The organism is Limnohabitans sp. G3-2, assembly GCF_002778275.1.
GTDB lineage: Bacteria > Pseudomonadota > Gammaproteobacteria > Burkholderiales > Burkholderiaceae_C > Limnohabitans_A.
In genome coordinates this window covers 339495-397165 of sequence record NZ_NESG01000004.1, presented here as the reverse complement: position 1 = coordinate 397165, position 57671 = coordinate 339495, and the positions used below count along the sequence as shown (strand labels likewise).

Here is a 57671-nt window from a genome sequence, read left to right as displayed (position 1 = left end):
GCTTATTTATTTGAAGAAATCTTACATAGCATGTAAGATTATTTATCTTTTTATCCTTTAAATCACGATAAATATCTCTTATCGTCGGTAAATTTACAGCAAGGAGCAGGGCGATGCAAGTTAAAAGTCCAAGGGGTGTTCAGCAAACCGATGTCAACGGCGCAGCCGACGAATTGCTCAGTGAGCAACTCAAACCGACCATCGAACGTGTTCGCATGAAATTGGGCCGTGGATCGCCCAACACCGTGGGCCCGATGCTGGAGGTCTGGTTTTCCTCATTGGGAGAGCGTTTGAGAGGACCAACGGGTGAATCCGATAAAACAAGCGAATTGCCAGCTACTGTGCAAGTAGCCATGAAAAGCTTCTGGAAAAGCGCTTTGCATGAGGCACACAGTGTCTTCGAGGCGACTAAAGCAGATTTCGCGAACGCAGCAAGTCAGCAAGAACAGCAAATGACGAAAGTGCTTGCTGAAATTGAAACTGAGCGTGGAGCGTTCGCGCACCAGGCATCTGAACTCAAGCAAGCCCTTGATGCTCTACATATCAGGCTGGCCGAATCTCAAGATCAGGCGAACAAGCTTCAAATGCTTGTGAACAAAAAAGATGAGGAACTCACATCATCGCGGCTGGCGCTTCAGCAGCACGTTTCAGAAAGCAATGTGGAGCGTCGCCGTCACGATGAGCAGTTTCGGGCTCACAGTGCAGAAATCCAAGCGCTACAGACACAGTTTGCGACTTCAGAACGAAGACTGATGACTGAAATGGATCGCGAGCGCCAACAGGTTAAAAAATTACAGACAGAGCTGGAGCTTGAAAGAAAGAAGCAGACACAACAAAAAAATGAGGCTTGGCAGCTGGCGGAAAATCTGAACAAGCAACTGCACGAGCTCAACATTCAAAACACACTGCTATCTGAGCGTGCATCTGGCTATCTTGCGCGCCTCAACGATGCGCTGCCGAAAAAATCCAAATCGGTGACAAAGAGGAGTATTGCTCCTCTGAGGATTGCAAAAAAATGACTCTCGTTCCCAGCAGCAAGAAGATAAGTTTTCTGTATCAGATTTACTTTTAATTGGTGAGTAGCATCAGATTTACCTTCAAATTCGTATCAAATTTACCTTTGTGACCGGATGAGTTGCGTTTTTTTGATAAAACCTTTGCACTATGAAATGCATACGATATATATTATGTAAAGTAATGTGGCGCAATAAATTGATGAAAATGAGAGGAAATATGTGGAAGCCTCTTCGGTTGCGTGGCAAAATCTCGCCGTTCTATTCATTTGGAGAAAAATCTTGAACAAAGCAGAACTCATCGAAGCATTGGCCAAAGAAACAGACATGTCCAAAGCAGCTGCAGGCGAAACAGACATGTCCAAAGCAGCTGCAGGCCGTGCCGTCAGCGCCTTGGTGGACATCATCACCAAAACAGTTGCCAAAAAACAAGACGTGCAACTGATTGGCTTTGGCACTTTCAAAGCTGCCAAGCGTGCAGCCCGCGTTGGCAAGAACCCACGCACCGGTGAGAAGCTGAAAATTGCAGCCGCCACAGTGCCCCGCTTTACCGCTGGCGCCGCTTTCAAAGCCGCTGTGAACAAGAAGAAGTAATCTTCTCTCGCTTCAGCCAAAAGGCAGTCGGGTGTTTTACCCCGCTGCCTTTTTTCATGCCTGCATGGATGCTGGTGGGTGCGAAAGTGAAGTGAAGGACAATAGGTTTTTTTTGACCTTCGGTTGACGACAGCTTTATGGCGATTCAATGGTTCCCAGGACACATGCACCTCACGCGCAAAGCGATTGGGGAACGAATCAAAGAGATTGACGTCGTCATTGAAATGCTGGACGCCCGATTGCCCGGCTCGAGCGCCAACCCGATGCTGGCCGAATTGATCAAAGGCAAGCCCGCGCTCAAAATCTTGAGCAAACAAGACCTGGCAGACCCCGACCGAACTGCCCTCTGGCTGGGCCATTACAACGCCCTGCCCGGCGTCAGCGCCATGGGCTTGGACACCAGCATGTCGCAACCGGCCAAAGCGCTGATCGATGCGTGCAGAAAACTCGCGCCCCTTCGCGGCGGCATGGTCAAACCCATGCGCGTGCTCATTTGCGGCATCCCCAACGTGGGCAAATCCACCTTGATCAACACACTCAAAGGAAAACGCGCCGCGAAAACGGGCGATGAAGCGGGTGTGACCAAACAGGAAGCGCGCATTGCCTTGGACGATGACTTCTATCTGTACGACACACCTGGCGTGCTGTGGCCACGCATCATCGTCGAACAAAGCGGCTACAACTTGGCCGCCAGCGGGGCGATCGGTGTGAACGCATTTGACGAGGAAGTGGTGGCGCTGGAGTTGCTCCATTACCTGATTCACCACTACCCACAGGCCTTGCGTGAGCGCTACAAAATCAACGATGTGGCCAGCCACACGGACGAAACATTGCTTGAAGCGATTGGCCGTCTTCGCGGGGCCATGCAAAGCGGCGGACGCGTCAACACCACCAAAGCCGCACACATCGTGATCCATGACTTCCGTTCTGGCGCACTCGGGCGCGTGACCATCGAAACGCCCGTCCAATTTGCGGCGTGGCTGGCCGAAGGCAAACAGGCTGACGCCGAACGTGCCCTGCGCAAGGAAGCCACCGAGAAGACCCAAAAGCCTCCACGCCACAAGCCCCACACGTGACACCCCGCGTCAGGCAGCTCCACTAGCATGCCCACAGCAGATGCCCTGCTCAGGAGATAAACCGTGAAAGCTTTGATCCAATGGTGTGTCGCAGGACTGGTCTTTTCAATGGGCGCTGCGCACGCGGCCTACCCTGATAAGCCCATCAAAATCGTGGTGGCATTCCCGCCGGGAAGTTCCACCGACATCGTCGCCCGTGCATTGGGGCAGCCTCTGTCCGAAGCCATGGGCCAGCCTGTCGTGATCGAAAACCGTCCCGGCGCAGGCGGCAATATTGGCACGCAGGCTGTGGCGCGCTCTGCCCCGGATGGCTACACCTTCCTCATGCACAGCGTGGCCTACGCGGTCAACCCATCGCTTTACAGCAAGGCCGGCTACGACGTCGGCAAAGAACTGACGGGGGTGGCCATGGCCGCGGTGTCGCCCAACATCCTGTACGTGCACCCCTCGGTCAAGGCCAACACCCTCAAAGAATTGCTGATGCTGGCCCCGTCCGAAAAACTCAGCTACGCCTCCTCGGGCAACGGCACAACCACGCACCTGGGGGCTGAATTGTTGTTCCGCAATTTGGCCAAAGTGGACATCTTGCACATCCCGCACGCCCCGGCATCGGCAGCCAACGCCGTGGTCAGCGGACAAGTGCCTGTCGGATCCACCTCCATACCGCCTGTGGTGCAACTGGCCAAAGCGGGCAAAGTGCGCGCACTGGCCGTGACCAGCAGCAAACGCAGCGGCGCCCTCCCCGATGTGCCCACCGTGGCCGAACTGGGCTACCCCGGCTTTGAAGCCAACACCTGGTTCGCCATGCTGGCCCCGGCGGGTACACCCAAAGAAGTGTTGGACCGCGTCAACGCCGAAATCAACAAGATCCTGCAAAACAAGGCTTTGAACGAAGGCTTTGCCGCGCAGTCGCTGGAAACCGTGCGCATGGACCGCCCGACGCTCGACGCCTACATCGCCAGCGAAGCCAAAAAGTGGGGGCAGGTCGTGCAGCAAACGGGCGCCAAAGTCGATTGATGAGCCACACCCAAACCCTCACCCCAGGCCCTGCGCCAGAGGTTCTGACCCAACTGCGCCAATGGGGCGGTCATGCCCCCATGCCTGAGGTCAAAGCTTTTTACGGTCCGCGTACCGCGTCTCAGGAAACGGCCGGCATCGGGCTGGCCGCCGACATCCCCTACGGTGAAAAACCTCGCCAGGTGATGGACGTTTATTTTCCGGACGACACCAGCCAACAACGGCCCGTGTTGCTGTTCCTGCATGGTGGCGGCTTTATCCGAGGGGACAAATCAGACCGGGCCCATCTGGGTTGGTGGGGTGCACGGCAAGGCTTTGTGACGGTGCTGGCCAATTACCGGCTCGCTCCCGCGGCGCAATGGCCCTCAGGCGCAGAGGATGTTGTGGCCGCTTGCCAGCGCTTGCGCGCGCTGTGCGGCCGTTTCGGTGGCCACCCTCATGCCCTGGTTCTGATGGGCGAGTCAGCCGGTGCAGCGCATGTTGCGGCTGCGGCCCTGATCCGTGCATTTCAACCGCCTGATTGGCAGATTGCCGGAGCGTTCTTGCTTTCTGGGCCCTACGACGCACAGCTCGAACGTTTGGCGCGCGGCCCCTTAGGGATTGCGAGCCCTGACCCGCGCAACGACGCGTATTTTGGGGCTGAACGATCGGATTGGGCCCAAGCCAGCATTTTGGAGCGCATGGACGCAGCGCCCTTCCCCATCGTGGTGGCCACTGCGCAACATGACTTGCCGCAAATGCAGGTGCAGGCAGGCGCCCTGTTCTCCAAACTCGTGACACGGCATGGCTTTCAACCGCAGTGGCTGGTACTGCCGGAGCACAACCATTTTTCAGGCGCTGCGGCGCTGGGCACTGAAGATCAGAGTCTGGCAAGACCGCTGGTGCAGTTCGTCCAATTCTGCGCAAACAGGCCTGTCATTGATACCGCTTGAGAAGGTCGCTCAGATGGTCCGCAGCGGGTGTCAAGGGCAAGTCGGCCCGGCGTATGAACACGATGGGTGGCGCTGAGAGTTTTTCACGCACCGGGATGACCTGCAAAGCATGCTGAGTCAGCGCAAATTCAGCCCACTGGCGAGGCAACATGGTCAGCAAATCCGAGTGCGCCAAGGCCACCAACAGGGACATGGCCGAATTGGCCTGCAAGCGAATGGGAGGCGGCCCCAGTTTGAATCGAGAAAACACCGCGTGCAGGTCCTCTGTGGCATTGACATCCAATGACGGCGTCGCCCAGTCCGCTTGGCAAAGGTCTTTCAGCGAGCGCACAGCGCCAAGAGGGTGGCCTTTGCGGCCCACCACGATGCGTGTGTTTTCCAAAAGCGTCTCACTGACCAGGCCCGGTGCGGGATCGTCTTGCGACGCTGCGCCCAGATAAAAATCAATGCTCCCGTTGCGCAGGCCCGGCTCAATCGCGGGGTACAGGCCCTCAATGACCTTGAGCGTCACGCCTGGATAGCGCCTGCGAAATGGCCCCAAAGCCCCAGGCAGCATGCCCAGGTGGGGCATGATGGACAGGCCCGCCACCACCGTCCCCTGAACGCCGCCCTGTGCCTGAGACATTTCTTCATCGGCGCGTCGGAGTTCGTTCATGGCGGAACTGGCACGTTGGTAAAAAACCCTGCCCATGGGGGTGAGCTGCATGCCCCGCGCCTCGCGCTCAAACATGGGATGCCCCAGTTCTCGCTCCAAGCTTCTGATGCTGCGCGTTAGCCCGGACTGGGCGACGTCCAGGTGACGGGCTGCCCCGCGCAGGCTGCCACGCTCGACGATGGTCACCAGATCGCGCAATTGGTTGAGTTTCATTTGGGTGTTCTCATTTTGTGAACGGCAAACCTATTTTGCCCTCTCTTTGCGAACGCCGCGACACCCTAGACTCACACCCCTGATCGCTTGATTCAAGCGAATCCCCTACGATGGAGACAACTATGAACATTCGCCAACACCACCGTTTGAGCCGACGCTTACTGGGTGTCGCAGCCCTTGCGGCATTGACCTTGTTGAACGCCACCGCTGTGGCTCAAACTTGGCCCAACAAGGCCGTCAAGATGATTGTGCCGGCGGGTGCTGGCGCCGCTCCAGATGTGATTGCCAGACTCTTGGGTGAACGCCTGGGGCAAGCTTGGGGACAAGGTGTGGTGGTGGAAAACCGTCCTGGCGCTGGCGGTATTCCGGGCATGTCGGCTTTGGCGCGCTCAGCAAACGACGGTTATACCCTGGGTTTTGTCCCGGCCGCCATGGGAACCATCACCCCGCTGGTTTATAAAAATCCCCAATTCAACCCGGATACAGACCTCAGCTCAGTGGCCACCATCGGCACCAGCCCATTGGTGTTGGTTGCCAATGCCACTTCAGGCATCCAGTCCTTGCAAGATTTGGCGCGTTTCGCACGGGCCAACCCAGGCAAGGCCAACTTTGCCGCGCCGCAGCCCAATTCACTCCCTCACTTGGCTGGGGAAATGGTGAACAAAGCCGGCAACATGGGCATGACCACGGTGCCCTACCCGGCGCCCCCTGCCGCACTGGCGGGCCTGTTGGGCGGTGATGTGCTGATGACCACAGACGGCATTCCAGGACTCATCAACCAGATCAAAAGCGGACGACTCAAGGCCCTGGCCGTCACTTCGGCCCAACGCCTCCCGGGCTTGGACATTCCCACCGTCGCCGAGACTTACCCTGGCTATGAGGCCATCGGCTGGTTTCAGATCATTGTTCCAGCAGGAACGCCCAACGCCGTCATTGAAAAAATCAATGCCGACGTGAACCGCATCATCAACTCCCCTGAAATGGTGACACGCCTGAACGACATGGGCGTCTACCCAAGAAGCGATACACCAGCGCTCGCACGTGATTTCTTTGCCTCGCAACAACGGGCCATGAAAAAACTCGTCAGCGACCTGGGTATCCAGCCGCAGTAAATTCGGACTTTAATTGCTCAACTTTTGCCATGAAACTCATCAGCTACACACAAGACCACGAGACACGCTACGGCGTTTTGAAAGACCAAGGCGTGGTCGACATGCGCCTGTGCATGGACAAGGCCCCTGCCAGCATCAACGACTTTTTTGCCCAGGCCAGTGGCAACGCGGCGCTCATGGCCACCATCGGCCAGCGTGCGGCCAGTCTCGCGGCCACACCGCTGGACCAGATCAGCCTCTTGCCCTGCGTGCCCCGCCCCAGCAAGATCATCTGCTTGGGTGTGAATTACCACGACCACGCCGCTGAAGGCGGCAACAAGGTGGCGGACTACCCCACCATCTTCTTCCGCGGCCCATCGTCTTTGCTGGCGCACGGCGGCACCATCCCGATCCCACCGATTTCCACATCGCTGGACTACGAGGCCGAGCTGGCATTGGTGATCGGCAAAACCACGCGCAATGTGAGCGAAGAACAGGCGCTCGAATCGGTGTTTGCCTACGCCTGCTTCAACGACGCCACCTTCCGCGACTACCAACGCAAAACCACCCAATGGACGGTGGGCAAGAATTTTGACCAGACGGGCGGCTTTGGCCCCTGCCTCGTCACTGCCGACGAGTTGCCCCCCGGCTGCGTGGGCCTGCACATCGAATCGCGCCTGAATGGCCAGGTCATGCAAAGCGCCAGCACCACCGACATGGTGTTCCATGTGGCCCCGACGATCGCCATGATGTCGGCCTGTATGACGCTGGAGCCCGGTGATGTGATCGTCATGGGCACCCCTGCAGGCGTGGGCTATGCCCGCAAGCCACCGGTGTGGATGCAGCCCGGCGACACCATCGAGATTGACATCGAGGGTATTGGCATTTTGCGCAATGCCATCGGCCTGTTGGCCACATGAACCTTGGCCACCATGAAAAACATCACCCGTGACAACCTGACCGACACCGTCAAAAGCAGTTTTGCGAACATGGACGGTGAGCGCCAACGCCACTTGGTCAACCGCTTGGTGCACCACCTGCACGCTTTTGCCAGCGAGACCCAGCTGACCCACGAGGAGTGGCGCGACGGCATCGGTTTTTTGCACCGCATGGCCGAAATCAGCAGCCCCTCGCGCAGCGAGTTCACCCTGCTGTCCGATGTGCTGGGCCTGTCCTCGCTGGTGGATTTGCTGGCCGCCAGGCCCGGGGCCACCGAAGGCAGTGTGCTCGGCCCATTCCACACCCGGGGATCACCCTGGGTGGACAACGGCAGCAACCTGATCAACGCCAACGACGGTGAGGCCGTGCTGATCCAGGGTCGCGTGACCGACACCGATGGACAGCCGCTGGCCAACGCCAGCATCGACTTCTGGCAAAACGCCGACAACGGCATGTACTGGCAAATGGACGACAGCCAGCCCCAAGACAACCTGCGCTGCCAGCTCAAGGTGCAGGCCGACGGCGGCTTTGAGCTGGCCACCATCCGCCCTCGCCCCTACCTGGTGCCCACCGACGGCCCGGTGGGCGAGCTCCTGCGCGTGTCGCACCGCGACGCTTGGCGCCCAGCGCATTTCCACATCATTGTCGAAGCGCCCGGCTACCGCAGCTTGATCACCGAGGTCTTTGACGAGGCCGACCCCTGGGTCGACAAAGACGCTGTCTTTGGTGTGCGCGCCTCCCTGGTTCGCCCTTTTCAGCCCGCTGCCGATGCCGCAACGGCTGCACGCATGGGTCTACCCGCCCAATACCTGAGTGTCGAGCTGCCGATTCGTCTGGCACGCGAAGACTGAAACCACAGCGACCCCTCCACGGAGCAGATGCATTCATGCCCAACACCATGACAGTGGACGTCCTCATTGCGGGCGGCGGCCCTTGCGGTCTCATGCTCGCCAACGAGCTGGGACGTCGCCACATCCGCTGCCTGCTGGTGGACGCCAAACCCGGCACCGCTTTCAACCCGCAGGCCAATGCCACCCAGGCGCGGACCATGGAACATTTCCGGCGTCTGGGCTTTGCGCATGAGATTCGCAGTATGGGATTGCCGCCCGACCACCCGACCGACATCGCTTACCTCACCCGCTTTGCGGGCACCGAACTGGCGCGTTTGCGCCTGCCCACCGCCGCCGCAGCGCCACAGGCCATCAAAAACATGTCCGGCTCGTGGAGCGCCGCCGAGCTGCCCCACCGGGTGTCCCAAAAATACGTCGAGGTCTGCCTGCACCGCCATGCGCAGCAGCAAGCCAGCGTCGAGATGCGCTACGGCTGGCAGTTGCAGCAATTCACCGACACCGGCCGCGGCATCGAAGCCGTGGTCGCCTCGGTCAACGAGGGGCAGACCCAGAACGTCCAAGCCGCCTACTTGGTGGGCGCCGACGGGGCGCGCAGCATGGTGCGTCACCAGCTCGGCATCGCTTGGGGCGGGGCCACCGGTTTCAAGCGCAAGTTCATGGGCGGAAAAATGCTGGCGGTCTACCTCAAGGCCCCCGACTTTTATGCCCGCAACCCCAACGACCGCTCGTGGATGTACGTGGTGGTCAACCCCGAGCTGCGCGCCTTCATCATGTCGGTAGACGGCGTGAGCGAGTTCGCCTTCCACATCCAAATGGGCGACGACGCGGCCACCGAAGCCTTGACCGAAGCCGATGCACGGCGCTTGTTTGCCCTGGCGTTTGGTCAGCCCATCGACATCGAGATCCTCTCGATGGCCACCTGGATGGCCGGCCACGCCTTGGTGGCCGAATCCTTCCAGCAAGGCCGGGTGTTTTTGGGCGGCGATGCGGCGCACCTCTTCACCCCCACCGGGGGCCTGGGCTACAACACCGCGGTCGAAGATGCCGTCAACCTCAGCTGGAAGCTCGCCAGCGTGCTCAAAGGCCAAGCGCCAGCCGCCTTGCTGGACAGCTACCAGCTCGAACGCCATCCCTTGGCCGTGCGCAACACCGGCTATGCGCGCCAGTTTGCCGACTCGATCGGCCTGTTTGACGCCGCGCCCGAACTCGAGGACCTCAGCCCGCAAGGCGAAGCCGCCCGCGGCCTGGCGTCGGACTACCTCAATGGCCATGTGCGGCGTGAATTCAACATCCCGGGCGTCACATTTGGCGGGCGCTACGACGGCAGCCCCATCATCGTGAGCGACGGCACCACCGCCCCGCCCGATGCGGCCAACAGCTACACGCCCTGCGCCACCCCGGGCGGCAGGCCACCCCACGCCTGGTTGCCCGATGGTCGCTCGCTTTTTGACACTTTCCACGCCGAATGGACCTTGCTGGTGATGGGCCCAGAGCGGCTTGACACTTCCGATTTCGAAAACGCCGCAGCGGCCATGGGTTTGGATTTGGGGGTCGTGCACCAGCCCAGCGCCGAGATTTTGGCCCTCTACGAAGCGCCCTTGGCCTTGATCCGCCCGGACCAAATCGTGGCCTGGCGTGGACACGATGCCAAGCAAGCCGCGGCTGTGCTGGCGCAAGTGCTCGGGGGAGGCGCTACAGTTCGTGCCTGACACCACGAATGCCCCGCCATGAATGCACCCCTGCCCACGCCCGACAAAGACGCCATCGCCCTCCTCCCGCCCTTTGAGCGTTTGGACTTGGACAGAATCACTTGGGTTTGTACGGGCGAGCAGGCCAGGCGTGCCCAAGCGCAACTGATGCAAGCCCCGGCTTGGGGCTTTGACACCGAGTCCAAACCCACCTTCAAGGTGGGTGAACAGTCCGATGGGCCCCATGTGCTGCAACTGTCAACGCCCGAGCGGGCCTGGGTTTTTCAGCTGCACGACCTCGATTGCCGCGCCGTGGCCGCTGCGCTTTTGGCGCATCCGGGGATCGTCAAAGCCGGCTTTGGTCTGGGCGACGACCGCAAACGCATCATCCATAAGCTGGGCATCGAGCCCCAAGGGATTTTGGAACTCAACACCGTGTTCCATGAACGCGGCTACCGCAAAGACATGGGCGTCAAAGGCGCGGTGGCGGTGCTGTTCAACCAGCGCTTCATCAAATCCAAAAAAGCGGCCACCAGCAACTGGGCCAATGCCCGCTTGAGCGAGGCGCAACTCATTTATGCGGCCAACGATGCTTATGCAGCCGTGCGGGTTTGGCAAGCGCTGGCTCTGGCCTGAGCCCTCGCGGTGCCAAGCCCTAAAATCGCCCCCCATGCCCTTCGCTGTCCGCAGCCATACCGTCCACGCCATCCTTTCCATGTCTGATCTCACGGGCCACAGTGCCGCCACGCCCTCTGTCACATCCGGCTCGGTGCTGGAATTTGCCAACTGCCAGTGGCGCGTGCGCAGACCCAAGCCCTTTGTGTTGGTGATGGAGGGCGAAGTCGGAAATGAGGACGCAGGCCCCACCGACTACCTGCACGACAAACTCCTCTTGCCCGAATGGCGCGAGGCTTTTTACCAGCTGGTCGATGCCACGGGCTTGGTGGTTTGCCTGAATTCGCACACCCAACACCCCAGCTACCGCGACGTGCGTGGGCGCTCCAGCAAAGGGCGTCTGAGCCAAGGCGAGTACTACCACCACGACGGCTGCACCGGCCCGGTCAAACCGCGTTTTGTGGAAATCCGCTGCCCCATTCAACCGCAGACACGCGGTGTGGCCACCGCTGTGGCGCCGCACCGCGATGTGGTCCAAGCCATGGTGCAGGTGCTGCCCGCCGAGCTGAGCACCCACGCGGCCCTCGCGGGGCAGGACATGCGCCTCGAAACGCTGGAGCAGATGGACAACGCTGCGCTCGACCACCTGCAAGGCCTCATCACCCGCACCGTGCGCAAAAAACTCAACGCCGAAGGCGCGCGCAGCTACTTCCGCCAGGTGGATGCCGCGGCCAACGCCTACTTTGAACCTTGGGCCTTGGGCGAGAGCCGCTTCATTGCCAACGCCAACCGCGGTGTCACCATGCAACACCGCCGCGCCTACCAAACCGCCCACACCGGCGGCGTGGCCAATGGCCACTTGGTCAAGCGCTGGACGAACGAAGAACTGCTGCTGCCCGGTCAGGTGGTGGACCACGCCTTGATTGCCGCGCTGTGCAGCGAAGAAGGCGATGAGGTTGAGCGGGTTGAGGGGTGCTACCTCGGGGCGCATTGACTCAGAAAGTCACCCCTTGCCTTTCGGTCACGAGGGTGCGCTGTGGCAATGTCGCGAAGTGGGTCGAGCGAAATTCGAAGGTCACCTTGCCACACACGTGACAGTTCTGCCGGCCCCGCGTGCATAGAGTGCGGGGACCTTCACCCATTGAGAAAACAGCCATGGCACCTCACACCGCCTCAGCACAAGCCACCGTGCCAAACCTAGACGACCCCATTTGGCAAGCCAAGGTGCACTTGGCCGCCGCTTTGCGTTTGGCGGTGTTGCACGATTTTGACGAAGGCATCGACAACCATTTCACCGTGGCTGTTCCGGGCCGTGAAGACCAATACCTGATCTCACCCTTTGGCGTGCACTGGTCCGAAGCCCGCGCCAGCACCATGATGGTGTTCAACGAAGCCGGCGAAACCCTGGAGGGGGAAGGCGTGGTGGAACTGTCAGCGCAGTCGATCCACGCCCCGGTGCACCGCCTGACAGGGGCCAAAGTGGTGCTGCACACCCACCAGCCCTGGGCGCTGGCCTTGAACATGCTCAAAGCCAACCGTTTGCTGCCCGCCACCCAAACGGCGGCATTCTTTGATGGCGCCATCGCCTACGACGACCATTACACAGGTTTGGCGGCCGAGTTGTCGGAGGGAGAACGCCTGTCACAACTCATGAGTGGTGGCAAAACCGTGCTCTTCATGAAAAACCATGGCGTGATGACGGTTGGCGATACCGTGGCGCAAGCCTACCGCCGGCTCTACAAACTCGAAAAAGCCTGCCGCACCCAAGTCCTGGCCATGGGCACGGGCCAGCCCCTGAACGTGCTGACCGAATCCGTGATCCAGCGCATCCAAAACCCCAGCCCTCTCGACCGCCACCCCCGAAGCGAACGCGAGCGCCTGTTTTTTGAAGCCATGATGCGGGTGGTCGACCGGCTCAATCCGGGATATGCCGACTGAACCGGGAACCTGCCACTGACCGACCCTTCCCTGCTTTGGAAGGCTGACGATAAAAAGCCCGAACTGTGGCCAGTTCGGGCTTTATGGCGACCCGCGGGGTGGTGGGGTTTACTTACGCGCTGGCGGCACGTCCGTGCACGAGCCGTGCGCCACTTCCGCCGCCATGCCGATGCTCTCGCCCAGCGTGGGGTGGGGGTGGATGGTTTTGCCAATGTCCACCGCGTCTGCGCCCATCTCGATGGCCAAAGCGATCTCGCCAATCATGTCGCCCGCGTGCGTGCCCACCATGCCGCCACCGAGAATCTTGCCGTGGCCGTGGGCCTCGGGTGAATCGTCAAACAGCAGTTTGGTCACGCCTTCGTCGCGGCCGTTGGCAATGGCGCGGCCAGAAGCCGACCAAGGGAACAAGCCCTTTTTGACCTTGATGCCTTGGGCTTTGGCTTCGGTCTCGGTCAAGCCCACCCAGGCCACTTCGGGGTCGGTGTAGGCCACGCTCGGAATCACGCGTGCGTTGAACGCAGCCGCTGCCAGCTCTTTGTTGCCTTGCAGTTCGCCCGCAATCACTTCGGCCGCCACGTGGGCTTCGTGCACCGCTTTGTGCGCCAGCATGGGCTGGCCCACGATGTCGCCAATGGCGAAGATGTGCGGCACGTTGGTGCGCATTTGAATGTCGACGTTGATGAAGCCGCGATCGGTCACCGCCACACCGGCTTTTTCAGCAGCGAGTTTTTTGCCATTGGGCGTGCGGCCCACGGCTTGCAACACCAAGTCGTACACCTGTGGCGCGGGGGCTGTGCCGCCAGGCTCAGCGCTCTCGAAGGTGACTTCAATGCCTTCGGGCAAAGCGCGTGCGGACACGGTCTTGGTCTTGAGCATGATGTTGTCAAAGCGCTTGGCGTTCATCTTCTGCCAGATCTTCACCAGGTCGCGGTCCGCGCCTTGCATCAGGCCGTCCATCATTTCCACCACATCGAGGCGTGCGCCCAAGGTGCTGTAAACCGTGCCCATTTCCAGGCCAATGATGCCGCCGCCCAGAATCAGCATGCGTTTGGGCACTTCTTTGAGTTCCAAAGCGCCCGTGCTGTCGACCACGCGTGGGTCGTTGGGCATGAAAGGCAAACGCACGGCTTGAGAACCTGCCGCGATGATGGCCTTCTTGAAGGCGATCACTTTTTTGCTGCCGTTTTGTTCTTGTGCGGTGCCGGTGGTTTCCGACACTTCGAGGTGGTGGGCTCCCACGAATTGGCCCAAGCCGCGCACGGTGGTGACTTTGCGCATCTTGGCCATGGCGGCCAGGCCGCCCGTGAGTTTGCCAATGACTTTTTCTTTGTGGCCGCGCAGCTTGTCGATGTTGACGGCGGGCGCGCCGAAGTCCACACCCAGGTCCGCCATGTGGGCCACTTCGTCCATCACGGCTGCCACGTGCAGCAGGGCTTTGGAAGGGATGCAACCCACGTTCAAACACACACCGCCCAGGGTGGCGTAGCGCTCCACGATGACCACGTTCAAGCCGAGGTCAGCGGCACGGAATGCGGCCGAATAACCGCCAGGGCCACCGCCCAAGACGAGCAGATCGCAGTCGATGTCGGCAGAGCCGCCGAAGGATGAGGCTGTGGTTGCGGCCGCTGCTGCTGGGGCAGCGGGTGCTGCGGGCGTGGCAGCCGCTGGAGCTGGCGCGGCAGCCGGGGCTGCTGCAGCGCCCTCGCCGTCCAGCACCAAGACCACCGAGCCTTGCTTGACCTTGTCGCCGAGCTGGATTTTGAGTTCTTTCACCACACCCGCGTGGGAGGATGGGATTTCCATCGAGGCCTTGTCGGACTCGACCGTGATGAGCGATTGCTCGGCCTTGACGGTGTCGCCGGGTTTGACCATCAACTCGATCACGGTGACTTCGTCGAAGTCGCCAATGTCGGGGACTTGAATATCAATCAGTGCCATAGTCTTCTCAATGTGTTGGGGTCCGAGCAAAGCTGCGCTTTGGTCCGCCCCCAAAGTTCAAAGTAATACGCGACGGAAGTCGCTGAGGATTTGACCCAGGAACGCGTTGAAGCGTGCCGCTGCGGCGCCGTCGATGACGCGGTGGTCCCATGTCAAAGACAGCGGCAGCATCAGGCGGGGCACAAACTGCTTGCCGTCCCAGACGGGCTCCATGGTGCTCTTGCACACACCGAGGATGGCCACTTCGGGCGCGTTGATGATGGGCGTGAAGTACTTGCCACCGATGCCGCCCAAGCTGGAGATGGTGAAAGTTGCGCCGGTCATTTCTGCGGGACCCAGTTTGCCATCGCGGGCTTTCTTGGCCAATTCGCCCATTTCCTGGCTGATTTGCAGCACGCCTTTTTTGTCGCAATCGCGGATGACCGGGACCATCAAACCGTTGGGTGTGTCAGCGGCAAAGCCGATGTGCCAGTAGTTTTTGTAGACCAGTGCATCGCCGTCGAGCGAACTGTTGAACTCGGGGTATTTCTTGAGCGCGGCCACACACGCCTTGATCAAGAACGCCAGCATGGTGACTTTGACACCCGACTTCTCGTTCTCTTTATTGGTCGAGACACGGAAGGCTTCGAGCTCGGTGATGTCGGCGTCGTCGTGGTTGGTGACCGCCGGAATCATGATGGCGTTGCGCAGCAAGTTGGCACCGCTGATCTTCTTGATGCGGCCCATTTCTTTGCGCTCGATGGGGCCGAACTTGGCAAAGTCCACCTTGGGCCAAGGGATCAGGCCCAGGGCTGCGCCGTCGCTACCCGAAGACGCCGGGGCTTTGGCCGCTTGCGCCTTGGTTTGGGCAGCACCCGACATGACGGCCTTGGTGAAGGCTTGCACGTCGTCCGCCGTGATGCGGCCTTTGGGTCCGGATCCTTTGACTTCGTCCAGCGGCACGCCCAACTCGCGCGCGAACTTGCGCACCGATGGGGAGGCATGGGGCAAGCCCACGTTGTGACCGCCAGGCGCATGGGCAGGAGCGGCCACCGCAGCGGCAGCGGCCGCGACGGGCGTTTGCGCAGCGGCCGGGGCTGAAACCACAGCGACATGCGCCGCAACAGCCGCAGCCAGGGCGGGCACGGGGGCTGCAACAGTGGCCACACCCTCCAGCACGGCCAGCAGGTCGCCGATGTTGACGGTGTCACCCACCTTGACTTTGAGTTCTTTGAGCACGCCCGCAGCCGAGGACGGAATTTCCATCGATGCTTTGTCGGACTCGACCGTGATCAGCGATTGTTCGACTTTGATGGTGTCGCCGGGCTTGACCATGACTTCGATGACGGCCACGTCTTTGAAGTCACCGATATCAGGGACAAAGACTTGCACGGGGCCCGATGCAGCAGCAGCCACCACGGGCGCTGCGGCGGGTGCGGCTGCAACTGGCGCAGCGGCGGTTGCAGCAGCGGACGAAGCAGCCGGTGCCGCAAGCGCAGCCGAAGCGCCTGCACCAGCGGCTTCGACCACCAACACGATGGAGCCTTGCTTGACCTTGTCGCCCAAAGCCACGCGCATGTCCTTGACAACGCCCGCCGTGCTGGACGGGATCTCCATCGAGGCCTTGTCGGACTCGACCGTGATCAGAGATTGCTCGGCTTTGACGGTGTCGCCCACTTTGACCATCAACTCAATGACAGTCACTTCATCGAAATCCCCGATGTCCGGGACTTGTACTTCTACCAATGCCATGTTTGTCTCACTTTCATACTGAGTGAATCTTGTCGCTTCAACATCCCATCGCTGCGCGATATGGGTCTCCGCTGAAAAATGAATCCCGTTTTCCGCTTAGGCGTAAAGAGGATTCACTTTTTCGGTGTTGATGCCGTACTTTTTGATCGCTTCAGCCACTTGCGATGCGGGCACAGCACCGTCTTCACTCAAGGCTTTGAGTGCGGCGACCACGATGTAGTGGCGGTTGACCTCGAAGTGTTCGCGCAGCTTGCTGCGGAAGTCGGAGCGGCCAAAACCGTCGGTGCCCAGCACTTTGTAGGTGCGGCCTTTCGGGATGAAGGGGCGGATCTGCTCGGCATAGGCCTTCATGTAATCGGTCGAAGCGACCACGGGGCCGTTGTGCTTGGCCAATTGTTGGCCGACAAAAGACACCCGAGGTGTTTCCATCGGATGCAAGAGGTTGAAGCGCTCGGCGTCCTGACCGTCACGGGTCAGCTCGTTGAAGCTGGGGCAGCTCCACACGTCAGCCTGGATGCCCCAGTCAGTCGCCAGCAAAGTTTGCGCCGCAATGGATTCGCGCAAGATGGTGCCCGAGCCCAGCAGTTGAACGCGCTTGTCGCCCGCGGCACCCGGCTTGCACAAGTACATGCCTTTGATGATCTGCTCTTCCGTGCCGGGTGTGAGGCCGGGCATGGCGTAGTTTTCATTCAGCAAGGTCAGGTAATAGAAGACGTTGTCTTGCTTTTCCACCATGCGCTTCAAGCCGTGGTGCAGGATGACGCCGACTTCGTGCGCGAAGGTGGGGTCATAGGACACGCAGTTGGGGATGGTGTTGGCCATGATGTGGCTGTGACCGTCTTCGTGCTGCAAGCCTTCGCCGTTGAGCGTGGTGCGACCCGATGTGCCGCCCAGCAAGAAACCGCGCGCTTGCATGTCGCCGGCCGCCCAGGCCAGGTCGCCAATGCGTTGGAAGCCGAACATGGAGTAGTACACGTAGAACGGCACCATGATGCGGTTGCTGGTCGAGTAGCTGGTGGCTGCTGCAATCCAGCTGGACATGCCGCCGGCTTCGTTGATGCCTTCCTGCAAGATCTGGCCGGCTTTGTCTTCCTTGTAGTACATGACCTGGTCTTTGTCGACCGGGGTGTACTGCTGACCTGCAGGGTTGTAAATGCCGATCTGGCGGAACAGGCCTTCCATACCAAAGGTGCGGGCTTCGTCCACCAAAATGGGCACCACGCGTGGGCCCAGGGCTTGGTCACGCAAGAGCTGGGTGAGAAAGCGCACATAGGCTTGGGTGGTGGAGATTTCACGGCCTTCGGCTGTGGGCTCCATCACCGATTTGAAAGCGTCCAAAGACGGCACGGTGAAGCTTTCTTCAGCTTTTGTGCGGCGGTGAGGCAAGTACCCGCCCAAAGCCTTGCGGCGCTCGTGCAGGTAACGCATTTCAGGGGTGTCATCTGCAGGCTTGTAAAAAGGCACATTGGCCAATTCGCTGTCTGGCACGGGGATGTTGAAGCGGTCGCGCATGTAGCGGATGTCTTCGTCCGTGAGTTTCTTGGTTTGGTGAACGTTGTTCTTGCCCTCGCCGGCCTTGCCCATGCCAAAACCTTTGACGGTTTTGATCAGCAGCACCGTCGGTTGGTCTTTGTGGTTCACGGCCTCGTGGTAGGCGGCGTACACTTTTTGGGGATCGTGGCCGCCGCGCTTCAAGGCCCAAATTTCGTCATCGCTCATGTGCGCGACCATCTCGAGGGTGCGAGGATCACGACCGAAGAAGTGCTTGCGCACATAAGCGCCGTCGTTGGCTTTGAAGGCTTGGAAGTCGCCGTCCAAGGTGTCCATCATGATCTTGCGCAGAGCGCCATCTTTGTCGCGGGCCAAAAGCTTGTCCCACTCGCTGCCCCACAGCAGCTTGATGACGTTCCAGCCGGAGCCACGGAATTCACCTTCGAGTTCTTGCACGATCTTGCCGTTGCCGCGCACGGGGCCGTCCAGGCGTTGCAGGTTGCAGTTGACCACGAAGATCAAGTTGTCGAGTTTTTCACGGGCGGCCAGACCAATGGCGCCCAAGGACTCGACTTCGTCCATCTCTCCGTCGCCGCAGAACACCCAGACCTTGCGGTTTTCGGTGTTGGCAATGCCCCGCGCGTGCAGGTACTTCAAGAAGCGCGCTTGGTAGATGGCCATCAATGGGCCAAGGCCCATCGACACGGTGGGGAACTGCCAGAACTCGGGCATGAGTTTGGGGTGTGGGTAGCTGGACAAACCTTTGCCATCCACTTCTTGGCGGAAGTTGAGCAATTGCTCCTCGGTCAAACGGCCTTCAAGGTAGGCGCGGGCGTAAACGCCAGGGGATACGTGACCTTGGATGTACAAGCAGTCGCCACCGTGGTTCTCGTTTTCTGCGTGCCAGAAGTGGTTGAAGCCCGCACCGAACATGTGGGCCAATGAGGCGAATGAGCCAATGTGACCGCCGAGGTCGCCACCGTCTGCAGGGTTGTGGCGGTTGGCTTTGACCACCATGGCCATGGCGTTCCAGCGCATGTAGGCGCGCAGGCGTTCCTCAATTTCGATGTTGCCCGGGCAATGGGCTTCTTGGTCAGGCTCGATGCTGTTCACGTAACCGGTATTGGCCGAGAACGGCATGTCAATGCTGTGCTGACGCGCCTCTTCCAGAAGTTCTTCCAGCAAAAAGTGAGCGCGTTCAGGGCCCGCTTTTTCAATCACCGCGGACAGAGCGTCCATCCATTCGCGGGTTTCTTGCGTGTCTGTGTCTCGGCCCGGTTGCTGAGGTGTTGACGCTGTCATGTTTGTCTCCATTTGATGTTTTGGCTCAATGATGCGCGAATTTTCACATAAATTTTTGTTTATTTCAAATTATGCGCAGTGATTTTGTATTGTGAAATATTCAGAAATATCCGCTGTTTGGGAGATGAGGAATCAAGCAGGGATCGACTCCCCTAAACTCTCGACATGGAATTGAACAAAGCAGCATCGGTCGTGACGCAGGTCGGGCCATGGGCATGGTGGCGCTCATGGTGGCGCCGCCAGTCGCCCAACAGACAAGACCGCTACGCCAACTTGGCACCGGTGGCCGCCGTGGTGCTTTTTTTGGCGGCCATCGCAACCGCATTTTGGTATCTGCGCGTGGAGGAGTTGGAGCGCGAACAGGAAGCCATCAAACGGGATGTGGAATACGCCCAACAAAGACTGCGCCTGCGCTTGCTGGAGCGCCAAGAGCAAGTCATGCGTTTGGGCCGCGATGTGTCCAACAAGGAAATCCGCTCCGATCAATTCATGTTGCGTGCCGAAGGCTTGGTGCAGCAGTACCCGGAGTTTTTGTCCCTGACTTGGATCGATGACCGCCGACGCATCATCGCCAGCCAAAATACATCGAGCCTGTCATCCAACCCCCCGATGAAAGCGGGAAGTGTCCTCAAGGTGGGTGAGACCGAAGCCCATTTCAGCCTGGCCAGAGACCTGATGCAGCCGATCTACGGCCAGATTTATGTGGAATCGGACAGGGACGCACAGCTGTCCGTGCTTCAGTTGCACATTCCGCTGAGCAATGACCAGGGCCGGTTCAACGGTGTGATCTTGGCCGAGTACACCATGGAAGGCTTGCTGCGCTACGGCGTTCCGACCGAGGTGCTGGCGAAATATGCGGTGGCACTGCAAGACGGCAGCGGTCAGCTTTTGGCGGGCCAAACCATCCCAGAGCGCATTGCTTTGTGGCGCATGTTGCCTGGCAGCGACAAGCCCAACAACGACTACGAGGTGCCTGTATCACCCGTCGGCAATGATTTGATATTGCGCGCGCAAGCTTGGCGAACGTCTCAGGGCTTGGTCGGCAGTGGTTTGTTTTGGCTGGTCAGTGTGCTGAGCGTGATGACCGCTTGGATGCTGATTGGCAATTGGCGCCATACCCGCAGGCGCATTCAGGCGCAAAAAGCCCTCGTCGCCGAAACCAATTTTCGCCGTGCCATGGAAAACTCGATGCTCACCGGCATGCGGGCACTGGATTTGCGCGGACGAATCACCTATGTCAATCCGGCCTTCTGTCAAATGACGGGCTGGAGCGAGTCGGATTTGGTCGGCGCTGTCGCCCCCTTTCCTTATTGGCCAGACCAGGACCGTGAACTGTTGATGCGGCGCCTAGAAGAAGAAATCAGTGGCCAACATTCGGCGGGGGGGTTTCAGGTTCGGGTGAAGCGCAAAAACGGACAGTTGTTCGACGCCCGGATGTACGTGTCACCGCTGATCGATGCCTCAGGCAAGCAAACCGGCTGGATGACCTCGATGACCGACATCACCGAGCCCAACCGCATCCGTGAGCAATTGGCCGGCTCGCACGAACGCTTCACCATCGTTTTGGAGGCCCTCGATGCCTCGGTGTCGGTCGCGCCCTTGGGCAGCAAAGAGCTTTTGTTCGCCAACAAGTTGTACCGTTTGTGGTTTGGGCAAGACACCGAGGGGCATCTTCGTTTGGTTCAGCAGGCTGGCGCGAGCGACAACGCTGAAAAGTCAACCGCTTTGGACGATGTCGATGAGATGGCGGGTTTGCCCATCGACAGCATCACGGTTGCGCGGTCCGAAAACTCTGAAATCTTCATCACCGAGCTGGGCAAATGGTTGGAAGTGCGCTCGCGCTACATCAATTGGGCAGACGGTCGTTTGGCCCAAATGGTCATCGCCAGCGACATCACGCCGCGCAGGCAGGCCGAAGAGCTCTCCGCCCAACAAGCCGAACGTGCTCAAAACGCCAGCCGCCTGATCACCATGGGCGAAATGGCCTCCAGTGTGGCGCACGAACTTAACCAGCCCTTGACGGCCATCAGCAACTACTGCAGCGGCATGATCACGCGCATCCAATCGAAACAGGTCAGCGAGGAAGATTTGCTCTCGGCACTGGACAAAACAGCGCGCCAAGCGCAAAGAGCCGGTCAAATCATTTTGCGGATCCGCAGCTTCGTCAAACGCAGCGAGCCCAACCGCACCCCGTCCGATGTGTCTTCCATGGTCAGCGAAGCGTTGGAATTGGCCGAAATCGAAATGCGCCGCCGTCAGGTGCGTTTAACGCACCACATCGCGGCCCGACTTCCCCCCTTGTTGGTGGACCCCATCTTGATTGAACAGGTCCTGATCAACTTGATGAAAAATGCCGCCGAGTCGATCGACAACGCCAACCGTCCACCGGAGCAACGCCAAGTCGAGCTGCGCATCGTGCCCAAAACCATCGACAACCAATCGGTCGTGGAGTTTTCCGTCTCCGACACCGGATCCGGCCTAGCCCCCGAGGCCATCGAACGGGTCTACGAAGCGTTTTTCTCCACCAAGGTCGAAGGTATGGGGATTGGCCTGAATTTGTGCCGCAGCATCATCGAATCGCACCAAGGCCGTATCGTTTCTGAGAACCTCTACAATGCCGGCGAGGTGACCGGTTGCAGGTTCTCCTTCTGGATTCCGGTCGAAGCCACTTTGACCACATAACAACCCACGGGGTAAATGAATGAGCTTGATTCCCAAAAAAGGCACTGTCTATGTCGTGGACGACGACGAAGCGGTGCGCGACTCCCTGCAGTGGTTGCTCGAAGGCAAAGATTACCGGGTGCGTTGCTTTGACAGCGCTGAATCCTTCATCAGCCGATACGACCCCCGCGAAGTCGCCTGCCTGATCGCCGACATCCGCATGGGTGGGATGACGGGCTTGGAATTGCAGGACCGCCTGATTGAGCGCAAATCACCATTGCCCATCGTCTTCATCACGGGCCACGGCGATGTGCCCATGGCCGTGAACACCATGAAAAAAGGTGCGATGGATTTCATCCAAAAGCCCTTCAAGGAAGAAGAGCTGTTGGGTCTGGTCGAGCGCATGCTGGACGAAGCCCGTGATGCATTCGCCGAATACCAAAGTGCCGCCAGCCGCGACGCCCTGCTGTCCAAACTGACGGGCCGTGAAGCCCAGGTGCTCGAGCGCATCGTGGCGGGCCGCCTGAACAAACAAATCGCGGACGATTTGGGCATCAGCATCAAGACGGTCGAAGCGCACCGCGCCAACATCATGGAAAAGCTCAACGCCAACACCGTGGCCGACCTGCTCAAGATCGCTCTGGGGCAAAACTCGCCCAAGGCCTGATTCCGAGCCCTCACACCCCAAACGCCCGCACCTGTCGGGCGTTTTGCATTGATTCACTGAATTTTTGAGTTCACACACATGACCGCACACACCATCGACGGCAACCAACTCTCCAAACAACTGCGCACCGAGGTCAGCGCCCGAGCACAAGCGCTCAAGGCCCAAGGGGTCACCCCGGGTCTGGCCGTGGTGCTGGTGGGCGACAACCCGGCCAGCCAGGTCTATGTGCGCAACAAGGTCAAAGCCTGCGAAGACAGCGGCTTGTACTCGGTGCTTGAAAAATACGAAGCCACCATGACCGAAGCCGATCTGCTGGCCCGAGTCGAATCACTCAACCAAGACCCGGCCATCCACGGCATCTTGGTGCAGCTGCCTCTGCCCGCACACATCGATGCACAAAAGGTCATCGAGGCCATCAGCCCAGCCAAGGATGTGGACGGCTTTCACATCGCCAGCGCGGGCGCGCTCATGACCGGCATGCCCGGATTTTGGCCCTGCACACCCTATGGCTGCATGAAGATGCTCGAAAGCATCGGCTACGACCTGCGCGGCAAACATGCCGTGGTGATCGGCCGCAGCAACATTGTGGGCAAGCCCATGGCGCTGATGCTGCTGCAAAAAGACGCCACGGTGACGGTGGCGCACTCGCGCACCCAAAACCTCAAGGCTTTGACGCTCCAAGCCGATGTGATCGTGGCCGCCGTGGGCCAACGCAACGTGCTCACAGCCGACATGGTCAAACCGGGCGCCGTGGTGCTGGACGTGGGCATGAACCGCAACGACGAAGGCAAGCTGTGCGGGGACGTGGACTTTGAAGGCGTGAAACACCTTGCCAGCCACATCACCCCTGTGCCCGGTGGCGTTGGCCCCATGACCATCACCATGCTGCTGGTCAATACCCTTGAAGCGGCCGAACGCGCCGTCAAGTGATACAAAGAGACAAGCCCCTCAACATTCAGACGTGCCATGAACAACCCTTTGCTCGAAACCTCCGGCCTGCCCCTGTTTGACCGCATTGCCCCCGAGCATGTGGCCTCGGCCATGGACGAACTGCTGGCCGCCGCCGACCAAGCCCTTGAACACGTCACGGCCGACAGTTTTCCTGCCGACTGGAAAGCCATCGCCCGCCATCTGGACGTCAGCACCGAGCGCCTGGGTCTGGCCTGGGGCGCCGTCTCACACCTCAACAGCGTGGCCGATACGCCCGAGCTGCGCGCCGCCTACAACGCCGCCCTGCCCCGCGTGACCGAGTTCTGGACCCGTTTGGGCAGCGACGAACGCTTGTATGCGAAATACAAGGCCATTGACGCCGCCAGCCTGAATGCCGAGCAAACCCAAGCCCACAAAAACGCACTGCGTGGCTTTGTGCTAGGCGGTGCTGAGTTGCAGGGCGCGGCCAAGGAACGTTATGCCGCGATCCAGGAACGCTTGGCAGAAATCACGCAAAAGTTCAGCGAGAACACCCTGGACGCGACCGACAAATTTGTGTTGTATGTGAGCGAAGAACAGCTCCAAGGTGTCCCTGATGATGTGGTGCAAGCCACCCGCGACGCGGCCCAAAAGGACGGCCAAGAAGGTCACCGCCTGTCGCTCAAGATGCCGGTTTACCTGCCTGTCATGCAATTTGCCGACAGTGGCGCTTTGCGCGAGCAACTCTACAAAGCCTATGTCACGCGGGCCTCAGACCAGGCGGCGCCAGAAGCCCAGCAATACGACAACACCGACTTGATGAAAGAAATTTTGGCCTTGCGCCAAGAAGAGGCCCGTTTGCTGGGCTTTGACAATTACGCCCAAGTGTCGGTGGTGCCCAAAATGGCCGAATCACCCGAAAAAGTGAGCGCCTTTTTGCGCGATCTGGCCACCAAGGCCCGTCCATTTGCCGAAAAAGACCTCGCCGATTTGCGTGAATTCGCAGCCAATGCCCTGGGCATCACCGGTCCGCTCAACGCTTGGGACGTGCCCTACTTGAGCGAAAAGCTCAAAGAAGCTCGCTACAGCTTCAGTGAACAAGAGGTCAAGCAGTACTTCACCGCGCCCAAAGTGCTGGCCGGGCTGTTCAAGATCATTGAAACCCTGTTCGAAGTGAGCATCCGCGCCGACCAAGCGCCCGTCTGGCACCCGGCCGTGGGCTTTTTCCGCATTGAACGTGAGGGCCAATTGGTGGGACAGTTCTACCTGGACCCACCCGCCCGCGCGGGCAAACGCGGCGGCGCCTGGATGGACGATGTGCGCGGCCGCTGGCAGCGCCCCGACACCGGTGTGCTGCAAACGCCCGTGGCCCACTTGGTGTGCAACTTTGCAGAAGGCGTGAACGGCCAGCCCGCCTTGCTCACGCACGACGACGTGATCACCCTCTTCCACGAGTTTGGCCACGGCCTGCACCACATGCTCACCCAAGTGAACGAACGCGATGTCTCGGGCATCAGCGGCGTGGAGTGGGACGCGGTCGAGTTGCCCAGCCAATTCATGGAAAACTTCTGCTGGGAATGGTCGGTGCTGCGCCACATGACGGCCCATGTGGAAACGGGTGAACCCCTGCCGCGCGCCCTGTTTGACAAGATGCTGGCTGCCAAGAACTTCCAAAGTGGCTTGCAAACCCTCCGCCAAATCGAGTTTTCACTGTTCGACATGCTCGTGCACGCCGAGCACGACCCGGCACAAGACTTCATACCGCTGTTGCAGCAGGTGCGAGACGAAGTGGCCGTGATGCGCCCACCCGCCTTCAACCGCATGGCCCACACCTTCAGCCACATCTTTGCAGGCGGATATGCCGCTGGCTATTACAGCTACAAGTGGGCCGAGGTGCTGAGCGCAGACGCCTATGCCGCTTTCGAAGAAACGGCGGCCGCGGACGGCACGCCCAGTGTGGCAACGGGCCGCCTGTACCGCCAAGCCATTTTGGAAGCGGGTGGCAGCCGCCCGGCACTGGAGTCGTTCAAAGCCTTCCGTGGACGAGAGCCGAGCCTGGACGCTTTGCTGCGCCACCAAGGCATGGTGGCGAACTGACCAAAGGCTTCAGCGAGCACGTTTATTGACTGCATGCGTCTTCTTGCGTGCCAGTCAACTCAGTAGAAATGGGGACTTGTCACCTGAAAGTTACTGGGTAAGTTTTGCTGCGCATGCTCGAAAACCCCAGTCACAAACAGTAGCAAATGTGTTGACGCTGTTGAGTAATGGCAGTTATAGTGTCATTTAATTCCGGTGACATTCATTGACTTCTTGAACTCAAGATTCGCCCTACCGTCTCAACACTGAAAGCGACCTTGTCATGACGAAATGTCGGACGATCTGGACCACCGGACAGGTGATGGTTGGGGCCACAGTCTGAACCCAATAGGCGCCATGTCGATCCTCAGAAAACTCGGCGTTGACCTTTAGGAATAGGCTCTGGCGTGCGCATTTTTCTCCAAAAATCATGGGGTATCCAATGTCGATCAAAAGCCTGTTGATGCCCATTGTTTCTGCGCATTTGATGTCGCGGGATCGGCTGCTCAAAGCCCGAGCGAAAGCTGAGCGGTTGCGTCGAGCACAAGGTGAGCCACACCGTCTCCACTACTTTCATCAGGTCGATGACCCTTACAGCGCACTTTTGGCTTCTCGTCTGAGCGCTTTGCTTGAGCGTTACGACATCGTACTGAGCGCGCATGTGGTCGGTCCACCCTCTGAATCGGCCGCCCCCGACCGCGGGCGTTTGGTGGCCTACAGCCGCGTAGACGCTCAGCGACTGGCCAACCACCACGGTCTGAACTTCACAGACCCAGGTGAGCAGCCTGCCGATCAGGTGCTTGAGCGTGTCACCCGAAGACTGGTGGCGGCCGCTGAGCAAGGCCGTTTTGTTGAGGCGGCTGAAGCCTTGTCGGCTTCACTTTGGCAAAACACCGTCGCGCAAGACACCCTTGGGCAGCACGAAACGGCATGGCCCGAAGCCAGCCCAAGCCAAACAGTGGCACATCTGGCCGCCGCCAACGCCATGCGGCAACGTTTGGGCCACTACTTGAGTGCAACCCTTTATTACGCCGGTGAATGGTATTGGGGCATCGACCGACTGCACCACCTGGAGCAGCGGTTGCAGGACGTGGGTGCGCAGCGGCCAGGCGTATCAGGATTCCTTTTTCCATTGGACGCCGACCTGGCAAACCCTGTGGACTTGGCCCACCCTTCACCGATTGATTTCTTTTTTTCCTTGCGCAGCCCCTACTCAGCCATTGTCGCCGAGCGGGTGTTCAAACTCGGACGCTTGACCGGCGCGCCTGTTCACCTGCGTTATGTGTTGCCTATGGTGATGCGGGGTTTGCCAGTGCCCAGCGAAAAACGTCGGTACATCAGCTTGGATGCGGCACGGGAGGCGCATCTTCGTGGTGCCGCTTATGGCCGCATCAACGACCCTGTGGGTCGCCCTGTCGAAAGAGGTTTGGCGCTGATGCCCCTGGCCGAGCGATCGGGCCAAGGCCAGGCATATGTCCTCTCGTTCATGCGCGGGGTTTGGGCCGAAGGCATCGATGCAGGCAGTGACCGAGGCCTCAGACTCATCGCTGAGCGGGCCGAGCTGTCCTGGACAGATGTTCAAAAAGCCCTGCAAGACGAAACATGGCGCCAAATCGCCGAAGCCAACCGCGCCGAAATGCTCGGTTTGGGTTTGTGGGGCGTCCCCTCGTTTCGTGTCACTGACACCGCCGTCTGGGGACAAGACAGGCTGTGGGCCATCCAGGAGGCACTCCTTCAAAACGCCTCCTTTTCTTCTCAGGACTCGACCACATGAAACTCGCGATCAACTACCTATTACGTGCCCTTTGTTTGCTGGCTTATGCGATGGCTTTGGGCAAACTCGCCGGCCTCCTGCCTGCGGGTACATTTGACCGCGTCACCACCGTGGCATTGGTGCTGTTGGTTCTACATACGTGTGAGCTGCTGCTGATGTTCAAACATGTGCGCCTGTACAAAGGCCCTATGGCGGTCAGCGTTTTGCTCACGCTGCTCTTTGGCTTGCTCCATTGGAAACCCTTGGCCGATGAAAAAGTCAAATCTGAACGCGAGACATGACACCATGAAATCCTCAACGATCAAAATTGGACTGCTGCTTTGTTTGACCCTGACCACAGCGGCGTGGGCGGCCCGGCCAGCTCGGCCCAACATCGTGGTGTTGGTCGCGGACGACTGGGGCTTTAGCGACGTGGGCGCTTTTGGTGGTGAAATTGCCACCCCCAATCTGGATAACTTGGCTCAGCGCGGCGTTCGTTTTTCGAACTTCCATGTCGCCGCATCGTGCTCGCCTACGCGGGCCATGCTGCTGACTGGCGTAGATAACCACCGCAATGGTCATGGCAACCTGCGCGAAACGATGCCAAGCGCACACTTGGGCCAACCCGGCTACCAGGCCACGCTCACAGCCAATGTGGTCACCGTGGCGAGTTTGCTTCAAGCCCGTGGTTACCGCACGGCCATTACCGGCAAATGGAATGTGGGCAACGAGCCAGAAAATCTGCCCAATAGGCGCGGCTTTGACCAGTCTTTCGTGATGGGCGATACCGGCTCGGACAACTGGGAGCCAGAAAAACGCTACCTGCCCCACAACGCCAAAGTCAATTGGTTTGAAAACGGCTTACCTCCGGTTTTGCCCAAACAGTTTTACACCACAACTTTTTTCATTGACAAAGCCATCGAATACATTTCAACCGGCCGCGAGTCTGGGCAACCCTTTTTCGCCTATGTGGGCTTTCAGGCCAACCACGTACCGGTGCAAGCACCGCAGTCTTTCATCGAAAAATACAAAGGCCGATACGACGCGGGCTGGACAGCCCTGCGCGAAGCGCGCCGACTCAAAGCGATCGAATTGGGATTGGTACCCAAAAACACGCCCATGGTGACCATGAGCACGACGCGCGACTGGTCCGCCTTGAGCGACAAAGAGAAACGTTACCAAGCACGCCTGATGGAGGTTTACGCGGCCATGGCCGACGCACTCGATCACGAGGTGGGGCGACTGATTGCACACCTGAAATCCACCGGTGAATTTGACAATACGGTGTTTGTGTTTCTGTCGGACAACGGCCCCGAAGGTTCTGATTACAAAGAAGCTGACCTGTGGCTGCGCATGAATTACACACGCGACTTGGACCGATTAGGGGGGCCAGGTGCCTATGTGGTCCCCGGCCCATCTTGGAGCAGCGCCTCTGCCTCACCCTTCAAAGGCTTCAAGTTTTACGCCAGCGAGGGCGGCATCCGCTCCCCCTTGATCATCAGCGGGGCCGCTACCAGTTCAGCACGCAACCAAGTGCATGCTGGCCTGACCCATGTCACCGACATCGTGCCCACCCTGCTGGACTTGGCTGGGGTTGAGCATCCCGGCAACCGCTACCAAGGCCAGCCCATTGAAGGGCTCACCGGGCGCAGTTTGTTGCCTGTTTTGGCAGACCCCAGCGTCCGTGTGCGCAAATCAGATGAATCGATTGGCTATGAACTGGCAGGCAACAAGGCTTTGTTCAAAGGGGATCTGAAATTGGTGTGGAACAACCCACCCGTGGGCGACTCGCAGTGGCGTCTCTACAACTTGAGCACCGACCCTGGAGAAACAAAAGATTTGCAAAAAGAACTGCCAGAACAGTTTGCTGCCATGCAGATTGAGTACTCTGCTTGGGCCAAGGCCAATGCCGTGTTGCCCATGCCCGAGGGGTATAACCCCGTCAAACAGGTGTTCATCAACTCGGTCATGAACTATTGGCTTCCTACCTATTGGCCTCATGGCGTAGCGACCGCATTGGGGCTGTTGGGCTTTGGCATTGCCTTCAAACGCCGCGCTCAACGCCGAAAGGCGGCATGACCCACCTTGGATACCTGGACAGCCCTTGGCCTTGTGAAGACGGTGGTCCACAAAGGCTGCAGCGGCCTTTGAGTGGTGCGGGCTTGGGTGTTCGGGTTGGCGAAGTATTACAAGCCACAAAGCGGCGCACCTTGATGTCCACGATGACTGTGCTGGGTGCTCCAGGCGAAGTCTATTTGCTCACACACACCGCTTTGCGCGCCCAATTGGGCTTGTCCACCACATCGCGTGTGGAGAAGATCGACCCACAAAGCCTCAAGCCGATCTATCGCTCTCCCCCGCTCAAAGGTGGTCCTATGTGGCCAGGCGGCATGGCCATTCACCGCAATGGCGATCTGTATGTTGTGTATGGCAACCATGCCCACCGCTTGAATCGCCAGTGCAAGGTGATGGCCAGCCATGCTCTGCCTGTGAAGGAACCCTACAACGCCTTCGTCATTCTGGACAACGGCTTGATCGTCACCAAAAACTTGTCAGCCAGCACACCTGCCAGCTTGACGGTGCTGGACCCTGAAACACTTCAACCCGTGTGCGCCGATCTTTTGTGCCCCGAACCGTCCATCGCGCGTTTGAGTGCCATTGGCAACACGGTCTATGTGGTGGGTGTTCGCAGCATTTTTCGTTACCACTGGGACACAGCGCAGCAGACACTGCGGCGTGATCCCGACTGGCACTTTGACTACATTGGGCAAAGCCGCCAAACTTATGGCTGGGACGTGGTGCTCGACGGGAAGCAGGCTTGGTTCATGGACAACGGGCAACACCGCTATCGCTACCGTATGGTTGGTGCAGGCGTCAGCCGTACGGCCAACAGGCTTATCCGAGTTTCTCTGTCTGATGCACAAGACCATCAAATGTTGGAAGTTTCGGGTCTGCTCAGCGGCAGCATCACCAACCCGCCATTGGTCGACTTGAAAAGTCACACGGTGGTCGGTTATGACTCGGCCAATTCAGTGCTGCAAGCCTGGCGTTTTGACGAAGCATTGCGCCGCTTGACGCCCCTGTGGCGCAAAGCCCCCTTTGGCGCTGCCAGCCACATGGTGATGTACCCTGATACGGGCGAGTTGGTCGTCAACGATTACCGCAGACACGGTGAGGAGGTGGTGGTTCTGGACATCGCCACCGGTTTTGAAAAAGGCCGTGTCCGCTTGGGCGGTCTGATGCAAGGCGTGGTGTTTCCTAGCCCTGGTTGGGGGCGAGATTTTTATTGGTCATCAATGGGCCAGTTGGCCAGGGTCTTTATCGCATGAAAAAAACCATTCTTATCACCGGCGCTGGCAGCGGCATTGGGCTCGACACAGCCTTCGCGTTGGCTGCACGCCAGCACCGCGTCATCGCCACCACCATCGACGAGGCCCAGTCGCTAACACTCAAGGCCATGGCCTTGACGAAAGGGCTGTCCTTGGAGGTTTTCAAGCTTGATATCACCTCGGCGCAAGACCGCGAGAAAATCCTCTCGCTGGAATTGGACGTGTTGATCAACAACGCCGGTGTGGGCGAATCGGGCTCACTGGCCGAGGTGGATATCGATCGCATACGACATGTTTTCGAGGTCAACCTGTTTGGCACTTTGGCGTTGACGCAGTTGGCCCTGCGGGGCATGATCCAGCGCCAACGTGGCACGGTGCTGTTGGTCAGTTCGATTGCGGGCCGCATTCCCATGCCTTTTTTGATGCCGTACTCGATGAGCAAGTTTGCCTTGTCTGCGGCGGGTGCGGGTTTGCGGGCAGAACTCCAACAATTGCGGTGTGGCGTGCATGTGGCGCTGATCGAACCGGGTGCGATCCACACCGGGTTCAACCAAGCGATGACTGAGAGCAAATACGCTTGGATGGGCAAGCAGTCGTATTTCGCAGCACATGTTGCGCGTTTGAAGGCAGAAGAAAAGCGCACATTTCAATTCTTAGAAGCCAAAACCACCGAGTCCATCGTCTCGCAAATCGTGAAAGCCGCCGAGGCGAAGAAGCCCAAGCTGCGGTACGTGGCGCCTTGGATCCAGGGATTCGGTGTTCGGCTGGCCCGTATTTTTGGAGTTTGACCTGCATGTCCACTTTGCCCTGGGTGACTGATTTCGTGCGCACCGACGATTCAGCCTTTGCCAATATTCCTGATTTCCCGTATTTACCCCACTACACCGAGGTGGCAGGGCTGCGCATTGCCTTCATCGACGAAGGCCCACGCGAAGCACCCGTGGTTTTGTTGATGCATGGCGAACCCACTTGGTCGTTCCTTTACCGCAAGATGATTCCGGTGCTGCTCGAAGCAGGCTTTCGCGTGGTCGCCCCTGATCTGGTGGGCTTTGGTCGCTCTGACAAACCCACTCGCAAGGACGATTATTCGTACCGGCACCATGTCCAGTGGATGAATGCGTGGCTTCAAGCCAATGACCTGACAAGCATCACCTTGTTTTGCCAAGACTGGGGCTCTTTGATCGGATTGCGCATGGCCGCGGCCTCGCCTCAGCGCTTTGACCGTATTGTGCTGGCCAATGGCGGGCTGCCCACAGGCACTACGCCCGTGCCGAAGGCCTTCAAAATTTGGCGTGCATTTGCCCAATACAGCCCATGGTTCCCAATTGGTCGCATCGTCAAAGCTGGTTGCACCAGCGGGCTGACCCCAGCGGAAGTCGCCGCCTATGACGCGCCCTTTTCAAGTCGCCGACACCGGGTAGGCGCAAGGATTTTTCCGAGTTTGGTGCCCATTACCCCCACAGACCCCGAACGCGCCGACAACGAAGCCGCTTGGGAAGTCTTCAAGCGTTGGGAAAAACCTTTCCTCACTTTGTTCAGCAATCGCGACCCCGTCACACGCGGTGGTTATCGCATCTGGCATGACTTGGTTCCGGGCGCCAAGGACCAGCCCCACAGCATCACACGGGGTGCTGGCCATTTTCTGCAAGAAGACAAAGGGGCTGAGGTGGCGCAGATGATGGTCAACTTCATCCGAAGCACACCACTGCCTAAAGCGACTTGACGGTGGCCAACAAGGCCTTGACAGTCAACTGCATCACGGCGGTGGCCTCTGTGGCGGACAAAGCTTGTTCTCGGCGCAATCTAATCCAAGATTCAAAACTGAGCACCAAGTCCAGCGCATCCAGAAAAGGCGCGTTCTGGGCCAAATCAGGAGGTAATAAACGTTGCAAAAGGTCGCGTTGCAACCTCGCTGATTCCATCAGGTTTTTCGTGAGGTAAACGGACTCATGTCGGTGAACCTGAGCGGCCACATGCATCGCGGCGGTTCTGTCATAGATTTCGCTGCGTACTGCAATGCTTTGCACGACACGCTCCTGCCAAGTCTGCGCATCCAGACGGGCTTGTAACAAGGGCTTAATTTGCGCGTCGACATCGATGCTGATTTCCCGGTAAAGGGCATCCATGTTGTCGAAATGGCGAAAAACCGTGCGCAAACCTACGTTGGCACGCAAGGCCACTTGCTCTGCAGTCGGTGAGATTTGACCCTCCAAAATGAGCTTGGTCAAAGTCTCGACAATCTTGTTTCGTGTCACCACACTGCGGTTCAGTCGGCCATCGAGTTTCGGGGACTCAGTGGCCTGTTCCTGTGCCTGACTGCAAGGCTCACCGGCCTTGATCTGTGTTGTACCCTTTGTTTCGTTTTCTCGCATGGCTTCCATTATGACGCTCGGGTTTGAAATCAACGAGCGCGTCAAGACGCGGTAACGCAGACAGCCGGGCTATCGATGGCCACACGTACGCCATGCATTCTCAATCGTGGCAGGTTCAAGGCCAGGAGGCGTTCCGCTCCAAGCTCGGTCAACCAATGCCTGACTTTCGCCTGATCTGACGCATTCATCCCGTGATAGACATCCAGTGTGCGTTGCGCCATCCACAAACTGTAGGGTAATGCCGCGCGACTGAACTCCCCTTGGCCCATCGGTACCGTCACATCGTCAAGGCGTCTTGGCAATGGCTTTCCCACAGGCCAATGGGGGCACTCAGCGTGGACCTGAGTCAGGATGCCCTCGAGCAAAGGCAGGAATTCACGGGATATGGCCTGAAAGACAGGCAACAAAGTGGGGGCGATCTGGTCGTTCGGTAACAAGCCCTGCGAACCGGCTGGCAGCTGCGCATGCTCAGGGGCACTCATGCGCTGGATCCAGGCGCGCAAATGCGGGCGTGGTCCCACCAACTCACGCGCGGGCCAGGGGTCACGCCCCAAATGGCCGTACATGGCGCCCACTAAGCCAAAATCACCCAACATGGGCCGATCCCCGAACAAAAACTGGTGCTCGGCGAAATGCCGGTCCAACACATCGAGCATGTGCGCCATCCACGCATCCATCACGCCCAACTGAGAAGGCCGAACGCCCACGGCAGGCAGCATGCTACGCAATGTTTTGGCCACCACTTTAACGGCACGTTTTTTGGCAAAACCAGGCCAGCATGGCAGCAACGCGTCTCCAGCTTCGCGCTCAAACAAGGCGAAATTTTCGGGGTAGGTCCAGCGCGTGTGCATGGCCATCGGCACCCACCATTCATCGCCCCAAGCTTCCATCAGGTAGGAGGCAAAGCGCTGTACCGGGGTGGCTGGATGCACCGACGGGTTTGGCGTTTGTGCTTCGATGTGGTCAATGATCCGACTGGTGTCGTTGATCCATTCGCCTTGTGGGGTGACCAAGACCGGCATCACGGCTGCACCGGTTTTATTTTTGATGCGCCACAACAAGGTGAGCATGTTGACCGGCTTTTGCACAAACGGGGTTTGCTTGTAGCGCAAATAGCACATGGCTTTGCCGGTGAAATAAGACAAATGCCAGCCGTAAAGGATATATGGACGCGGCATCAGCCTTCTCCTGCGGTTTGGGGAAAATGAATACGAGTCAAGCCCCGAATACCCATGTGCAACTCAGAAGTTGGCCAGGCCGGCAACCCCATCCAGCCGAAGGAGCTGCAGTCGGTCATGAGGTCGCCTCAGTTTGAGTAATAAATGTACTCGTCGGTGGCTTTGCTGGGTTGCTTGAGCGAATGGTCGATCGCGATCGCCGCTGCACCTAATGAAGGCCACAAGGGTTTGCGCTGACTTTTTGACCATTCTGCCAACTGCGCTTGCAATGCAGCCAAACGCTCAGGTTCTTTGTCTGCAAGGTTGATTTTTTCCGTGGGGTCATTGGCCAGGTTGAACAACCAATTCTTTTTGGGCATTTGCGAGACTTGCAACTTCCAGTCGCCAGCACGCACCGTGACGTATTGATCGGTGCGCCAAAACAAAACATCGTGTGGCCGCCCTGGCGCCTCCCCCTTGATAAAGGGCAGCAAATTCACGCCGTCAATGGACCGGTCGGTAGGCGGCTTTTGCCCAGCCGCAGCGGCTGCCGTAGCAAAAATATCAAAGTGGCTGACGGGGGCGGTGACTTGTGTGTCTTTCGGAATTTGGCCAGGCCAGCGCATGAAGAAAGGCACATGGATGCCGCCTTCAAAGAAAGTGGCTTTCCAGCCACGGTAAGGCGAATTCAAACCTTCGAGGCCGATATAGTGAGCGCCGCCATTGTCGCTGGTGAAAATGACCAAGGTGTTGTCGTCCACTCCCTGATCTTTGAGCGACCGCAAAACGCGGCCAATGTTGCGGTCCAGCGATCGAATCATTGCGGCATAGACCCGCATGGTGTGGTCTGGAATGAAACTCAGTGCGTCGTAGTCTTCACGAGTGGCCTGCAAAGGAGTGTGGGGCGCGTTGTAGGCCAAATACAAAAAGAAAGGCCGATTCTTGTTGGCTTCGACCACCTTGACCGCTTCGTCGGTGAGGTAATCGGTCATGTACTTGGGCGGCTGAAAAGGTGCACCGTCTTTGAAACGCACAGCCCAAGGCTCTGCGGCCCACAGGAATTTGTCAATCGGATCGAAGTCTTGCATCGCATTGACCACATTCGGGTCCTTGGTGGGCAAGAACATCGACGCACCATGCAGATGGGACAAGGATTCGGTGAAGCCGTGGTTGTAAGAGCGAAACTGTGGGTTGTCCCCCAAATGCCATTTACCCAAATGCACCGTGTGGTAATTGGCCCCTTGCAGCAGTTTGGCCAAGGTGATTTCGCTGGTGGGTAAGCCCATGTCTTCGTAAGGGATCAATTCCGACTCACGCTCAGGGTGGTAAAGAGGTTTGTGCAGTTGATCGGCCGCAGACATGCCTGTGACCGCCTTCATGAATTGCTTGGGCGTGGGCGTAAATTCGAAACCAAAACGCGTGGCGTAACGCCCAGTCATCATGGCTGCCCTGGACGGTGCGCAGGTGGCGTTACCCGAGTAGCCATTGCGAAAGTCAACACCCTGCTGGGCAATGCTGTCGATGTGCGGGGTGGGCACTTTGCCACCTGCGATGCCTCCGCCGTAATGCGTGATGTCGTTGATGCCCAGGTCATCTGCGACGATCAGCACCACATTGGGCGGGCGGCGCGTCGCAACTGGCTGATCCGGCCCAGCTTGCCATCGCACTTCTTGTGTGGGGGCATATTGTTGGTGCATGACGTATTTCACGAAAAGCAGCAAAACACCCGGTCGACCGCCCACCGCGTAAAAAGCCAAGGTGGCCACCAACAAAAAAGCCAACAAGGCCCAGGCGATGCGTTTCAACATGAAAAAAACTCCTCGATGTTCAAAAGTGTGGAGACTGCCACGTCAAGGCCTTTTGCCCATTTCAATCGCTGTGCTGCCGGTCGCTAGGGTAAACCAGTCGCCATCGGTGCCGATGCGCAGTGGGCCTTTGTAGATCTGTTGTGCCCCTTTCGCAAAGCTTTGTTCTAAACCCGACAAAGGCAATGGCGGCACGATGTGGTTGAACACCAAAGCCTTGACGTTGGCCGCCAGCGCAATCTCTGCCGCTTCTTCGGGTGTGGTGTGGTAATTGAGCACGTCGTGCATGATTTTGGCCAAGTGCGCGCGCCCAGCATCGGCAAATCCTGTTTCAACGACACCCAGCAAAGGCGGGGAAAGGGCCTCATGCAACAACAGATCGACCCCCATAGACTCGCGTTGCACAGCCGCGCTTTTGGATGTGTCGCCGCTGATCACCATCGTTCGGTCTTTGTAGCGGATCCGGTAACCCACGGCTGGATGGACTGGGCCATGGGATACACGGAACGCAACGATCTCCAAATCAGGCTCGGACAACAGCACTTTGCGTCCCGTGTCAGCTGGCAATGTGAACGGCTGCGCCAAACCACCAAACCCAGCCTTTGGCGCCACAGCCTCACCATGGTGACCTATGCGATAGCCCTTGTCTAAGGTGTAGGCGTCGTTGAAGCCCTGCAAGACTTTTTCAAGGCCTTCAGGGCCATGCACCGGCAAAGCTTGCTGGGCGGTGCGCTGAATCCAGCGCTGCATCAGCAATTCGCCCAAGCCATCGATGTGATCCGAATGGAAGTGGGTGAGGAACAAGGCTTCGATTTGACCGGCGTTCAATCTCATCAAGGCAATGTTGCGACTGGCACCCGAACCCGCATCAAACACAAACATGCGTTGGCCAGCCACCACCACGGTGCACGGACCACTTCGTTTGGCATCGGGAAAAGGCGAGCCGGCCCCGCACAAACCGACATGCAAGCCGTCGGCTAATGCCGCCAGCGGGTCAACTATCGCCGTCAAAGCACTGACTTGGCGCTGCATCAGAGCCACTGTGATCGGCCCCCGTTGCCACCAAGCCAAAGCGGCGAGCGCCGCCAGGAAAAGGCTAAGACTCCCCCACAATTTCACAGAACGCTTCATCGCATGGCCTTTGGTAAAAAGTAGAGGCGGCTCAATTTTCAAACAACTCGCTAATCAGAGCAATCGGCACAAGTCCTCTTGCATGACCAATAAAAATATGACACTGTCAATGCAAATACATTGTAATGTTCTCTGCTAAAGGATTTGTAATCATCGTAAATCACCTGCTTTGTAACTACGAGTAAGCTCTCAGCAACCGCTTTAATGACCGTCATGGCATGTCGAACCCAACAAATTCACAGCAAAAAATGCCCGACCCACGGGGAAAATCGCTGACCCGACGTGTCACGATCTGGGTATTAGCCATAGGTCTGCTGGGTTTGTTGGGAGTGTGGTCTTGGGGAGGTAGCCAAGCACAGAATGCCAGCCGAGAGTCTTTGGTTTGCTCCCTGCCCTCTCCCTTGTCCAACTCACCACATCCGGGCATGGTCTGGGTGCCAGAGGGGACGTTCGACATGGGCAGTACCCTTTATCCCGAAGAGGGCCCAACACAACGAGTACAGGTGCCTGGCTTCTGGATGGATCGCACCGAGGTCACCAACGACGAATTCGCCGCTTTTGTTAAAGCCACAGGCTACATCACCGAGGCCGAGCGGCCCATCAACCCTTCTCAAAGCCCAGGACTGAACGCCCCCATGCTGCAACCTGGGGCGGTGGTGTTCGTGATGCCCAACGATGTACGTGGCCATGGAGACGTCACTCAATGGTGGCGTTACACACCAGGTGCCCAGTGGCGTCACCCAGCTGGGCCTGCCAGCGACATCAAGGGCAAAGGCTCATTTCCTGTGGTAGCCGTGACGATTGCAGACGCCCGCGCTTATGCCAACTGGAAAGGTCGAGACTTGCCCAGTGAAGCCCAATGGGAATGGGCAGCGCGTGCGGCCCGCACCGAAACCACCTCGACACACGAGCAGCCTCCCAAAGCCAACACGTGGCAAGGCCTGTTCCCTGTGATCAACTTGGCCGAAGATGGGTTTGTGGGCCTCGCGCCAGTAGGCTGCTACCCGGCCAATGCGCTAGGGCTGTTCGACATGATTGGGAATGTTTGGGAATTGACAGCTGATGCCTGGACGCCGCACCTCCATGCAGCAAGCTCCAGCGATCGGCCAGATAGACCGCCCAAAGACAAACGCATAACGCCTGCGGCACAACATGTCATCAAGGGCGGCTCTTTTTTATGTGCGCCCAATTATTGTGTGCGTTACCGACCCGGCGCACGCCAACCGCAAGACACGGACTTGGCCACCAGCCATTTGGGATTTCGTACGATTTTGAAGGGAGAACGTTAATGCAACGCTCCGCTGCCTCAGCGCCTTCCGCTTTACGCCGAAATTTGGTGCGAGGGCTATTGAGCCTGTTGGCCATCCTGGCCGCTTTCGGGGGCTTTTTGTATGCCAAATCCGAGCACATTGTCTTGGGTGCAGAAGCCTACGTCTACGGCTATCCCTTGGTCATCATGGATGTGACGAGGGAGCGTTCCAATCAGAACTTGGGTCCAGAAAATGAACTCCACCGGGTTCGTCAATTTCCAGATTCCCGATTCAAGAACGTGGTCCGCCCCAATGTGGACACGCTTTACACAACGGCCTTCATCGACATGGCGCAAGGCCCTTGGGTGTTTGATATGGCACCCAACAGCGCACGCTATGAACTGATGCCCTTCATGGACGCCTGGACCAACGTATTCGCCTCACCCGGAACGCGCACCAGCGGTACTGCTGGCGGTACCTTTTTACTAGCAGGCCCCGGCTGGAATGGAGCCATTCCAGCAGGCATGCAACTGCTGCGGTCACCCACACGCATGGTCTGGTTGATTGGCCGCACGCAAACCAATGGCGCTTCGGACTTTCCCGTCGTGCATCGCTTGCAAGATGGTTTAAAGCTGAGCCGACTCGATTCCGCCCCAACGCCATTGGCCGAGCCAACTAAACCGGTACGCAATCACTCTGCCAACGATCTAGCACCTTTAGCCTCCATGAAAGCCATGGGCACACAGGCCTTCTTTGATCGGCTGAGTGCGCTCATGGTGGACAATCCCCCCGCTGCTGCAGATGGTCCGATGGTCATGAAGCTCGCGCGCATCGGCCTGGTGCCCGGCCAGACACCTCAATGGGGTTGGCTCGATCGCATGGGGGTAGGTGTGGGGCGCTGGATCGCCGACTTCAAACTTTCCCAAGAGCTGAACAAACTCAGCGACGCCAAGCGCGGCTGGTCAACACCGCCTTCCATCTTGGGTCAATATGGCACCCACTACAACATCCGCGCTGGTGTGGCGATCATTGGTTTGGGCGCCAACTTGCCGGCAGATGCCACCTACCCCATCACCCGGGGTGATGCCAACGGCCAAAGTCTGAACGGCAAGCACCGCTACAAACTGCATTTCAAGCCCGGCAGCTTGCCACCGGTCAACGCCTTTTGGTCCTTGACAGCTTACGGAGATGACGATTACCTGATTGATAACCCCCTCCAGCGTTTTGCTCTTGGTGACCGAGACCCTTTGGTCTACAACCCCGACGGCTCATTGGATTTGTGGATACAGTCGAGCGAACCCACTGGACAGCCTTTGAGCAATTGGCTCCCCGTCAAACCTGACCAAACTTTTTCACTCAATGCCCGTCTTTACTGGCCTAAGTCATCTGCTGTTGAAGCGACGTGGCGCATGCCCGCCGTTGAGCGACTTGATTAACCTCTAAAGACAACGCCATGGGGTCAGCCTTTGGGCGCTTTATTGAAGGCCATCACCCCATCGTCCACTTGACCAAAGCGCAATGTCAAAAGGTCAAGCACGTAGTTTTGGTAGAGCCGCCAAGGTTTGCGGTCACCTTGTTTGGGCAACCAAGCTGCGGCCCTTTGCACATAACCCGAAGTGAAATCCAAAAACGGTTCCGGCTGAGTTTTGTTGTCGCGCGTGGGCGTGAACACCGTTTTCTCATGCCGATCCATGTGGCGCAGCAATCGGCAGAAATAACTCGCCGTTAAATCTGCTTTCAAAGTCCAACTGGCGTTGGTGTAACCAAAGGTGTTGACCACATTGGGTAAACCACTGAACATCATGCCTTTGTAGACCAGCATGTCGGATGTGTCCACAGGCACACCACCAAGGCTCAACCTCACATCACCCAGCAGGTTCAACTGCAAGCCAGTGGCGGTAACGATGACATCGGCAGGTAAAACCTCGCCTGAGCGCAACGAAATACCTTCAGGCGTGAATCGATCAATGTGGTCGGTGACCACCGAAGCCCGACCTTCGCGCAAAGTTTTGAACAAATCTCCGTCGGGCACCAAGCACAGGCGTTGATCCCAGGGCTTGTAACTGGGCGTGAAATGCTTGGCCACATCAAAGTCGGACCCTAATTCTTCCTTGACCATTTTCACCAACCTCGATTTGGCTTGGTGTGGATATTTCCGAAGCAAGTGGAAGAGGTAAATGCCCACCAATACATTCTTGCCACGAATCAATCGGTACGCTAGGCCCTCAGGCAGCCACCGCTTGAGACTTTCGGCGACCGCATCCACCGCCGGTCGCGCGACCACATAAGAAGGTGAGCGCTGCAACATGGTCACATGGGCGGCCTTGTGGGCCATTTCCGGCACCAAAGTGACCGCTGTGGCACCACTGCCGATCACCACCACACGCTTGCCTGTGTAATCCAGATCTTTGGGCCAAAACTGAGGGTGGACCAACCGCCCATGGAAGTCCTCCTCGCCCGAGAAGTGCGGCCGATGTCCTTGTTCGTAGTTGTAATAGCCGGTGCAAAACATCAAAAACCGGGGCTTCATCTGAAATCGCTGGCGCTGTGGACCTCTTTCGATGTCAACCGTCCATCGACCCTCGGCTTCTGACCAATCGGCACTGACCATTCTGTGCTGCATGCGAATGTGTGCACCGATACCGTGCTCCAGCGCCGTATCACGGATGTACTCGCGAATTGAAGCGCCATCTGCTATGGCCTTGGCAGCACGCCAGGGTTTGAACTCGTATCCCAAGGTGTACATGTCCGAGTCGGAGCGGATGCCCGGGTAACGGAAAAGATCCCAGGTGCCCCCGATGGCCTCGCGCGCTTCGAGCAAAGCAAACGACTTGTTGGGGGCATCGCGCTGTAGGTGAACGGCGGCGCCAACGCCCGACAAGCCCGCTCCAATGATCAGCACATCCACAGCCTCTGGCTGATCGTGGGGTTCGGCAGTCAACAAAAACTGCGCCGCATCACGCACTGAACGGCGCGATTCTGGCAACTGATGCACCAACTGCCACACATGGGCCACTGCATCAAACACCTGCAATGTCACCGCCACACCCGCTTCTCGTGCCTTTTGAGCGAGTCGGATCGAGTCGTCCCGCAGCAGCTCAGACTCGCCTACATGCAGCAGCATTGGCGGCAAACCGTTCATATCACCCATCAAGGGCGAGGCCAATGGCTGAACCGGGTCTGCACCGGCCAAATATGCTTCAGTCAAATGAGGTAACTGCTCGGGGTCAAACATCGCGTCATGCTTGGCATTGAGTGTGAAGGAGGGGCTGGCTCCAGTCATGTCCAAGGCGGCAGAAAACAATGCCGCCGCTTGCGGAAGAGGCTCGCCCGCATCACGCAAAGTCAACAGCAACCCCAAAGCCAAGTTGCCGCCCGCACTGTCACCCGCCACCGTGATACGCGCATGGGGCGCTTGGGCACGCAAGGCGCGGTAAACCGCCAACACATCTTGTGGTGCAGCGGGAAAGGCGTGTTCAGGTGCCAAACGGTAATTGGGCACAAATACACTCAAGCCTTGCAAGGCAAAAGCGGCCGTGATGGGCCTGTGAGTGCGGGCTGAGCAGCCCACAAAACCTCCCCCGTGCAGGTACAGCAAAATTGTCTCGTTGTCTGATACACCGGTGCGGGCTTGGACCCACTCCCCAGACACACCAGCAACCTCGGCCGATGTGTAAACCGCCCCTTTCGGTGCGGGCAATGGCGTACCAAAAGCTGCTCGCACAGAAGCGATGTCGCGCATATTGGCCAGACGGGGTTTGACCCGGCGGCGCACCACATGGGCGGCCAATTTGGCTTGCCAACTTGCTTTATTCATAAAAAATCCTTGTGCATGTACTCAAACAGCATCGCGGAAAGAACGCGACATGCCCCGCGCCACCCACCGCCAATACGTCACTGGTAACAAACGTTGGATCCAGGACGCCGCCACCGCGTCATCGCCAACCAAGACGCGTGGCTCGCGCCGCTCAATGCCACGCAAGATGCGCCGAGCCGCAACTTCGGGCGACAAGCGCAAGGCTTTTTGCCAGTTTTTTTGATGCAACTTGATTTCTTGCGCTGTGACGCTCGCCGGTAAACGGGCACTGGTGGCAATACCCGTGCGCACCCCACCTGGATGCAACAAAGTCATTCGAACAGACGAATTCCCGACCTCTAACTCGTGGCATAAAGCCTCTGAAAAACCCCGCACCGCGAATTTCGCGGCGCTGTAAGCCGTCTGACCCGGCGGGGCAATGATGCCAAAAATACTGGACATGTTCACAATTTGGGCAGCTTGCGACTGCTGCAGCAAGGGCATAAAGACACGGGTGAGTCGCACAACCGCACCGAAGTTGATGCTCATCAACCAGTCAAAGTCTTCTTCAGATACTTGCTCGAATTGACCACCCAAAGCGACGCCAGCATTGTTGATCAGCACAGTGGCCCGCCCATGGTGTGCTAGGACATGATCCAGCAACCCTTGGGCCGATTCAGCTTGGCCCATGTCCAGCACCAGCGTACTGACTTTGACGCCATAAGCTTGAGCCTTAGCAGCCACTTCGGCCAAGCCAGCGCCATTCACATCGGCCAATGCCAAGTGGCAGCCTTTTTCAGCCAGCTGCAAAGCCAAAGCAGCGCCAATCCCTCCAGCTGCTCCGGTGACAACAGCCACCCCATCTTGCAGATTGATTTTGCGTAACGCAGCCATCTATGATCCTCGTTGGGGTTTCGACCCATGAGGTCGAAAAAATTCTAAACACGGCACAACCGACGGCCACAACCGCGTCAGATTCAAATGCCGGAATAAGTCACAAGCAAGAGCGATACAAGCCAAATAATTGTATTGGCAGTATAGGTGTCAATTTGTACAAGGCGATCAATAGAGCTTGGTTAAGCAAAAAATCTTTCGCTTAGCGCTGAGAGCGGAATCTGGGTTTCAAAGGCCGCCTTGGCCAATGGATGCATAGGCCTAGAGGCTGAGTGGGTTCATCGGCCATGCAAATTGCCATAAAAAAAGCACCTAGCGTTACCGCTAAGTGCTTGTTTTTTCTACCGAATTTGGTAGGCGCGACTAGATTCGAACTAGCGACCCCCACCATGTCAAGGTGGTGCTCTAACCAACTGAGCTACGCGCCTGCTAAGCCTTGAATTATAGCAGCAAAAACAGGACGATCTGGCTGCCACAGGTCCAATGTGGCCCAGGCGAAAACCAAGGGGATGCCGGCCATCCATGGCTCAACGCCTTTTGGCGGCCCTCACCCCTTTGACGCCACGCACCGTGCCCAGAACTTTGTTCAGGCGGTCGGCATCGCCGATCTCCACCGTGAAAGTCATCCAAGCCGTGCCTTTGACGGATTGGGTTTGCACGCCGATCACGTTCATCTTCTCTTTGGCAAACACTTCGGAAATGTCGCGCAGCAGCCCCTGGCGGTCCATGGCTTCCACAGCAACATCCACGGGGTAAACCGATCCTTGCGCGTCTTTGCCTTCGCCCCAGCGAACATCGATGACCCTTTCGCCATGGCGAGAAGCGAGTTGGCGAAAATTGCTGCAGTCTTGGCGGTGGATGCTCACGCCCTTGCCCCGCGTTACAAAACCGCCAATCGCATCGGGTGGTGCTGGTTTGCAGCATCTGGACAGCTGGGTGAGCAAAGAATCCACCCCCACCACCAGCACGCCAGAGGGGGATTTCCGGGCCACGGCCCCTTTGAACTTCTTTTGGAAGTATTCGTCCGGCTCCAGCGCGGGTTCAGGTGGGTTGAGCAACACCTCGATGTTGCGCAATGAAAACTCGTCCTTGCCCACCACTTCAAACAGGTTGTCGGCAGATTTGAAGCCCAACTGGCTGGCCAAATCTTCCAAGCGGATGGCGGTACGGCCCAAGCGCTGCAAGGATTTTTCGACCGCTTCGCGACCTTTGGCGATGGTTTCTTCGCTGACTTGGGCGTTGAACCACGCACGCACTTTGGCCCTGGCCCGTGGGCTGGCCAAAAAGCCCAGCTCTGGGTTGAGCCAATCGCGCGAGGGCCCGCCCTCTTTGATGGCGGTGATCTCCACCGTTTGGCCATTGCCCAGTGGGGTGTTCAAGGGCACCATGACGCCATCGACTTTGGCACCGCGGCAGCGATGCCCCAAGTTGGTGTGAACGGTGTAAGCAAAGTCGATCGCGGTGGCGCCTTTGGGCAACTCCACCACAGCGGCGTCCGGGGTCAGCACATAAATGCGGTCATCAAAGACGGGATTGCCCGGTGCTTTTTCTTGCGCAGCGCCCGACAAATCGCGCTCCCAAGCCAGCAACTGCCTGAGCACGGCAATTTTGGTGTCGTAGGCGCTGCTGGCCGAAACACCTGCATAGCCTTTGGCGCCCGCTTCTTTGTAGGCCCAGTGGGCCGCCACCCCGTTTTCGGCGTGCTCGTGCATGGCTTGGGTGCGAATTTGCACTTCAATGGGACCGCCATCGCTGTCACGCACCACGGTGTGCAAGGATTGGTATCCGTTGGATTTGGGCTTGGCAATGTAGTCGTCAAACTCGTCCGCAAGGGGGGCAAAGTGTTCATGCACCCAGCTGAGCACTTGGTAACAATCGGCCACTTGGGGCACCACCACCCGCAGGGCGCGGATGTCAAACACCCGGTCAAATGCGAGCGATTTTCCGCGCATTTTGCGAACAATGCTGTAGATGTGTTTGGGCCGGCCATCGACCTGCGCCTGGATGCCTTGCGCCGCCAATGCGCCTTGCAAACGCTCGCGCAGGGCCACCATGTAACGCTCACGCTCGGTGCGTTTCTCGTCGAGCAGGCCGGCAATCTCTTTGTAGGTGCCGGGCTCCAGGAAGCGAAAGGACAGGTCTTCCAGTTCCCATTTGATTTGCCAAATACCCAAGCGGTTCGCCAAAGGCGCAAAGACCTGCAACGACTCACTGGCCAAAGCGGGTGGCACCAACAGTTTGGTGGCTGCGTAATGCCGCAAAGTTTGCAAGCGTGAGGCCAATCGCAGCATGACCACCCGCAAATCGCGGCTGAACGCGAGCAGCATCTTGCGCACGTTTTCAGTTTGAACTTGAGGGCTCAAGGGCGTGTTGTCGGGCCCCTGAATGTGCGACTCGGCGGCCCGCGACAAGCGCTGGACATGCACCAAGTGGTTGGTTTGGAGGGCCAATTGAGCCAGTTGAGGGCCGAATGCTTTGGCAATCACTTCCTCTGGCTTGTTCAGGTGGGGGCAGGTGTAGACCAAGTAACTGGCCGCCTGCATGGCCACAGAGCCCCCCATGTGGGCCAGGATGAGCGCGACGGCATCGGCATGGGCCAGGATGTTTTCGCCGGTATCGAGGGACTCACCAGAAATCAGGGGCTCGGCAAACGCACGGGCCTTGGCCAGCATGCCGGCTTCCTCCACTTCCGCCGTGGCCAACATGAGTGGGGGCACATCGGAGGCGCTGGGTTTGAGCGAGGCGGGCCCATGCAAGCGGCCGGGCGGCGTCATGGGGCTGGCGGCATGGCTGATGGTGGGGCTGACCATGGGCTCAATCACGCAACAGAAAAGTGGCCACGGCCTGAATTTGGTCATCCCCGGTCAAAGTGGGGGCATGCCCAAAGCCGGGCCACGTTTCAAGTCGGGCACGCGGGCCGCGCTGGGTCATGTTCAATGCGGTTTCGGCTGTTAACAGGTCAGAGTCTTGCCCCCGAATCAACAAGGTTTGGGCCTCAATGTGGTCGTACAAAGCCCACAAAGCCGCCTCCCCGGCCTGGGCCATGTCGGGCGTCATGGCCCGCAGAGGCACGGCAATGGCGGGGTCGTAGTGCAAAGTCAGGCTGCCTTCTGGCCCTGGACGCGTCATGTGCGCCGACATCTCGCGCCACACCTCGGGCAAGACGGGGCCAAAACCTGGGGACAGGGTCCGCAGTGCTTGGGCCACGTCCTCCAGGTCGCGGAATTGACCGTATTGACCGACATAGGTCTTCATGCGCTCAACCGATGACCACGTGATGGCCGGCCCCACGTCGTTCAGCACCAAGCGGCGAATCCGGGCCGGCAATGGCAAACCGGCTTGTCCCGCCAAAACCATTCCAATGAGCCCGCCCATGCTGGTCCCCACCCAGTCGAGGCCTTGCAGGCTTGCACCCCCCAGATGGGCTTGCACTTGGCCCAGCATGGCCAACATGTCGGCTGCATATTGCGGAATTTGGTAGAGCGCCGGATTCTCCAGCCACTGACTGCGGCCGCGACCGGCCACATCGGGGCAAATGACCTGCAAAGGTTCCGCACTTTTCGCGACCAGGGCTTGCGCCAAGAGATCGAAATCACGGCCCTGCCGGGTCAGCCCATGCGCACAAACCACCACACGCTGGGCATCTGGCCGACCCCATCGAACATAAGCCATGCGGTGCTGGCCTTCAGGATGGGGGCAATCAACCCACTCGAGTTGAGGCTGGGCGTTGTGCAGTGGCGGGTAATGGGTCATGACAATCGGAAACAATCTCGGAGCTGGGCGTCAAAAACAGGGCGATGACAGCGCCATAATGGACTTTTGAACATCCTAATTCATCTTTTGGAGTCATCTACATGTTGCAAGGTAAAACAGCGCTGGTCACCGGTTCCACCAGCGGCATCGGATTGGGCATTGCCAAGGCCTTGGCCAAGCAAGGCGCCAACATTGTGCTGAACGGTTTTGGCGACAGCGAAGGCCCCCAAGCCGAAATCGCAGCCTTGGGTGTGAAAGTCGCCTACCACGGCGCCGACATGAGCAAAGCCTCTGAAATTGAAGCGATGATGCAATTCGCAGCCGACACCTTCGGGCGCGTCGACATTTTGGTGAACAACGCGGGCATTCAGCATGTGGCCAAGATCGAGGATTTCCCTGTCGAGCGCTGGGACGCCATCATCGCCATCAACCTCAGCAGCGCCTTCCACGCCACCCGCCTGGCCCTGCCCGCCATGAAAGCCGCCAACTGGGGCCGCATCATCAACGTCGCCTCCATCCACGGCTTGGTCGGTTCGGCGGAAAAGTCGGCCTATGTCGCGGCCAAACATGGTGTGGTGGGCTTGACCAAAGTCACGGCACTCGAAAACGCCACAACGGGTGTGACCTGCAACGCCATTTGCCCAGGTTGGGTGCTCACACCCTTGGTGCAAAAACAGGTGGATGCCAAAGCGGTGGCCATGGGCTTGTCGAACGAGGAAGCCAAAAAACAACTGCTGCAAGAAAAAGAGCCCTCCATGCAATTCACCACGCCTGAAGAACTGGGCGAGCTGGCCGTGTTCTTCTGCTCGGCCGCAGGCAACAACGTGCGCGGCGTGGCCTGGAACATGGACGGCGGCTGGACGGCCCAATAAGTCTGGCCATGAGCACTACATCACGCTTGGACAAAATCGTCATCGTCGATGACGACGCCCGCATCCGTGATTTGTTGCGCCGTTATCTGTCGCAAGAGGGTTTTGACGTCTTGCTGGCCGAAGATGGTCGCGCCCTCGACCGGATCTTGCAGCGGGAAACCATCGATCTGGTGGTGCTCGATTGGATGCTGCCGGGCGAAGACGGTTTGAGCATTTGCCGCCGTTTGCGCGCCGCAGGGGCCAAAACCCCGGTCATCATGCTGACGGCCAAAGTGGAAGATGTGGACCGCATCAACGGGCTCGAAATCGGCGCCGATGACTATCTGGGCAAGCCCTTCAACCCCCGCGAATTGTTGGCGCGAATCCATGCGGTATTACGCCGCAGACCGCCCATCGAGTCGCCCAGTGCGCCGTCCTCTGCTGACCACGAAGTGATCGTCTTTGGGGCTTTTTCACTCGATTTGGGCACTCGCTCACTGAGCCAAAACGGTGTGGACATGCCTTTGACCAGCGGCGAATTCGCCATGCTCAAAGCCCTGGCGCGCCACCCCAAGCAACCGTTGACCCGAGACAAATTGGCGCAATTGGCTCGGGGACGCGAGTTTGAGCCTTTTGACCGCAGCCTGGATGTCCAGATTTCTCGTCTGCGCAAGATGATTGAGCTCGATCCCGCTTCACCCAAAATCATCCAAACCGTCTGGGGTGTGGGCTATGTGTTCGTGCCCGATGGACAAGCGTGACGCCCCTACAAACCCCGCCTTATGACGGCGCCCCTGTTGCCAGGGGGCTCCGCAGGGTCAAGCTGAGTCTTTTTTGGCGAACGTTCGTTTTGCTGGCCTTGCTGATTTTGTGCAGCAGCCTGGCTTGGCTGCAAATGTTCCGCACACAAGAGTACGAACCGCGCGTCTTGCGCAATGCCCACCAAATTGCCACGGTGGTCAATTTGACCCGCACCGCCCTCATCCACACCGACGCCATCGCCCGTGTGTCACTTTTGAAAATGTTGGCGGACGAAGAAGATGTTGGCATCCAGACGCGTGAACCGAACGACCAATTTGTCCCCTTTGGTGCGACGGGCCTGGAGCGCCAATTGGTGGACGAAATGGTCAAGCGATTGGGCCCCGATACGCTGATTGCCTCGGAGGTGAATGGGCAAGCCGGTCTTTGGATCGGTTTCAACATTGAGCGCGACAGTTATTGGTTGCAAATGGACCCCGCTCGGCTGCGGCCTCTGGGCGGCTCGGCATGGCTGACTTGGCTGGGCCTGACGCTGGCGCTGTCTTTGGGGGGCGCCGCATTGATGGCGGGCCTCATCAACCGCCCCCTGAAACGCTTGTCGTTTGCAGCCAGCCAAGTGCGCGAGGGGCACTTCAACACATCGAGCTTGGACGAAGAAGCTGCCACCTCTGAGATCCGTGAGGTCAACATTGGCTTCAATCGGATGGCCGAGCGCTTGGCCAAGATCGAACAAGAGCGGGCCTTGATGCTGGCGGGCATCTCGCATGACCTGCGCACACCCCTAGCGCGCTTGCGCTTGGAAACCGAATTGAGCGTGGCAGACCTTGAAACCCGCGATCTGATGGCCGCCGACATCGCGCAGCTTGACGCCATCATCGACAAATTCCTCGATTACGCCAGGCCTGAGCCCACCGAACTGGGGCCCGTTCTGCTGTCTGGCGTGATCAGCAGAAGCATCGCGCCATGGCGACATCACCAGCGCATGGAGATCAGCGTCGACGTGGCAGAGGACCTGCAAGTGCAAGCCGAGCCCGTGGAGTTGTCGAGGGTGTTGTCCAACCTGTTGGAAAACGCCCGCCGCTACGGCCAAAGTCCGAGCGATGGCATCGCACGCGTCGAAATCGTGGCCAGGCTGCACGAAGGATGGGTCTTACTCCGTGTGCGCGACCAAGGCCCAGGCGTCTCCCCAGAGGCGCTGAAAAACCTCACGCAACCGTTTTTCAGGGGCGACACGGCCAGAACTGCGGCCACCGGATCCGGCTTGGGCCTGGCCATTGTGGAGCGCTCGGTTCAGCGCATGGGTGGCACGTTTTCGGTGTTCAACAACAGCGCTGGCGGCTTGATGGCGCTGATGAAGTTCAGACAAGCCATCCACGAGGCCTGAGCCTCGCCGGGATTCGGCTGCAGGGGCAGCCTCCCACAAAAAACAGCAACTGTTTTGTAGGAGCGAGCCCCTGCTCGCGAATGTGAATTGGTCAGCGCTTGCAGGGCATCAAGCCTTTTTCAGCAAAGCCACTGCCCGCGCTTCCATGCTCTGGCCCATGCCCACGGGGCCCAGCTTTTCAGCCGTTTTGGCCTTCACATTCACCTGGTCGTCTTGTACACCCAAGGCCTTGGCCACGCCAGCATTGATGGCCGCCATGTAAGGCGCCAATTTGGGCGCTTGGGCCACGATGGTGCTGTCCACATTCACCAGCTCCCAGCCTTGTGCGCGCACGCGGCGCATGGCTTCAGCCAGCAAGACGGAGGAGTCAGCCCCCTTAAACTGCGCATCCGTGTCAGGAAAATGCCGCCCAATGTCGCCCAAACCTGCCGCCCCCAACACCGCATCGGTGATGGCGTGCAACAAGACATCGGCGTCAGAGTGACCCCACAGACCCGCGGTGTGGGCAATCTCGACCCCACCCAACATCAGCGGGCGTCCGGGCACCAGCGCGTGCACATCCCAGCCTTCTCCGACACGGATATTCATGGTTTTGCCTTCAAAACAGCCTCGGCAAACGCAAAGTCTGCCGGATAAGTGACTTTCAAATTCAGAGCCGAGCCGGGCACCAGACGCGGCGACAAACCTTGCAGCTCCATCGCGCTGGCTTCGTCCGTGATGCCCACAAACCCAGCGGCGGCCACCTGGGCCAGCGCATGGTGCAGTGGGCCCACACGAAACATCTGCGGGGTCTGCGCCAGCCATTTGCCTTCACGCGGCACGGTGGTCTGCACACGCGGCTCATCACCCCGTGTTTGCGTCTTGAGCGTGTCGGGCAGCGGCAAAGCCAGCAAGCCGCCGACCGGGTCATCCCGACAGGTCTCGATCAGCAAACGCACCGCTTCGGGCGTGACCAGACAACGGGCTGCGTCGTGCACCAGCACCCAGTCATGGGCGGGCACGCCAGCGGCCAGCAAGGCACTGAGACCGTTGAAAACGCTTTCTGCCCTGGTGACCCCGCCGCAGTACAGCCGGGCAAAGCGCTCAGGCCAAAGCGGGCCACTCGGCCAGACAAAGTCATCGCCCGGTGACAACACCAGCCAACCCTGCGAGATCTGTTGCACCTGCGCCAAGGCCTGCAGGGTGTGCATGACCATCGGCTGACCGGCTACGGTCTGGTATTGCTTGGGCATGGGCGTGCCCGCACGGCTGCCTGTGCCTGCGCAAGGGATCAGGGCGTGAAAACTGGGATTTTCTGAAGTCGAGGACATTGCTCTGGATTGTAGGAGGTCGCTCCAGAAGGCAAAGTTGATTTTTTTGAGGGAGGCTGGCCGTGCGGCCGGGTGGTGGTTTGGCAACAGCGTCTGTGCCGCGCACACCCTTCGCGAGCAGGGGCTCGCTCCCACCAAGACTGCACCAATGGCGAGCGGGGGCTCGCTCCCACCAAGACAGCAACAACTTTGCCCATGCCCATGCCCACGACCAAGTCGGGGGCTCTCTGGTCTCGCTTCTACAATGACAGGGTCTGTAGATTTCTCCACCCCCCTCCATGTCGGCGGGGGGTGTTTTGCTTTTTTCATCGCCATCGCCCAGCGCACACACCATGCAACTGCCCAGCCTGATTTCCGGCAAACGTTTCACCCTGCCCCGCCCCGCCGGTTCGGCCGATGCCGTGCTGCTGGCCCAGTTGGCTGAGCGCGAGAAAAAAGCGGGCAAATTGACCGCGATCGTCACCAGTGACGCAGCCGACGCCCAGCGCCTGATGGAAGAGCTGGTGTTTTTTGCACCCGATCTGCGCTGCGTCATGTTCCCCGACTGGGAAACGCTGCCGTATGACACTTTCTCGCCGCACCAAGACCTGATTTCGGAGCGCTTGGCCACACTCTGGCGCATCAAGCAGCGCAACCACGCCGAGAGCGCCGACGTTGTGCTGATGCCCGCCACCACCGCGCTCTACCGTCTGGCGCCGCCGTCCTTTTTGGCGGGCTACACCTTCGAGTTCAAGGTCAAGCAAAAGCTCGACGAAGCCCAGCTCAAGGCCCAACTCACGCTGGCGGGCTATTCACATGTGAGCCAGGTGGTCAGCCCCGGCGAATACGCGGTGCGCGGCGGCTTGATCGACCTCTTCCCCATGGGCTCTCTGGTGCCTTACCGGGTGGATTTGTTCGACGACGAGATCGACAGCATCCGCACCTTCGACCCCGACAGCCAGCGCAGCCTGTACCCCGTGCCCGAGGTGCGCCTGCTGCCCGGGCGCGAGTTCCCCATGGACGAAGCCGCCCGTGCGCGTTTCAGAAGCCGCTGGCGCGAGCTGCTCGAAGGCGACCCGACCAAAAGCCGCATCTACAAAGACATGGGCAACGGCGTGGCCACCGCGGGCATCGAGTACTACCTGCCGCTGTTTTTTGAAGAGACCGCCACGGTGTTCGACTACCTGGGCACCGGCCAGGCCGATGCCGCCACCGTGGTGCTGCACGGTGACCTGGAGCCCGCTTTCCAGCGCTTTTGGCAAGACACCCGCGACCGCTTTCGGCTGGTGCAGGGCGACCCCGAGCGGCCCGTGCTGCCGCCCGATGCCTTGTTTTTGAGTGCGGAGCAGTTCTACACCCTGTCCAACGGCCATGCCCAACTGGCACTGCGCGCAGGCACGCAGGACGTGCCCGACAACACCCTGGCCCAGCCCCTGCCCGAGCTGACGGTGGTGCGCGGCGCCGAAGACCCGCTGTCGCGTCTGCAAGCGCACATCCGCAGCAGCGCCAGCCGGGTGCTGATCTTGGCCGAGAGCGATGGCCGACGCGAAAGCCTGCTCGACTTCGTGCGCTCCAGCGGCCTCACGCCACCGGTCTTTGACAGCCTGCAAGCGTTTCTGACCAGCGATGAAAAGGTGGGCATGGCCACTGCCGCACTGGTCAGCGGATTCCACTGGTTCGAGCACAACATTGATCTGGTCACCGAAACCGAACTGTTTGCCGCAGGCGCCACCACACGCCGCCGCAAAAAACAGGAACAGGTCAGCGATGTGGAAGCGCTGATCAAAGACCTGAGCGAACTCAATGTGGGCGACCCGGTGGTGCACAGTGCCCACGGCATTGGCCGTTACCGGGGTCTGGTCAACATGGACATGGGCCAGAAAAACGAAGACGGCACGCCCGCCCTGCAAGAATTTTTGCACCTGGAATACGCGGGCGATGCCACGCTCTATGTGCCCGTGAGCCAATTGCAGCTGATTGGCCGCTACACCGGCGTGAGCGCCGACGAAGCGCCGCTGCACAAATTGGGCTCTGGCCAATGGGAGAAGGCCAAACGCCGCGCCGCCGAGCAGGTGCGAGACGCCGCCGCCGAATTGCTCAACATCTACGCCCGCCGCGCTGCACGCGAAGGCCACCCTTTCCGCTACAGCCCGCAAGACTACGAAACCTTTGCCAACGATTTTGGTTTTGAAGAAACTGCTGACCAAAAAGCGGCCATCCACTGCGTCATCCAAGACATGATCAGCCCCCGCCCCATGGACCGCCTGGTCTGCGGCGATGTGGGCTTTGGCAAAACCGAGGTCGCGCTGAGGGCCGCTTTTGTGGCTGTCACGGGTGGCAAACAGGTCGCGCTGCTGGCGCCCACCACGCTGCTGGCCGAGCAGCACTACCAAACACTCAAAGACCGCTTTGCCAAATGGCCCGTCAAGGTGGCCGAAGTCTCGCGCTTTCGCTCGGGCAAAGAAGTCACCGCCGCCCTCAAAGGCCTGGCCGACGGCACGGTGGACATCGTGGTGGGCACGCACAAGCTGCTGAGCGAATCCACCCGATTCCACGACCTGGGCCTGCTCATCATCGACGAGGAGCACCGCTTTGGCGTGCGCCACAAAGAGGCCATGAAAGGCCTGCGGGCCGAGGTCGATGTGCTCACGCTGACGGCCACCCCTATTCCCCGCACCATGGGCATGGCCCTAGAGGGCCTGCGCGATTTGAGCGTGATTGCCACCGCGCCACAGCGCCGCTTGGCGATCAAGACCTTTGTGCGCAACGAGGGCACGGGCGTGATCCGCGAGGCGGTGCTGCGCGAGCTCAAGCGCGGCGGCCAGTGCTACTTTTTGCACAACGAGGTCGAGACCATCGAGAACCGCAAGCAAAAGCTCGAGGAAATCCTGCCCGAAGCCCGCATCGCCGTGGCCCACGGCCAGATGCCCGAGCGCGAGCTCGAGCGCGTGATGCGCGACTTTGTGGCCCAGCGCTACAACATCTTGCTGTGCTCGACCATCATCGAGACCGGCATCGACGTGCCCACGGCCAACACCATCGTGATCTCTCGCGCCGACAAATTTGGCCTGGCCCAGCTGCACCAGCTGCGCGGGCGCGTGGGCCGCTCGCACCACCAAGCCTATGCCTATTTGATGGTGCCCGAGATCGAAGGCCTGACCAAGCAAGCCGCCCAACGCCTCGACGCGATCCAGCAAATGGAAGAGTTGGGCAGCGGTTTTTACCTGGCCATGCACGATCTGGAAATTCGCGGCGCAGGCGAAGTGCTGGGCGAAAACCAGAGCGGCAACATGCTCGAAGTAGGCTTTCAGCTCTACAACGAGATGCTGTCCGAGGCGGTGCGCAGTTTGAAAGCCGGCAAGGAGCCTGACTTGCTCAGCCCTCTCTCGGTCACCACCGACATCAACCTGCACGCCCCCGCCCTGCTGCCGGCCGATTACTGCGGCGACGTGCACCTGCGCTTGTCCTTCTACAAAAAACTGGCCACCGCCAAAACCAGCGACCAAATCGACGCACTGCTCGAGGAGCTGGTGGACCGCTTTGGCAAGCTGCCCCCGCAGGCGCAAACCCTGGTGGACGTGCACCGGCTGCGCGTGCTGACCCAGCCCTATGGTGTCATCAAGGTCGATGCCGCCCCGGGCGTGATCCAGATCACCTTCAAGCCCAACCCACCCGTGGACCCCATGGCCATCATCGGCCTGATCCAAAAGAACAAACACATCAAGCTGGCAGGCAACGACAAAATCCGCATCGAACGCGAACTGCCCGACCCCAAGGCGCGGGCGCAGATGGTGCGGGATGTGTTGCGCTCATTGGGCCAACCCAAAACCGAAACTGCAGCGGCCTGAGCCCCTTCAACGATCTTCGATAATCCTGACCCATGACCACCGCCAGCCTCTTCACCACCTCGCCCACCGAGTTTGCCCCCGGGCTCACCATTCAAGGCTTCACCGCACCCCTTTCCTTGTCCCAGTTCAAGCTGATTGCGTTTGACATGGATTCGACGCTCATCAGCATCGAGTGCATCGACGAAATCGCCGACGCCGTGGGCCGCAAGGCCGAAGTCGCAGCCATCACCGAGGCGGCCATGCGCGGCGAAATCACCGACTTCAAGGAAAGCCTGGGCCGCCGCCTGGCCCTGCTCAAAGGGGTGACGCTGGCCGACATGGAGCGCGTTTACTCCGAGCGCCTGAAGATCAACCCCGGCGCGGCCGAGTTGATCGCCGCTTGCCAGAAGGTGGGCATGAAGGTGCTGTTGGTCTCGGGCGGCTTCACCTTCTTTGCCGATCGCGTGAAAGAACGCCTGAACATCGACTTCGCCCGTTCCAACCAACTGGAGATCGTGGATGGCGAACTCACGGGCAGCTTGGTCACGCAAAGCTGGGGCGAGATTTGCGACGGCGCTGAAAAACGCCGCACCTTGCTCGAAGTCGCTTCGCTGATGGGCATCGCGCCGCACCAGTGCATCGCCATGGGCGACGGCGCGAACGACCTGCCCATGATGGGTGCGGCCGGTTTGTCGGTGGCCTACCACGCCAAACCCAAGGTGCGTGAGCAGGCGATGGTGGCGATTGGTGAAGGTGGGCTGGACCGCTTGCTGGAAGTGGTGAAGGCCTGAACCTTGGGGTCTGTGGTGGGAGAACCCTGCCTTTGTAGGAGCGAGACCCTGCTCGCGAATTGGCGCTCGTCCAGTGCAAGCATTCGGCCGCAGGGGCGGCCTCCCACAGGAGAAATACCTCGAGTTATTCGGCCGCAGGGGTGGCCTCCCACAAGAGAAATCTGACCTGGCATTCGGCCGCAGGGGCGGCCTCACGCACTGGAAACTGCCGACCTACTTGGGCTGGCGCAGAGGTTTGAGCAGATCGCTCAGTCCGTTGTGGTCGATTTCTTGCATGAGTTGAAGCAGTTGCCCAATTTCGCCCTTCGGGAAACCCTCACGTGCAAACCAATTGAGGTAGTTGCCGGGCAAGTCGGCGATCAGTGTGCCCTTGTGTTTGCCAAATGGCATGGGCAGGGTGACCAGCTTGGTCAGGTCTTCGGGCTTCATACCGCAGCCCTCACGCCGGGCCCCAGAGCCAGTCACGCACGCGTGCATGAAAGGCCTCAGGCCGCGAGACCATGACCCAATGCCCGCAAGGCAAGCCCTGCACCGCGCAGCCGGCCGTGGCGGCGACCTTTTCCAGCCATTTGGCCGAATGGAACATGAAGGGTTTGCGCTCGCCATAAACAAACAAAAGCGGCATGGGCAACTGGATTTGCGCCGCGCTCTGAAAGCCGCCCGCTGTACCGAACCACTGCATGGCGTAGGGGTAGTTCATCGTGTGGGTGATGCGCTCTGGCGCGGTCGGGCATCGCAGCCAGCTGGCCATGGCGCGGGTCATGCGGGTGCCCAAAGGGCCGCCGATTTTCCAGGCCAGGGCCAGCCAGACCTGGTAAGCCATCACGGAGAGTTTTTCCTTGGCGCCCCAGCTGCGCAGCAAGGCCCCCGAGTTGTGGTCACCCACGTCCACCGCCACCACGCGGGCCACCCGCTCGGCGTGGCGCATGGCGAATTGGTAGCCAAAGATACAGCCCCAGTCGTGCAGCATCAGGGTCACGGGTTTGTCCGGGCTGATGCGGTCCACGATCTGGCGCAGCAGATGGCACATGTCGTCCAAGCTGGTGACCGAGGGGCCTGACTCAAAGCCCGGCAGCGTGAGGCGCGCACAGGTGGCGCGGTCCTGCAGGGCGGCCACGGTGCCATCCCACAGGGCGCGGGTGTCGGGCCAGCCATGCAGCATGAGGATGACCTCCTCCCCCTGCCCTTGCAGCCAGACTTCGGTGCCGTTGACGGTGATGCACAGTTCTTGGTTCACGTTGGACTCCATTGAAAGCCATGGCTTGGCTGCTGTAGAAGGCTGCCTCTGGGCCCGAATGCCATCCATGGCATGGCAAGCATTCGCGAGGAGGGGCTCGCTCCCACGAAAGATGGGGACTCACACAAAACAGAGTTCTCCCACAAAGAGCTTGCTCTGACACAAAGCAGGGGCTGCTTTGTTTTTGTGGGAGGCCGCCCCTGCGGCCGAATGCGTGCTTGGGCAGGTGCAAGCATTCGCGAGCGGGGGCTCGCTCCCACAGGGAACGGGCCTTCACCGAGGATCGTCAAATCACAGCGCCTTGGCCAGGCGAGAGACGCCTTCAAGGATCTTGTCTTCGCCCGCCGTGGCAAAGCTGAGGCGGAAGGTGGCGTGGTCCGGCTGGGCGCAGAAGAAGGGTGTGCCCGGCACAAAGGCCACACCCTGGTCGATGGCGCGTTTGGCGAACACGTTGCCGTCATTGACCTTGCCGTCAGCGCCCGTGAGGCGCGCCCAGACGAACAAGCCGCCTTGGGGCTGCACAAATTCGACCGCATCACCCAGTTCACGGCGCAAGGCGTCGCCCATGGTTTGGGCACGCTGGGCATAGACGGCGCGCACTTTGTCCAGCGTGGCGGGCATGCGCCCTGCCAACAGGTACTGCGCGGCCGTGGCTTGGGCGAAGGTGCTGGTGTGCGCGTCGCTGAACTGCTTGCACATGGTGGCGCGGGCCAGCAATTCGGCGGGCGCTACCATCCAGCCCACACGCAGGCCGGGCGAGAGCACTTTGGACAGCGACCCGCAATGCACCAGCAGCTCGCGGCTGCCGGGCACGCTGCGGCTCAAGGCCAGCAAGCTGGGTGGTGGGGCTTCGCCAAAATACAAATCGCCATAAGGGTCGTCTTCCACGATCAAGG

Annotated in this window: 46 protein-coding genes and 1 tRNA gene (1 of these 47 only partly in view); 29 read left to right on the top strand and 18 right to left on the bottom strand. The window is 59.2% G+C overall.

The window, feature by feature from the left end:
* The first annotated feature begins 113 nt into the window (after positions 1-113).
* From B9Z31_RS08475 to B9Z31_RS08455, 5 genes are all read left to right on the top strand, one after another.
* Positions 114-1019, top strand: coding sequence for a DNA-binding protein (locus tag B9Z31_RS08475; RefSeq protein ID WP_100119109.1), 906 nt, complete (start codon positions 114-116; stop codon positions 1017-1019).
* A 276-nt stretch (positions 1020-1295) separates the two neighbouring features.
* On the top strand, positions 1296-1607 hold the full coding sequence (locus B9Z31_RS08470) for an HU family DNA-binding protein (RefSeq protein ID WP_100119108.1): 312 nt from the start codon (positions 1296-1298) through the stop codon (positions 1605-1607).
* Positions 1608-1744: 137 nt separating this feature from the next.
* Positions 1745-2683 carry a ribosome biogenesis GTPase YlqF gene (gene ylqF / locus B9Z31_RS08465; RefSeq protein WP_100119107.1) on the top strand — a complete coding sequence of 313 codons (939 nt, stop codon included), beginning with the start codon at positions 1745-1747 and terminating at the stop codon, positions 2681-2683.
* A 63-nt stretch (positions 2684-2746) separates the two neighbouring features.
* Entirely contained in the window at positions 2747-3700 is a 954-nt protein-coding gene (locus tag B9Z31_RS08460) for a tripartite tricarboxylate transporter substrate binding protein (RefSeq protein ID WP_143473829.1), read from the top strand.
* The gene (locus B9Z31_RS08455; RefSeq protein ID WP_100119105.1) at positions 3700-4632 is read left to right on the top strand and encodes an alpha/beta hydrolase; all 933 of its coding nucleotides are present in this window, start codon (positions 3700-3702) and stop codon (positions 4630-4632) included. The genes B9Z31_RS08460 and B9Z31_RS08455 overlap by 1 nt, the downstream gene beginning before the upstream one ends.
* Here B9Z31_RS08455 and B9Z31_RS08450 read toward each other — a convergent pair.
* Complete coding sequence (locus B9Z31_RS08450) at positions 4616-5500, bottom strand: LysR family transcriptional regulator (RefSeq protein WP_100119104.1); 885 nt, start codon at positions 5498-5500, stop codon at positions 4616-4618. The two genes, B9Z31_RS08455 and B9Z31_RS08450, sit on opposite strands and share 17 nt — an antisense overlap.
* Before the next feature lie 122 nt (positions 5501-5622).
* Between B9Z31_RS08450 and B9Z31_RS08445 the strand changes: the two genes are divergently transcribed.
* From B9Z31_RS08445 to B9Z31_RS08415, 7 genes are all read left to right on the top strand, one after another.
* Positions 5623-6612 (top strand): tripartite tricarboxylate transporter substrate binding protein, encoded by a 990-nt coding sequence (locus B9Z31_RS08445; protein WP_158235669.1) that lies wholly within the window; start codon positions 5623-5625, stop codon positions 6610-6612.
* Between the two features lie 29 nt (positions 6613-6641).
* Positions 6642-7511 (top strand): fumarylacetoacetate hydrolase family protein, encoded by an 870-nt coding sequence (locus B9Z31_RS08440; protein ID WP_100119102.1) that lies wholly within the window; start codon positions 6642-6644, stop codon positions 7509-7511.
* Positions 7512-7523: 12 nt separating this feature from the next.
* Positions 7524-8381 carry a dioxygenase gene (locus B9Z31_RS08435; protein ID WP_143473828.1) on the top strand — a complete coding sequence of 286 codons (858 nt, stop codon included), beginning with the start codon at positions 7524-7526 and terminating at the stop codon, positions 8379-8381.
* 35 nt (positions 8382-8416) lie between these two features.
* Positions 8417-10090 carry an FAD-dependent oxidoreductase gene (locus B9Z31_RS08430; protein ID WP_100119100.1) on the top strand — a complete coding sequence of 558 codons (1674 nt, stop codon included), beginning with the start codon at positions 8417-8419 and terminating at the stop codon, positions 10088-10090.
* 18 nt (positions 10091-10108) lie between these two features.
* Entirely contained in the window at positions 10109-10705 is a 597-nt protein-coding gene (locus tag B9Z31_RS08425; RefSeq protein WP_100119099.1) for a 3'-5' exonuclease, read from the top strand.
* Between the two features lie 34 nt (positions 10706-10739).
* On the top strand, positions 10740-11678 hold the full coding sequence (locus B9Z31_RS08420; RefSeq protein WP_233200848.1) for a hypothetical protein: 939 nt from the start codon (positions 10740-10742) through the stop codon (positions 11676-11678).
* A gap of 161 nt (positions 11679-11839) precedes the next feature.
* Positions 11840-12622 carry a class II aldolase/adducin family protein gene (locus B9Z31_RS08415; RefSeq protein WP_100119097.1) on the top strand — a complete coding sequence of 261 codons (783 nt, stop codon included), beginning with the start codon at positions 11840-11842 and terminating at the stop codon, positions 12620-12622.
* Positions 12623-12730: 108 nt separating this feature from the next.
* On the opposite strand, the gene lpdA is transcribed toward B9Z31_RS08415, so the two are convergent.
* The 3 genes from lpdA to aceE all read right to left on the bottom strand — a co-directional run bounded on the left by lpdA (position 12731) and on the right by aceE (position 19084).
* On the bottom strand, positions 12731-14560 hold the full coding sequence (lpdA, locus tag B9Z31_RS08410; RefSeq protein WP_100119096.1) for a dihydrolipoyl dehydrogenase: 1830 nt from the start codon (positions 14558-14560) through the stop codon (positions 12731-12733).
* A 57-nt stretch (positions 14561-14617) separates the two neighbouring features.
* Positions 14618-16291: a dihydrolipoyllysine-residue acetyltransferase gene (gene aceF, locus B9Z31_RS08405; protein WP_100119095.1), complete on the bottom strand. Its 1674-nt coding sequence runs from the start codon at positions 16289-16291 to the stop codon at positions 14618-14620.
* Between the two features lie 96 nt (positions 16292-16387).
* Positions 16388-19084, bottom strand: coding sequence for a pyruvate dehydrogenase (acetyl-transferring), homodimeric type (aceE, locus tag B9Z31_RS08400; protein ID WP_100119144.1), 2697 nt, complete (start codon positions 19082-19084; stop codon positions 16388-16390).
* Positions 19085-19249: 165 nt separating this feature from the next.
* Between aceE and B9Z31_RS08395 the strand changes: the two genes are divergently transcribed.
* From B9Z31_RS08395 to B9Z31_RS08350, 10 genes are all read left to right on the top strand, one after another.
* Entirely contained in the window at positions 19250-21766 is a 2517-nt protein-coding gene (locus B9Z31_RS08395; RefSeq protein WP_100119094.1) for a PAS domain-containing sensor histidine kinase, read from the top strand.
* Between the two features lie 19 nt (positions 21767-21785).
* Positions 21786-22412, top strand: coding sequence for a response regulator transcription factor (locus tag B9Z31_RS08390; protein ID WP_100119093.1), 627 nt, complete (start codon positions 21786-21788; stop codon positions 22410-22412).
* 78 nt (positions 22413-22490) lie between these two features.
* Positions 22491-23342 carry a bifunctional methylenetetrahydrofolate dehydrogenase/methenyltetrahydrofolate cyclohydrolase FolD gene (gene folD / locus B9Z31_RS08385; RefSeq protein ID WP_100119092.1) on the top strand — a complete coding sequence of 284 codons (852 nt, stop codon included), beginning with the start codon at positions 22491-22493 and terminating at the stop codon, positions 23340-23342.
* A gap of 36 nt (positions 23343-23378) precedes the next feature.
* A complete protein-coding gene (locus B9Z31_RS08380) occupies positions 23379-25418 on the top strand; it encodes a M3 family metallopeptidase (protein WP_100119091.1) in 2040 nt (679 codons plus the stop codon).
* A 442-nt stretch (positions 25419-25860) separates the two neighbouring features.
* Positions 25861-27171 carry a DsbA family protein gene (locus B9Z31_RS08375; protein WP_233200846.1) on the top strand — a complete coding sequence of 437 codons (1311 nt, stop codon included), beginning with the start codon at positions 25861-25863 and terminating at the stop codon, positions 27169-27171.
* Positions 27168-27452, top strand: coding sequence for a hypothetical protein (locus B9Z31_RS08370; RefSeq protein ID WP_199174460.1), 285 nt, complete (start codon positions 27168-27170; stop codon positions 27450-27452). The genes B9Z31_RS08375 and B9Z31_RS08370 overlap by 4 nt, the downstream gene beginning before the upstream one ends.
* A gap of 4 nt (positions 27453-27456) precedes the next feature.
* Positions 27457-29229: an arylsulfatase gene (locus B9Z31_RS08365; protein ID WP_100119089.1), complete on the top strand. Its 1773-nt coding sequence runs from the start codon at positions 27457-27459 to the stop codon at positions 29227-29229.
* Positions 29230-29363: 134 nt separating this feature from the next.
* The gene (locus B9Z31_RS08360) at positions 29364-30479 is read left to right on the top strand and encodes a hypothetical protein (protein ID WP_143473827.1); all 1116 of its coding nucleotides are present in this window, start codon (positions 29364-29366) and stop codon (positions 30477-30479) included.
* A complete protein-coding gene (locus B9Z31_RS08355; RefSeq protein ID WP_100119087.1) occupies positions 30476-31267 on the top strand; it encodes an SDR family NAD(P)-dependent oxidoreductase in 792 nt (263 codons plus the stop codon). The genes B9Z31_RS08360 and B9Z31_RS08355 overlap by 4 nt, the downstream gene beginning before the upstream one ends.
* Positions 31268-31272: 5 nt before the next feature.
* On the top strand, positions 31273-32202 hold the full coding sequence (locus tag B9Z31_RS08350) for a haloalkane dehalogenase (protein ID WP_100119086.1): 930 nt from the start codon (positions 31273-31275) through the stop codon (positions 32200-32202).
* Here B9Z31_RS08350 and B9Z31_RS08345 read toward each other — a convergent pair.
* From B9Z31_RS08345 to B9Z31_RS08330, 4 genes are all read right to left on the bottom strand, one after another.
* The gene (locus B9Z31_RS08345; protein WP_143473826.1) at positions 32189-32896 is read right to left on the bottom strand and encodes a TetR/AcrR family transcriptional regulator; all 708 of its coding nucleotides are present in this window, start codon (positions 32894-32896) and stop codon (positions 32189-32191) included. The genes B9Z31_RS08350 and B9Z31_RS08345 overlap by 14 nt on opposite strands.
* The gene (locus B9Z31_RS08340; protein ID WP_100119084.1) at positions 32893-34029 is read right to left on the bottom strand and encodes a glutathione S-transferase family protein; all 1137 of its coding nucleotides are present in this window, start codon (positions 34027-34029) and stop codon (positions 32893-32895) included. Before B9Z31_RS08340 ends, B9Z31_RS08345 begins: the two co-directional genes overlap by 4 nt.
* 128 nt (positions 34030-34157) lie before the next feature.
* The gene (locus B9Z31_RS08335) at positions 34158-35816 is read right to left on the bottom strand and encodes a sulfatase-like hydrolase/transferase (protein WP_100119083.1); all 1659 of its coding nucleotides are present in this window, start codon (positions 35814-35816) and stop codon (positions 34158-34160) included.
* 42 nt (positions 35817-35858) lie between these two features.
* On the bottom strand, positions 35859-36845 hold the full coding sequence (locus B9Z31_RS08330; protein ID WP_158235668.1) for an MBL fold metallo-hydrolase: 987 nt from the start codon (positions 36843-36845) through the stop codon (positions 35859-35861).
* Between the two features lie 317 nt (positions 36846-37162).
* Between B9Z31_RS08330 and B9Z31_RS08325 the strand changes: the two genes are divergently transcribed.
* A complete protein-coding gene (locus B9Z31_RS08325; protein WP_369804677.1) occupies positions 37163-38233 on the top strand; it encodes a formylglycine-generating enzyme family protein in 1071 nt (356 codons plus the stop codon).
* Positions 38233-39630: a DUF1254 domain-containing protein gene (locus B9Z31_RS08320; RefSeq protein ID WP_158235667.1), complete on the top strand. Its 1398-nt coding sequence runs from the start codon at positions 38233-38235 to the stop codon at positions 39628-39630. Before B9Z31_RS08325 ends, B9Z31_RS08320 begins: the two co-directional genes overlap by 1 nt.
* A gap of 23 nt (positions 39631-39653) precedes the next feature.
* Here B9Z31_RS08320 and B9Z31_RS15685 read toward each other — a convergent pair whose 3' ends face one another.
* From B9Z31_RS15685 to B9Z31_RS08295, 5 genes are all read right to left on the bottom strand, one after another.
* The gene (locus tag B9Z31_RS15685; RefSeq protein ID WP_100119079.1) at positions 39654-42011 is read right to left on the bottom strand and encodes an alpha/beta hydrolase fold domain-containing protein; all 2358 of its coding nucleotides are present in this window, start codon (positions 42009-42011) and stop codon (positions 39654-39656) included.
* A gap of 21 nt (positions 42012-42032) precedes the next feature.
* Complete coding sequence (locus B9Z31_RS08310) at positions 42033-42884, bottom strand: SDR family oxidoreductase (protein ID WP_100119078.1); 852 nt, start codon at positions 42882-42884, stop codon at positions 42033-42035.
* Positions 42885-43235: 351 nt separating this feature from the next.
* Positions 43236-43312: transfer RNA gene (locus B9Z31_RS08305), tRNA-Val, on the bottom strand.
* Between the two features lie 99 nt (positions 43313-43411).
* Positions 43412-45658 (bottom strand): bifunctional (p)ppGpp synthetase/guanosine-3',5'-bis(diphosphate) 3'-pyrophosphohydrolase, encoded by a 2247-nt coding sequence (locus B9Z31_RS08300; RefSeq protein ID WP_100119142.1) that lies wholly within the window; start codon positions 45656-45658, stop codon positions 43412-43414.
* Positions 45659-45698: 40 nt separating this feature from the next.
* Positions 45699-46637 carry an alpha/beta fold hydrolase gene (locus tag B9Z31_RS08295; RefSeq protein WP_100119077.1) on the bottom strand — a complete coding sequence of 313 codons (939 nt, stop codon included), beginning with the start codon at positions 46635-46637 and terminating at the stop codon, positions 45699-45701.
* Positions 46638-46738: 101 nt separating this feature from the next.
* Between B9Z31_RS08295 and B9Z31_RS08290 the strand changes: the two genes are divergently transcribed.
* The 3 genes from B9Z31_RS08290 to B9Z31_RS08280 all read left to right on the top strand — a co-directional run bounded on the left by B9Z31_RS08290 (position 46739) and on the right by B9Z31_RS08280 (position 49631).
* On the top strand, positions 46739-47509 hold the full coding sequence (locus B9Z31_RS08290; protein ID WP_100119076.1) for a 3-hydroxybutyrate dehydrogenase: 771 nt from the start codon (positions 46739-46741) through the stop codon (positions 47507-47509).
* A gap of 8 nt (positions 47510-47517) precedes the next feature.
* Positions 47518-48249, top strand: a complete 732-nt coding sequence (gene ompR / locus B9Z31_RS08285; RefSeq protein WP_100119075.1) for a two-component system response regulator OmpR — start codon at positions 47518-47520, stop codon at positions 48247-48249.
* Between the two features lie 134 nt (positions 48250-48383).
* The gene (locus tag B9Z31_RS08280) at positions 48384-49631 is read left to right on the top strand and encodes an ATP-binding protein (protein ID WP_369804674.1); all 1248 of its coding nucleotides are present in this window, start codon (positions 48384-48386) and stop codon (positions 49629-49631) included.
* A 108-nt stretch (positions 49632-49739) separates the two neighbouring features.
* On the opposite strand, the gene ispF is transcribed toward B9Z31_RS08280, so the two are convergent.
* Both ispF and ispD read right to left on the bottom strand, forming a co-directional pair.
* Positions 49740-50219 carry a 2-C-methyl-D-erythritol 2,4-cyclodiphosphate synthase gene (ispF, locus tag B9Z31_RS08275; protein ID WP_100119073.1) on the bottom strand — a complete coding sequence of 160 codons (480 nt, stop codon included), beginning with the start codon at positions 50217-50219 and terminating at the stop codon, positions 49740-49742.
* Positions 50216-50941 carry a 2-C-methyl-D-erythritol 4-phosphate cytidylyltransferase gene (ispD, locus tag B9Z31_RS08270; RefSeq protein ID WP_100119072.1) on the bottom strand — a complete coding sequence of 242 codons (726 nt, stop codon included), beginning with the start codon at positions 50939-50941 and terminating at the stop codon, positions 50216-50218. Before ispD ends, ispF begins: the two co-directional genes overlap by 4 nt.
* A 332-nt stretch (positions 50942-51273) precedes the next feature.
* Here ispD and mfd point away from each other — a divergent pair, with 332 nt between their 5' ends.
* Both mfd and serB read left to right on the top strand, forming a co-directional pair.
* The gene (gene mfd, locus B9Z31_RS08265) at positions 51274-54768 is read left to right on the top strand and encodes a transcription-repair coupling factor (RefSeq protein ID WP_100119141.1); all 3495 of its coding nucleotides are present in this window, start codon (positions 51274-51276) and stop codon (positions 54766-54768) included.
* 32 nt (positions 54769-54800) lie between these two features.
* On the top strand, positions 54801-55538 hold the full coding sequence (gene serB / locus B9Z31_RS08260; RefSeq protein ID WP_100119071.1) for a phosphoserine phosphatase SerB: 738 nt from the start codon (positions 54801-54803) through the stop codon (positions 55536-55538).
* A gap of 213 nt (positions 55539-55751) precedes the next feature.
* On the opposite strand, the gene B9Z31_RS08255 is transcribed toward serB, so the two are convergent.
* From B9Z31_RS08255 to B9Z31_RS08245, 3 genes are all read right to left on the bottom strand, one after another.
* The gene (locus B9Z31_RS08255) at positions 55752-55967 is read right to left on the bottom strand and encodes a DUF3820 family protein (RefSeq protein WP_100119070.1); all 216 of its coding nucleotides are present in this window, start codon (positions 55965-55967) and stop codon (positions 55752-55754) included.
* A 10-nt stretch (positions 55968-55977) separates the two neighbouring features.
* Positions 55978-56775 (bottom strand): alpha/beta fold hydrolase, encoded by a 798-nt coding sequence (locus tag B9Z31_RS08250; protein WP_233200845.1) that lies wholly within the window; start codon positions 56773-56775, stop codon positions 55978-55980.
* 291 nt (positions 56776-57066) lie between these two features.
* Positions 57067-57671: the 3' portion of a PLP-dependent aminotransferase family protein gene (locus tag B9Z31_RS08245; protein WP_100119068.1), read on the bottom strand. 592 nt of this gene lie beyond the right edge of the window; 605 of the gene's 1197 nt are visible here — the last part of the coding sequence; its start codon lies beyond the right edge, outside the window; the stop codon is at positions 57067-57069.

What these genes read in the sequence shown, in the direction of transcription:
- ompR (WP_100119075.1), top strand. Translation starts at nt 47,518, where the DNA reads ATGAGCACTACATCACGCTTGGACAAAATCGTCATCGTCGATGACGAC.
- B9Z31_RS08445 (WP_158235669.1), top strand. Translation starts at nt 5,623, where the DNA reads ATGAACATTCGCCAACACCACCGTTTGAGCCGACGCTTACTGGGTGTC.
- B9Z31_RS08280 (WP_369804674.1), top strand. Translation starts at nt 48,384, where the DNA reads ATGTTCCGCACACAAGAGTACGAACCGCGCGTCTTGCGCAATGCCCAC.
- serB (WP_100119071.1), top strand. Translation starts at nt 54,801, where the DNA reads ATGACCACCGCCAGCCTCTTCACCACCTCGCCCACCGAGTTTGCCCCC.
- B9Z31_RS08295 (WP_100119077.1), bottom strand. Translation starts at nt 46,637, where the DNA reads ATGACCCATTACCCGCCACTGCACAACGCCCAGCCTCAACTCGAGTGG.
- B9Z31_RS08340 (WP_100119084.1), bottom strand. Translation starts at nt 34,029, where the DNA reads ATGCCGCGTCCATATATCCTTTACGGCTGGCATTTGTCTTATTTCACC.
- B9Z31_RS08350 (WP_100119086.1), top strand. Translation starts at nt 31,273, where the DNA reads ATGTCCACTTTGCCCTGGGTGACTGATTTCGTGCGCACCGACGATTCA.
- B9Z31_RS08310 (WP_100119078.1), bottom strand. Translation starts at nt 42,884, where the DNA reads ATGGCTGCGTTACGCAAAATCAATCTGCAAGATGGGGTGGCTGTTGTC.
- B9Z31_RS08300 (WP_100119142.1), bottom strand. Translation starts at nt 45,658, where the DNA reads ATGACGCCGCCCGGCCGCTTGCATGGGCCCGCCTCGCTCAAACCCAGC.
- lpdA (WP_100119096.1), bottom strand. Translation starts at nt 14,560, where the DNA reads ATGGCACTGATTGATATTCAAGTCCCCGACATTGGCGACTTCGACGAA.
- B9Z31_RS08415 (WP_100119097.1), top strand. Translation starts at nt 11,840, where the DNA reads ATGGCACCTCACACCGCCTCAGCACAAGCCACCGTGCCAAACCTAGAC.
- ispF (WP_100119073.1), bottom strand. Translation starts at nt 50,219, where the DNA reads ATGAATATCCGTGTCGGAGAAGGCTGGGATGTGCACGCGCTGGTGCCC.
- B9Z31_RS15685 (WP_100119079.1), bottom strand. Translation starts at nt 42,011, where the DNA reads ATGAATAAAGCAAGTTGGCAAGCCAAATTGGCCGCCCATGTGGTGCGC.
- B9Z31_RS08475 (WP_100119109.1), top strand. Translation starts at nt 114, where the DNA reads ATGCAAGTTAAAAGTCCAAGGGGTGTTCAGCAAACCGATGTCAACGGC.
- B9Z31_RS08320 (WP_158235667.1), top strand. Translation starts at nt 38,233, where the DNA reads ATGCAACGCTCCGCTGCCTCAGCGCCTTCCGCTTTACGCCGAAATTTG.
- B9Z31_RS08455 (WP_100119105.1), top strand. Translation starts at nt 3,700, where the DNA reads ATGAGCCACACCCAAACCCTCACCCCAGGCCCTGCGCCAGAGGTTCTG.
- B9Z31_RS08365 (WP_100119089.1), top strand. Translation starts at nt 27,457, where the DNA reads ATGAAATCCTCAACGATCAAAATTGGACTGCTGCTTTGTTTGACCCTG.
- mfd (WP_100119141.1), top strand. Translation starts at nt 51,274, where the DNA reads ATGCAACTGCCCAGCCTGATTTCCGGCAAACGTTTCACCCTGCCCCGC.
- B9Z31_RS08420 (WP_233200848.1), top strand. Translation starts at nt 10,740, where the DNA reads ATGCCCTTCGCTGTCCGCAGCCATACCGTCCACGCCATCCTTTCCATG.
- ylqF (WP_100119107.1), top strand. Translation starts at nt 1,745, where the DNA reads ATGGCGATTCAATGGTTCCCAGGACACATGCACCTCACGCGCAAAGCG.
- B9Z31_RS08425 (WP_100119099.1), top strand. Translation starts at nt 10,109, where the DNA reads ATGAATGCACCCCTGCCCACGCCCGACAAAGACGCCATCGCCCTCCTC.
- B9Z31_RS08255 (WP_100119070.1), bottom strand. Translation starts at nt 55,967, where the DNA reads ATGAAGCCCGAAGACCTGACCAAGCTGGTCACCCTGCCCATGCCATTT.
- B9Z31_RS08325 (WP_369804677.1), top strand. Translation starts at nt 37,163, where the DNA reads ATGTCGAACCCAACAAATTCACAGCAAAAAATGCCCGACCCACGGGGA.
- B9Z31_RS08360 (WP_143473827.1), top strand. Translation starts at nt 29,364, where the DNA reads ATGTCCACGATGACTGTGCTGGGTGCTCCAGGCGAAGTCTATTTGCTC.
- B9Z31_RS08390 (WP_100119093.1), top strand. Translation starts at nt 21,786, where the DNA reads ATGAGCTTGATTCCCAAAAAAGGCACTGTCTATGTCGTGGACGACGAC.
- B9Z31_RS08435 (WP_143473828.1), top strand. Translation starts at nt 7,524, where the DNA reads ATGAAAAACATCACCCGTGACAACCTGACCGACACCGTCAAAAGCAGT.
- B9Z31_RS08355 (WP_100119087.1), top strand. Translation starts at nt 30,476, where the DNA reads ATGAAAAAAACCATTCTTATCACCGGCGCTGGCAGCGGCATTGGGCTC.
- B9Z31_RS08370 (WP_199174460.1), top strand. Translation starts at nt 27,168, where the DNA reads ATGAAACTCGCGATCAACTACCTATTACGTGCCCTTTGTTTGCTGGCT.
- aceF (WP_100119095.1), bottom strand. Translation starts at nt 16,291, where the DNA reads ATGGCATTGGTAGAAGTACAAGTCCCGGACATCGGGGATTTCGATGAA.
- B9Z31_RS08375 (WP_233200846.1), top strand. Translation starts at nt 25,861, where the DNA reads ATGCCCATTGTTTCTGCGCATTTGATGTCGCGGGATCGGCTGCTCAAA.
- aceE (WP_100119144.1), bottom strand. Translation starts at nt 19,084, where the DNA reads ATGACAGCGTCAACACCTCAGCAACCGGGCCGAGACACAGACACGCAA.
- B9Z31_RS08380 (WP_100119091.1), top strand. Translation starts at nt 23,379, where the DNA reads ATGAACAACCCTTTGCTCGAAACCTCCGGCCTGCCCCTGTTTGACCGC.
- B9Z31_RS08335 (WP_100119083.1), bottom strand. Translation starts at nt 35,816, where the DNA reads ATGTTGAAACGCATCGCCTGGGCCTTGTTGGCTTTTTTGTTGGTGGCC.
- B9Z31_RS08450 (WP_100119104.1), bottom strand. Translation starts at nt 5,500, where the DNA reads ATGAAACTCAACCAATTGCGCGATCTGGTGACCATCGTCGAGCGTGGC.
- folD (WP_100119092.1), top strand. Translation starts at nt 22,491, where the DNA reads ATGACCGCACACACCATCGACGGCAACCAACTCTCCAAACAACTGCGC.
- ispD (WP_100119072.1), bottom strand. Translation starts at nt 50,941, where the DNA reads ATGTCCTCGACTTCAGAAAATCCCAGTTTTCACGCCCTGATCCCTTGC.
- B9Z31_RS08430 (WP_100119100.1), top strand. Translation starts at nt 8,417, where the DNA reads ATGCCCAACACCATGACAGTGGACGTCCTCATTGCGGGCGGCGGCCCT.
- B9Z31_RS08330 (WP_158235668.1), bottom strand. Translation starts at nt 36,845, where the DNA reads ATGCAGCGCCAAGTCAGTGCTTTGACGGCGATAGTTGACCCGCTGGCG.
- B9Z31_RS08440 (WP_100119102.1), top strand. Translation starts at nt 6,642, where the DNA reads ATGAAACTCATCAGCTACACACAAGACCACGAGACACGCTACGGCGTT.
- B9Z31_RS08395 (WP_100119094.1), top strand. Translation starts at nt 19,250, where the DNA reads ATGGAATTGAACAAAGCAGCATCGGTCGTGACGCAGGTCGGGCCATGG.
- B9Z31_RS08290 (WP_100119076.1), top strand. Translation starts at nt 46,739, where the DNA reads ATGTTGCAAGGTAAAACAGCGCTGGTCACCGGTTCCACCAGCGGCATC.